Origin of the sequence: Brucella sp. H1_1004 (assembly GCF_047308065.1) — a bacterium.
Classification (GTDB): Bacteria; Pseudomonadota; Alphaproteobacteria; order Rhizobiales; family Rhizobiaceae; genus Brucella; species Brucella pseudogrignonensis_B.
On record NZ_JAYKZA010000001.1, the window covers coordinates 809674 to 865897 of the forward strand.

Consider the following 56224-nt stretch of genomic DNA (forward strand, 5'->3'; position numbering starts at 1 on the left):
TCGAGGCCCATATCGAGCGAACGATTGACAAGTTCGACAGCGCCAGGCGAACGATAATAGCCGTCCTGCGGGAAAGCCACGAGCTGAAGGTCGATATAAGGCTTAACCTTTTCGCGCACTTCGATCATCGCCTCAGCAGTGAACAGGCGTGGGTCACTCACATCGACATGGCTGCGAATGGCAAGCAGGCCCTGACTGACAGCGAGATCACAATAGCGCAAAGCGCGCTCGACCATGGCTTCAACGCTCAGCATGGGCTTCAGTTCGCCCCAGAGCGCAATGCCTTCCAGCAGCGTGCCAGAGCGGTTGAGGCGTGGCAGGCCGAGCGAAAGGGTGGCGTCCATATGGAAATGCGGATCAACGAAAGGCGGTGTGACCAGACGATTGGAGGCGTCTATTTCTTTCGCTGCCTGATGTTCGCCTTTCGATGGCCCAATATCGGCAATTTTGCCGTCTTTGACCAGAATGTCCTGCTTTTCACGTCCGTCGGGAAGATTGGCGTTTCTCACAATCAAATCGAACATCGGCGGACCTTTCATATTTTGGCAGGGTGAGCGGCGGGCGGGACGCTGGCTCATTTTTCATTGCCTTATACCCAAGTTTGCGCGTGTGCAATGCTAACGCATCCTTAAGGGGTCGTCATCCGCAACGTAAAATGGTAGGCCCGCCAAATACCGTTTGCAGGATAGTCATGTTCACCATCAGTCGCATTGAAACCATCACACAAGAGATAAAGAAAAGTCGGTTTCTGGCTATTGCCGCTCCTGTCGCCAATGAACAGGCTGCAAAGGACTTTCTCGTTGAATATTCAGATCTTGCTGCGACCCATAATTGCTGGGCATGGCGGATGGGGCAGAACTATCGCTTCAGCGATGACGGTGAGCCGAGCGGCACGGCAGGCAAGCCAATTTTGCAGGCGATAGACGGCCAACAGCTCGATAACATTGTTGTGGTTGTTACGCGCTGGTTCGGAGGTATTCTGCTAGGCAGTGGCGGATTGATGCGTGCCTATGGTGGCACGGCAGCTATGTGTTTGCGACAAGCTGAAAAGACAGAGGTGATCCCCGTCATTGGCTTTGCGCTCGCCTGTGATTTTTCAGATCATGCACTTCTGAAAGCGCGGCTTACGGCCGTCGAGCATGTGACGATTGCGCATGAGAATTTCACAGCAACGGGCGTTGAAATTACCGGCGCGATGCCGCTCGCTGTTCAAAGTGAGCTGGCACAGCTTGTTACTGATCTTACGCGTGGAAAAACGATCATCGAGTTTGATGAGTAATCACGAAAGCTGCGATTTGCGCAATGCTTCCGCTGAATAATGTTTGCGCTTATCCGCATACATTAGAAGATCAGCGCGCTTGGCAACCGTTTCCAATTTTTCGCCCGGCATGCTCGTGGCCGCGCCCATCGAAAGTTCAATCTTGAGGTGGGAGTAATACTGATTGTTGATGTCGATCAGCCGACGAATATCTTCCATAACCGCATCCGTGCCGCGCTCGTCCACATAGGGCAGCACGACTGCAAACTCATCGCCGCCGATGCGGGCTGCGTGACCGGGTAGTTTAACTGCTTCGTTCAGCACTTCGCCTACCCGGCGCAGCAAGCCGTCGCCGCTGGCATGACCAAGCTGATCATTGGCAGTTTTGAGGCCGTTGAGATCAATAATGATGATCGATACCGGTTCATGATTTTTACGCTCAAGGCGATTGAGCTCATCAACATAGAAGGCACGGTTGTGCAACTTGGTCAGAACATCATGTTTGCCGAGATATTCGAGATAGGCTTCCGCTTTTTTGCGAGCTGTAATGTCCGCAAGGGCAACCTGCACCAGTGACCAATCGGCTTCATGGCCCGGAAGTACTGAGAACTGCAACAATAGATGTCGCTCCGTGCCATCAAGTGCATAGTTGATGACTTCACGACGTTGAAAATAGACGCCATTCCAGAGATCGATCAGTTGTTCACGAAAATTCGTCTCCATATCGCCTTTAAAGACCTGTGGCAGATTTTTAAGAAGTGTCTCTTTGTCGGGTGCCGCGAATAAATCGAGCGTTTCGCGATTGATGTCGAGAACACGAATTTCGCTCATGCACTGGCGTACAAATTCTGGATGCACATCGGTAAAGACGCGGAAATCCTCAATCCCACGCTCGCGGATGTCATCCATCAACTGCTTGATGCGGCTGAAATCTTCAACCCAAAGCGAAACAGGTGAATGTTCAAACAGGCCTTCGGCATGCTGTTTGTGTTTGCTTTGCTCGCGCCGCGCTTCTTCCCGTGCCGTCACATCTTCAATGGATAAAAGAACACGATCCCACGTTTCTTCATGGCCGGGGAGAATTACGCCTTTAAGCTGAATATCAAGGCGCTTACCATTGAGCGAATAATTGATGGTATCGCTGTTAAACGCGTTGTCGCCATTCCAGAGCTGAACCATTTCTTCGATATGTGGGTCGAGCATGTCGTCACGGAAAACGCGCTCCAGATTTTCAATCAGATGATTGATGTTCTCCGCTTCATAAAGCGACAGCGTTTTACGATTAACCTTGAGAACACGGATGTGGCTTGTGCAGATGCGCAAGCGGTTGGTATCCTCTTTTAGAAATGCTCTCAGGTCTGTAATGCCGATTTTGCGCCACTGCTCGAACTGCTTTCGCAATCCGCTGTAATCTTCGAGCCAAAGAGAAATTGGTGCTAGTTCGAAGACATTGGCACCATCAGTCAATGCGAATTCCATATTCATGATCAGGCTCTTCGACAAAAGCGAAACGGTAGTCAGTGTGTATCAGATGCCACACCGAAAATGCCTTATATGATGGAGAATAATAATTAACCAGTGTTTATATAGCCGAAGGTTTATTAACCAAAACTATAATGGGGTAGGGAATAATCAGATTGGTAGAGACATCTGACCCGATAACAATTATCGATTGTATGGGGAATTTTTATAATTCATTTGTTTTCTCGTCCTATGAACTGCCAATGAAAGCGGATGAGATGTGCCTTGCGGGCATGCACAACGGGGATCACCTAATATGGATGAACGGCTCAAAAGCCATGAAGTGCCTTTGGCCGTTGATCTGGACGGAACGCTGATCGCGACTGACCTGCTGTGGGAAAGCATCTTCGTTCTACTCAAACGAAATCCGCTATATTTGCTTTTGCTGCCTGTCTGGTTGTTATCCGGCAAAGCCAATTTGAAACAGCAGATCGCCAGTCGTATTTCGTTTGATGTTACTTTGCTGCCATATCGGCAGGATTTTCTCGAGTATCTTCAGCATCAACATGCAAGCGGGCGCAGATTGGTGCTCGCAACAGCAGCAGCGGAACCCTTGGCGGAGGCTGTCGCGGAAGAGCTGGGGATTTTTGAAGCGGTTTTTGCGACTTCAGGTACGACCAATTTGTCTTCGCATCGTAAAGCGAAGGCGCTGACCGATCAGTATGGAGCAAAGGGCTTTGATTACGCTGGTAATGACCGTGCTGATCTTGCGGTTTTCGCCGCTGCGCGTGAAGCAGTCGTCGTTGCACCCGATCGTCTGGCCTCGCGGTTTCAAAAAGTCAATGATAGCCAACTGTTTGAAAAACCGGTGACTGGCATAAAGCCATATCTCAAGATGCTGCGCGTGCATCAATGGCTTAAAAACCTGTTGGTTTTTGTGCCTGCTATTCTGGCACATACTATCTTTCTTGCAGAGGACTTCATTGCTTCCATTTTAGCCTTCATCGCTTTTTCGGCAGCAGCTTCGGCAATCTATATCATCAATGATATCATTGATTTACCGCTCGATAGACAACATGCCAGAAAGCGACTGCGTCCTTTTGCCAGTGGTGCGCTCAGCATTCCTTTTGGCTTGAAAGTTTCATTTCTGCTGCTTTTGATTGCGACAGTGACCTGTTTTTTCCTGCCATTGGCGTTCAGTCTGGTCATCGGCACTTACCTTGTCGCAACGACAGCCTATTCGCTTGTTTTGAAACGTGCTCTTCTTGTTGATGTTATTTGTCTTGCAGCACTTTATACGCTTCGGCTTTTGGGCGGCACTGCGGCGACAGAAATCCCACAGTCATTCTGGCTGATGGCGTTTGCAATGTTTTTCTTTTTGTCACTGGCGCTGGTCAAACGTTATGTCGAGTTGCAGAATTCGACCGTGACAGAAAAAGACCGCATTGCCGGGCGTGGATATCGACCGGAGGACATTGATATTGTCGGGCAAAGCGGCGTGGCATCCGGCTTTACAGCCGTCGTGGTTTTGGCACTTTATATCAATAGCGCCGCAGTCCAGCAGCTCTATACTTATCCATGGTTGATCTGGCCGCTTGTTCCAATTGTCCTCTACATCATTATCCGCGTGTGGATTCTGGCCCATCGCAAGGAAATGGACGACGATCCCGTCGTCTTTCTCGCCACTGACTGGCGTAGTCAGGTGGTCATCGCGATAGGCGCGGTTCTGCTGTTTATCGCCGGAAAGCCCTGATGAATCAGTCTTTCGACAGTTTTGGACGTATTGATCGCCACAAGCGCAACGCATTTACGTTCGATGATGTGTTTTCCAAACTGGAAGGCCCGGAAACGTTGCTGGCTTTCGGCAATGGACGCTCTTATGGCGACAGCTGCCATAATGATGCTGGTTTGCTTGTGCCGATGCTATCGCATAACCGCATTGTGAGTTTTGACCCTCACACGGGAATTCTGGAAGCAGAATCCGGCGCGCTGTTGAGCGAAATTATTCAGGCAGTTGTCAGATATGGCTATTTTCTGCCGGTGACGCCCGGGACGCGTTCCGTGACGCTTGGCGGTGCAATCGCCAATGATGTGCACGGCAAGAACCACCATTTGCGGGGAACATTCGGAAGCCATGTTGAGAGTCTGGAGCTGCTTCGTTCTGACGGAGTGCATTACGTTTGCTCAAGCGCTGAAAACGCTGAGCTCTTCGCGGCAACGATTGGTGGTATGGGCCTGACGGGGCTCATCCTCAATGCGCGCATCCGTCTGATGCCGGTTGGGTCGCTGGATGTCGAAGAACGCATCACGCCGTTTAAATGCCTGTCTGAGTATTTCGCAATTGCGGAAGAAGCCGACCGCGACAATGAATATGCGGTGGCTTGGGTGGACCAGTTGGCACGTGGTCACGCGGAGGGACGCGGTGTGCTGATAACGGGAAATCATGCTCTCAACGGCAATCGCACCGTCAAAAGCGCTGAAGCGCGGCTCGGTGTGCCCTTTGATCTGCCATTTTCGATGCTCAATAAGCTGAGCCTGACGGCCTTCAACACTCTCTATTTTCATGCAAAACGCCGCAAGCAGGAGCCGCATCTGACAGGCTTTGCGGGCTTCTTCTATCCGCTGGATGGTTTGCGCAATTGGAACCGCTTTTACGGCCCAGCCGGGCTATATCAGCATCAGAGCGTGATACCTTTCGAGGCGGCTGAGAAGACAATTCCGGCAATGCTGACAGCAAGTCGTGATGCCGGGCAGGCATCGTTTCTCACCGTATTGAAGCGGTTTGGCGAGGTCCATTCACCGGGGATGCTGTCATTTCCAAAGCCCGGTTACACGCTGACGATGGATTTTCCCAATCGCGGGCGCAAGACGCGCGATCTGCTGGACCAGCTTGACAAAATGACCGTTGAGGCTGGCGGGCGCGTTAATCCCTACAAGGATCAACGCATGAGTGCTGAAACGTTCAAGGCGGGCTTTCCAGAGTGGCAGCAGCTTGAAGACATGCGCGATGCGCGGTTCTGTTCCGATTTCTGGCGGCGTACCGCATTAAAAAATTAAACCACGGGACAGACGATGAAATATATCCCATTCATTCTCTTTACTGTCATGACCAATGCGGCAGCACAGCTGCTGCTCAAATATGGCATGATGACCTTCAGCAATGCCAGCTATACAGCGGATACGCTGATTTACCGGATCTTTCAGATTGTCTTTAATCCGTGGGTTTTCGCTGGTCTGACCATGTTCGTCATTTCAATGGCATCTCATATGTATGTGCTCTCAAAAGTCGATTTGTCTTTTGCCTATCCTTTTTTGAGCCTTGCCTATGTCGCCGTGGCAGTCTTTGCGTGGCTTTTGTTCAAGGAAGAACTGGGCGCCTATAAGATTGCGGGCATCGCCTTCATTTGCATTGGAACAGTGCTGATCGCGCAAAGCGGCAAGACGCCGACTGCCGAACAGAACGCGGCGGTTCAAGACCGTTCGGCATCATAAATTTAAGGTTGGGGCAGGATTATGAGACATATTATTTTCGGTGGCGACGGCTTTGTGGGGCGTTATCTGGCTCCCTTGCTTGTTGCTGACGGGCATGAAGTCATCGTCGCAGACATCGTGAAAAGCGATCTCGCGCATTATGCGCAGGCGACTTTCGTGCATACCGATGTGACCGACCCGGAAGCAATCCGCAAGCTTGGGATTCGCGCCGACGATATGGTCTATAATCTCTCGGCCAAGATGCTATCGCCGCTTCAAGTGCGGGCCAAGCGTCACGATTTCTTCTTTCCGGTCAATTATTACGGCACGGAAAACATTATCAAGGCAATGGACGCGGCTGGTGCAAAGCGCCTCGTGCATTTCACCACCGACATGGTTTATGGCCACACGTATGTCTGGCCACAGAAGGAAGATCACCCCTGCAATCCGCTGGGTGAATATGGCCTGTCAAAGCTAAAGACCGAGGAATTGGCCGCTGAGTGGCGCAAGAAAGGGATGAACATTTCGCTGTTTCGTCCGCGCCTGATTATCGGACCCGGACGCCTTGGCATTCTGGAAAAGCTGTTCAAGCTGATCGATAACAACCTGCCGGTGCCGATGATCGGCTCTGGCAAAAATCCTTATCAGTTCATTTCAGTGTTCGATTGTGCATCCGCTTGCTATGCGGCTTTCAAGGCAGGCGTGCCGAATGAGGTTTATAATCTCGGTTCACTCAATCCGCCACCAGTGCGTAAGTTGCTCGGCGATCTGGTCAAGCACGCAGGCTCGAAGTCCATCCTGGTGCCGACACCAGCCTGGGCGGTCAAACGCACGCTGGATTTCCTTGATTGGCTCAACAAGCCTTTGATGGACCCGGAGCAATATTTGATTGCTGATGAAATGTGCGTTCTCGATGTGTCGAAAGGCGAGCGGGAACTCGGCTGGGTGCCGCAATATCGCGATGAAGATATGCTGATCGCAGCCTATAGTGAATATCACAAAAAGCTTGCATCGAAGGCAGCGTGAGGACAGGTCATGACCAATCAAGTTATAACGAATACTACGCCCAAGCCGAAGCTTCTGACGGTTGAAGACGCCAAAGCGCTTGACCTGCCACGCATGACAGAGCTTTTCACTGGACACCTTAATCCGGGACAGCTGCATTTCATGAAGCTGCTCGGCTTTCACAAGGTGAAAATCGAGCGTGCCGAAGGCATGTATTATTACGATCAGAACGGCCGTAAGATCCTCGATTTCTTCGGTGGTTTCGGTTCGCTGGCACTCGGTCATAATCACCCGCGTATTCTTGAAGCGCGCCGCAAGTTTCAGGAGGAAATGCGGCACGAAATCGCTATCGCCTTCATGTCGCAATATGCGGCGGCCCTTGCTTACGACATTGCTGCCTGTTCGCCGGGCGATCTTGATATGGTGTTCTTAGGCTCGTCCGGTTCGGAAGCTATGGAAGCTGCCATCAAGGTTGCAGAACGTGCTGCAGGGCCGAAGAAGCCGAAGATCGTTTATGCCGAAAATTCTTTTCATGGCAAAACCAAGGGTGTGCTGTCGATCACCGATGGCGGGCTTTATCGTGGTGAGTTCAAGTTGGTCGACAATACGGTGCGCGTACCGTTCGGCGATATCGATGCCATTGAAAACGCGTTCCGCGCGGACCCGGAAATTGGCGTCATCGTTCTTGAAACCATTCAGGGCGGTGGAGGCATTATTCAGGCCGATGCGTCATTCTGGCAGAAGCTGCGCCAGCTCTGTGATCAGTATGGTGTGATCTGGGTCGCCGACGAAGTGCAGTGCGGCTTTGGCCGTACCGGAAAGTTCTATGCCTTTGAACATTACGGCGTCATTCCGGATGTTACAGCGCTAGCCAAGTCATTAGGCGGCGGCAAAACGGCGATGGCCGCGATGATTGCCAAGCGCGATGTCTATATGAAAGCCTATGGTACGCCAAAAACGGCGATGATCCATGCCATGGCAACGTTCGGCGGCATTGGTGAAGCCTGCATCACCTCGATTGAAACGATCAATGTGCTTTACGACGAGCATCTTATAGATAATTCGGCGGAAACCGGCGATTATCTGCTGGAGCGTCTGAATGAGTTGCACGCGCGTTATCCGAAACTCATCAAGGACGTGCGCGGCAAGGGCATGATGGTTGGGTTGGAGTTCCATGATTTCTCCAACGCAATGCCAATGGTACTTCGACCTGTGCTGGCAATGCTTGATGACAAGCTGAAAGGCTCGTTGCCGGGCTTTATCGGCAGTCATCTGCTGCGTGATCACGGCGTATTGGTGGCTTTCACCGAGTATAATCGCAATGTGATCCGCCTTGAGCCGCCACTGATTTGTAGCCGTCAGCATGTCGATGAGTTCATCGCAGCGCTTGATGAAATTCTTGGACGCGGCATTGTTGGCATCGTCAAGGATTTCGTGAAAGCGCAGATTAAGTAAAGAAAAAAGCCGGGTAAATCCCGGCTTTTTTCTTATTTAAGAATGCCGGGACGTAGCAGCAAATCCCAGCACGGGTCGAGAGCAATCACATCGCGATCTTTGAGTGCATCGGCATAGATTTCCTGTAAGGCAAGCCGGGATGTCGTCATCGGACATTTCGGGCGCAACACGCCATCCGTTGCTTGAACTGCAGCTCTGGTTTCAGGCGACATGGGGGGAACGGTGCGAAATGGATCAGCGCCGATCTGGATTTTACGGGCGGCATTGCGATCAAGTAGCCACGGAAACGGATCGGTGAAGTCGAGTGTCATCAACGACTTTAATTGGATGCTGTTTTCTTTCTCGAATTTTTTGAGCGCCTTGACCGCTTCGTCAACCGAGATAAGCCAGTAAATTTGATAGTCGAGCTCGGAATACAGCCGCCAGCTTGGCAATTGTCCTTGTTGTGCCAGTGCTTCATAAGGCGTTGAATAATCTGCATAGTGCTGCGGCAAGAGTTTGGCCCGTTCCATCATGTCGGTTCGGGTGGAAATCTGAGCCATGTTTTTCAGCTCGGTAACGGGCGGCTGAACATAGGTTGGGGCGACTGCAATTGCGCGCAACACCTTATGACCAACTTTGCTAACCGTAGGGACTGCGACGAAGGCTGTAAGGATCAGCACAGTCATCTTGATTTTATTGTCGTTCAACGGTTTGATGCGTTGCCAGATCATCAGCAAAACCGGCCACAGAAAAATGAACTCCTGACTGCCTGTGTTTTGTGTTTCGACAAAAATCCCGCCGGCAACGGTGATTGCGAGCCAAACTGAGCTGCGATCGAAAAAGCGGGTTGGCGTAATATTATGGCGTGTTTCGTGCCAAAACAACACAACAGCCAGAGCGCTTGCTGGCAAAATAACATCGAGCTTGCCGGATATGACTGTGAGAAAGCGTGGCAGCAACGCTGCTTGGTTTAGCATAAGCAATTGGCTGATATCTGCGAGATAGGCGGATATCATATGGCCATTGAGTTCCAATCCGGCGAGCAACACGAGGGCTGCGATAATAGCGATCAGAACATTGCTTAAGGAGATACGCCCGGCAAGAAGGGCTGTAAATCCGAAGAGTCCTCCAACGAGAAAACCAGTGACCTTCGTCAGAAACAGGCAAAGCATTGTCGCGGCACAAAACAGCGCCAGTTTTCTGCTGTTGGGCATGAAAATAAGCCCGGCGACCAGCACATAAAGCAACAAACACACGTGTCGATTATAAATGCCAAATCCGTCGAGACCCGGATATGATGTTTCAAGTTGGGCATTTGCTGGAGAGATAGCGAAAATCAAAAATGGGATTAGCAATGCAAAAGCTGTGGATCGGCTTTCACGGTCAACATCACAAAGGACGATAGCCATTAATGGTGCTGCGATTATGAGCGTCGACCATTGTGCTAGCAGCACTGGCTGAGCGTGAGAAAAGACGTTCAAACCCCAGGCGAACAGATAGTACTCAAGAGGACCTGCTGGGGTGAAGAAGTCAACCGACGGTATTTGCCCGATATTTATCCGTTGGGCTGCATCGAGGTAAATATAGGTGTCCCAATACATTGGGCCGATCGGCACAACCAATGGAAAGGTTAAAAATAGAACCGTTAAAGTGATTGTAACAAATATCCAAGTCAGCGGAGTGGTCAAAATCCGATGGCAGCCGAGCAACGTTTTGTTGTTGGTTGGAGGTGAGGTTTTCAAATGCTATCGCCACAAATACTTATCATTTTAATACCGTCGAACCACGGCGTTGTTAAGATCATCAAGTTATAACTCTGACTATTTTATAACGCTGATTATTAATAATCTTTGGATGCAAGCGAGCTCATTTCACCTTCCTGCAAATAATTTTGCTTTACGTACCTCAAAGCGAACGCTAAGGTTGGGTTGCGAGACTTTGGGAGGAGTTCACGTGCATCCAGATATTATCGCTGATATTCTTGCGTTGAAATTCTTTTGCGTAATGTCTTACGACAACGCTGTCTTTGGTATTAACGCATGATTCCTCTTTCCAGAGAACCGCGCGTTCCGCTTCTTGAAGCTGTGTCGTTGTCCAAGTCTTTTGGTCCCGTCCAGGTTCTCAAAGGGATCAATCTTAGCATCTATGGCGGCGAAGTTCATGCGATTATCGGCGAAAATGGTGCCGGTAAATCGACATTGATGAAGCTGCTCGCTGGCAATGAACGCCCGACAAGCGGTGAGATTCGGATTGATGGCAAGCCAATTGCATTTTCAGGGCCTGTTGAGGCTGAAGCGCAAGGCATTGTGCTTGTGCATCAGGAGATTTTGCTCGCGCCTGATCTGACTGTTGCCCAGAATATTTATCTTGGACGTGAGCTTTCAAACGGGCTTGTTGTCGATGATAAGTCGATGCGTGAAGGTGCGCGTAAAGCAGTTCGCGATCTTGGCGCCGACATTGATCCCGATGCGATTGTGGGCAGCCTTTCAATAGCGCAGCGCCAGCTTGTGCAAATTGCCCGCGTGCTGCTGGTGCCTCACCGCGTTGTCATTTTCGACGAACCCACAGCGTCGCTAACACCGGTTGAAACCGAAGCACTCTTGAAAGTAATTTGTGATATCCGCGCCAAAGGCGTGGCCGTTCTCTATATTTCGCATCGCCTGCCGGAAGTAAAAGAAATTTCGGATCGCATCACAGTTTTGCGTGATGGAACACTTGTCGCTGCGCACATGACTTCAGAGCTTCAGCCCAATGATATGGCCCGGCTGATGGTTGGTCGTGACGTGGCCAAGCTTTATCCGGATCGCGCATCGGAACGGTCGGATGAGACAGTGCTTGAAGTGCAAGACTTCACAGTTCCTGGCTATGTCAAAACAGCGAGCTTTGCTTTGCGCAAGGGCGAAATCCTGGGATTTGCAGGCTTGGTCGGTGCGGGCCGTACAGAGCTCATGGAAGGTGTGGTTGGCCTTCGTCCCGGCAAGGGACAGGTTCGGCACAATGGTAAATCCGTCAATTTCCATAATGCGCATGAAAGCCTGTCTGCCGGGATCGCTTATCTCAGTGAAGATCGCAAAGGCAAAGGTCTTTTGCTTGGTAAAGATCTTGGCATCAATCTGACACTTGCATCGATCAGCAAATTTGTCCGGGGCTTGCAGATCGACCGGAATAAAGAGCGCGTGGCGCTGGATGATGCGATCAAGGAATTTGATATTCGCACCGGACGCAAAGATATTCTCGCTGGCCAACTTTCAGGTGGAAATCAGCAAAAGCTGCTGCTGGCAAAAATGATGCTGCTGAATCCGTCTATCGTCATCATAGACGAGCCAACACGCGGCATTGATGTGGGTACCAAAGAACAGATTTATCAGTTCATCGCCAATCTTGCCGATGAAGGAAAATCGATCATTGTTGTGTCGTCAGAGATGCCAGAGCTTATCGGGATATGTGATCGCATCGTTGTCATGCGGGAAGGCTGTATTGCGGGTGAGGTGACAGGCGAACGCATGACCGAGCATGACATTGTTGTTCTAGCAACGGGCGTCAGCACAGAAGCGGCATAATTATAAATAGGGGTGTCAATGACTGACGTAGTGAATGACAAGAGCAAGGCGCCAAAAACGTCTAAAGACTGGGATCTGAGGGCGATCGCCCCTTTTATTGCGCTGCTTTTGCTGCTTGTTCTTGGAACAATTGCCAATCCAAATTTTATCAGCATCGACAATTTGCTGAACGTTGCGACACGCAGTGCCTTTATTGCGATTATCGCACTCGGCGCGACCTATGTGATCTCGGCGGGTGGGCTTGATCTATCCGTTGGCGCGATGGCTGCTTTTGTCGGCAGCATCATGATTATGTTTATGAACAGTGGCGTGATCGCTGATCCGGTCATGATGTTGATCGCGGCTGTGTTGCTGGCTGTGGTCGTTGGTGCGCTTTGCGGCTTGACCAACGGGTTGATCACGACAATGGGCGGGATAGAACCCTTCATTGCGACACTTGGAACAATGGGAATATATCGTGGTCTGACGACATGGCTGTCGCAAGGTGGTGCAATTACGCTGCGCAATCCTGAAATTCAGGCTCTTTATCGCCCTGCCTATTTTGGTGACGTGTTTGGCGTGCCAATTCCGGTCATTGCGATTTTTGTCACGGCAGCAATTGCGGCTTTCGTACTCTATCGTACGCGTTATGGACGTCATGTGATCGCTGTTGGCTCCAGCGAAGATGTGGCGCGTTATTCGGGCATCTCGGTCAAGCGCGTTCGCACAATTGCCTATATCGTGCAAGGGCTTTGCGTGGCTGTTGCCGTACTGCTTTATGTGCCGCGACTTGGCTCGACCTCGGCAACAACCGGCATGTTGTGGGAGTTGCAGGCAATTACGGCGGTTGTGGTTGGTGGCACGGCGTTGCGCGGCGGCGTGGGGCGCGTCTGGGGCACAATCTGCGGCGCGTTCATTCTCGAAATCGTTGGCAATATCATGCTGCTTTCCAACTTCATCAGCGAATATCTGATCGGCGCTATTCAGGGTGCCATCATTATCATTGCCATGCTGGTACAGCGCTCACTCTCACGACGATGAAGAGGGGCGTCTAACGGCTTGGAATAACGGGTTTGACGGGATTGATGGGGCGGTCCGGTCACGTGAGGATAAAGCCCCCGAACACTTGGGAGGAATTAATGCGAGGAAAATTCTTAGGGTTTGCCTTTGCTGCTTTGGCGGCTGGCGCTTTGGCATTTACCGGCGCGGCAAGCGCGCAGGATAAAAAGGTGACAATCGGCGTATCGATCCCGGCTGCTGACCATGGCTGGACAGCCGGCGTCGTCTATCATGCCGAACGTGTTGCGAAGCTTTTGATGCAGGAGCATCCGGGCCTCAATGTGATCGTCAAGACATCGCCCGATGCCGCCAGCCAGGCGAACGCTTTGCAGGATTTGGCCGTCCAGGGACTTGATGGACTGGTCGTATTGCCGACCGATCCTGATCCGCTTGTTAACGCGATCAAGGAGATCAAGGATAAGGGTACTTTTGTAGCGCTTGTTGATCGCGCTCCAAGCAACAATGATAACTCGATCCGCGATCTTTATATTGCTGGTAACAATCCGGCTCTTGGTCAGGTGGCTGGTGAATACATCGCCAAGAACACACCAGATGCTCAGGTCGTTGTTATTCGCGGTATGCCTATTCCCATTGACCAGCAGCGTCAGGATGGTTTTGACAAAGGTATCGCAGGCTCAAACGTCAAGGTTCTTGATCGCCAGTATGGCAACTGGAACCGGGATGATGCTTTCCGCGTGATGCAGGATTTCCTGACCAAGTATCCGAAGATAGATGTCGTCTGGTGTCAGGATGACGATATGGCTGTTGGTGTTCTCGAAGCCATCAAACAGGCCAATCGCGACGACATTCAGTATGTTATCGGTGGGGCTGGTTCCAAGGACATGATCAAGAAGGTCATGGATGGCGACAAGCTGATGCCGGTTGATGTGCTTTATCCACCTGCAATGGTTTCAACTGCGATGGAACTGGCTGCTGGCCACTTCTATGATCAGATCCCCGTCAGCGGCGAATATATCCTCGACGCAACACTGATCACAAAGGACAACGCTGAGCAGTTCTACTTCCCGGATTCTCCGTTCTGATATCTGAATACGCGCCCGCTTTGTCGGGCGCGTATTTGCATTATCCCGATATGAGTTTGAGTTTTAATTGGAGGACTTTTGATGAAAACGATCAAAGGCCCCGGGATTTTTCTCGGGCAGTTTGCAGGCGATGAAGCGCCATTCAATACATGGGACGGCATTACCAAATGGGCTGCAGAGAAGGGCTATGCCGGTGTGCAGGTGCCGACATGGGCAAGCCAGTTGATCGATCTGAAAAAAGCCGCCGAATCTAAAGATTATTGTGATGAATTCGCCGGTGTTGCGCGTGAAAACGGCGTTGAAGTCACCGAGCTTTCGACGCATTTGCAAGGCCAGCTTGTCGCCGTGCACCCGGCTTATGACGAGGCGTTTGATGGTTTTGCGGTGCCAGAAGTGCGCGGCAATCCCAGAGCGCGTCAGGCATGGGCGGTTGAGCAGGTCAAAATGGCAATCCGCGCTTCGCGCAATCTTGGCATTGGCGCGCATGCAACCTTCTCAGGCGCGTTGGCTTGGCCGTTCATCTATCCGTGGCCGCAGCGTCCCGCCGGCCTTGTTGAAACGGCTTTTGATGAACTGGCGCGTCGCTGGTTACCAATTCTTGATCATGCGGATGAGCACGGCGTGGATATCTGCTACGAAATCCATCCGGGCGAGGACCTGCATGATGGCGTGACGTATGAGATGTTTCTGGAGCGGGTTAAGAACCATCCGCGCGCAAACATGCTCTATGATCCATCGCATTACGTGCTGCAATGTCTGGATTACCTCGACAATATCGACATCTACAAAGACCGTATCAAGATGTTCCACGTCAAGGATGCCGAGTTTAACCCGACCGGGCGTCAGGGCGTTTATGGCGGTTATCAAGGCTGGGTTAATCGCGCGGGTCGCTTCCGCTCACTTGGTGATGGTCAGGTCGATTTTGGTGCTGTGTTCTCGAAAATGGCAGCCAATGACTTTGACGGCTGGGCTGTTGTCGAATGGGAATGCGCGTTGAAACACCCCGAAGACGGTGCGCGTGAGGGTGCCGAGTTTGTGAAGCACCATATCATTCGTGTGACCGAAAAGGCGTTTGACGATTTCGCTGCCGGCGGCACAGATGATGCTGCCAATCGACGTATGCTGGGATTGTAAGGCGTATCCCGAAACGTGCCTAGCGATTTTCGGACGAGATACGCGATAAAATAACAAGTGAGAGCGCCGATCTGAGGAAATCAGATCGAGTGCGCTCGGAGGAACCACGATGAGCATTGAAGCAAAGACCAAAGAAACAGCCAATCCGCGTATCCGTTTGGGTATGGTTGGTGGCGGAGCGGGCGCTTTCATCGGTGGCGTCCATCGCATGGCGTCGCGGCTCGACAACCGTTTTGAACTGGTGGCAGGTGCGCTTTCGTCTTCTGCGGAAAAAGCGCAGGCTTCGGGGCGTGAGCTGGGACTTGCGGAAGACCGCATTTATTCGAGCTATAAAGAAATGGCGATCCGCGAAGCGCGTCTTAAAAGTGGCATTGAAGCGGTGGCCATCGTGACGCCGAACCATGTGCATTATGATGCCGCGAAGGAGTTTCTGCGCCGTGGCATTCATGTGATCTGTGATAAGCCACTGACTTCGACCTTAGCTGATGCGAAGAAGCTTAAGAAAGTCGCTGATGAGAGTGGCGCATTGTTTGTGCTCACCCACAATTACACTGGCTATCCGATGGTGCGACAGGCGCGCGAAATGATCGCCAATGGCGAGCTTGGCGATCTGCGTGTGGTGCAGGTCGAATATGCGCAAGACTGGCTTACGGAAGCGGTTGAAGAAACCGGGGCCAAGGGCGCAGTCTGGCGCACCGATCCGGCACAATCCGGACTTGGTGGAGCAACGGGCGACATTGGCACCCATGCCTTTAACCTTGCATCCTTTGTGACTGACCTCACACTTGAAAGCTTAGCAGCTGATCTTGACAGCTTTGTTCCGGGACGCCGTCTTGATGACAATGCGCATGTGATGCTGCGTTTCGCTGGTGGTGCCAAGGGTATGCTCTGGTGCAGTCAAGTCGCGCCGGGTAATGAAAACGCACTGCGTTTGCGCGTCTATGGCACCAAGGGTGGGATTGAATGGGCTCAGGAAGACCCGAACCGACTGTGGTTTACGCCATTTGGTGATCAGAAACGTCTTATCACTCGCGGTGGAGCAGGCGCGGGCGATGCGGCAGCGCGTGTTACACGAATCCCGGCTGGGCACCCGGAGGGTTATCTCGAAGCTTTTGCAACGATCTATACGGAAGCTGCGAACGCAATTCAGGCGCGACGTGACAATGCGAAGGTTGATAGTGCGGTCATTTATCCAACCGTTGATGACGGGGTGAGGGGCGTATCATTTATCGATGCTTGTGTGCGTTCGTCCAATAAAAACGGAGGATGGGTTAGTCTCTGATACCGTGAGAGATTAAATTAGAAGCGTCGCCGTTTTCGGCGGCGTTTTTGTTTGGGTGTTTAGTTCCTCTTACCTTTCAAATTGTTTCGCCGCAGAAAAGCCATCTTGATTTCATGTCTGGCGCAAACGGGCCTGAAAAAAAGCCGACCCTCGTTGCTGGTTGCTCTTGTAAGGCGTGCGTGTTCAAAAATTTCGAAAGCGTGCCATGCAGAAGTTTCGTCCCACAATCGCCAGTGGACCATTGTGTCTTTTAACGGCGCTCTATGTTCTTATCTTTACAAATACCTCATTTTGGTATGCGATCAGCACTTATTATGCTGATGCCCCGTTTAGACTTGCGGGGATCGCTGTCGTTCTGCTTTTGCTTTATGTTGCATTATTTGTTCTGTTTTCAGCAAAATATATTATCAAGCCAATGCTGATCTTTTTTGTGATGATTGCAGCGGGTGGCTCCTATTTCACAGACACGTTTGGTACGATTATTGACAAATACGTTGTCGAGGCGGCGCTTACGACGACGCAGGCAGAATCTGGTGCGCTGCTTACCTCAAGCTATCTCTGGCATATGACATTATTTGGTATTGTGCCTTCGCTGTTGATCGCTTGGGTACGGGTAAAACATCGCCCGATACTCTCCAAGTTGCTGGTGAATACAAGCGTTATCTTAAGCTGTGTGATCGTATCTGTTGTGATAATCGGTTCGAATTATGCGGCCTATTCTTCCATGTTCCGCGAACATGGCACTGATATTATGCAGAAGATTATGCCAAGCACACCTATTGCGAGCACAATTCAGTATGTTTCACACGTATATAAAAATCGCGATATCGTAATGGAGCCATTGGGTTTGGATGCCAAGCAGATGCTTACGCAGCTGCCAGCAGGCAAAAAGCTGGTGACCGTTGTCGTGGTCGGCGAAACAGCGCGTGCCGAGAATTTCAGCCTGAATGGATATGCGCGTGAAACCAATCCAGAATTGAAGAAGCGCGATGTTATTGCTTTTACAGATACATCAAGCTGTGGCACCGAAACCTCCGTTTCGGTGCCGTGCATGTTTTCGCCTTTCACGCGTGAGGATTATTCCAACACGAAGTTCCGCGGCTCAGAAAACCTTATGGACATTCTCAAACATGCGGGTGTGCAAACGAGTTGGTATGAGAATAATACTGGCAGTAAGGGCGTTGCCGAGCGCATCAAGCTGGTTGAGTTGCAGGCTTCACACGACAAGCGCTATTGCGAGGGCGGTGAATGTCTTGATCAGATTTTGATCGATAATCTGTCGAAACAACTGAACGAAACAACAGACAATGCGACTATTGTTTTGCATATGACGGGTAGCCATGGCCCAGCCTATTATCGTCGTTACACGGCGGACTATGCGGGTTTTCAGCCAGACTGTCGCTCAAATGACTTTGCTAAATGCTCGCATGAGGAAATCGTCAACGCCTACGACAACTCCATTCTTTACACGGATCATATTTTGTCTGAAGTTATCGATCTCCTGAAAGCACATCAGGACAAATTTGCATCTTCGATGATTTATATGTCTGATCACGGCGAATCGCTCGGTGAAAATGGTCTCTATCTTCACGCGGCACCCTATTTTATTGCGCCATCGCAGCAGACCCATATTCCGTTTATCACGTGGTTTTCGCCGGATTATGCCGCCGATACGGGGTTGAATCTTGATTGCTTGCGCAAAACAACTGCTGAGCCGTCCTCACATGACAATTTATTTCATACGGTACTTGGCATGATGGCGGTTAAAACATCCGCCTATGATCAGAATCTTGATCGGTTTGCAGCCTGCCGAAAGCCGCATGATGTTGCATTAAACTAGTGTGGTGGATTTAAAGTTCGTATCATTCGCGCTGCATTCACCTCGATGAACTTTAAATCCGTAAACCACACTAGATTCAATAATTTGCTGGTATGGCTTTGGACCCCAAATTCGCTCAGTTGGTTGCTTTGCAGTGAAGCGAATTTCGGGTCCGCCATACTAGAAATAAAAACCCCGCTCGGTGAGCGGGGTTTTTTTTACTGGGCTTATCAAACGTAGCGGTTAACGACGTTTTCCAGATACTCCTGACGGCCAGATTTTGGCTGCGGGTTGATATTTTTTGTTTCGACTTCTGACGCGATTTGCTCCAACGAAAGGCTGGTGGCGAGCTTTTTGCCGAAATCGCCAGACCAGCCAGCGTAGCGTTCATCCAATGGCTTGGTCAGCGCGCCGTCTTCAATCATGCGAGCAGCAGCCTTGAGGCCACGTGCACAGCAATCCATACCGCCAATATGGCCGATCAGCAGATCCTGTGGATCAAGCGACTGACGACGTAGTTTGGCATCAAAATTGGTGCCGCCATTTTTGAAGCCACCGTCGAGCAGAACCTGATAATAGGCAAGCGCCATTTCTGGTACATTGTTCGGGAATTGGTCTGTGTCCCAGCCAGATTGATAATCATTGCGGTTCATGTCGATGGAGCCAAGAATGCCGAGGCTGCGGGCCAGTGCCAGTTCATGCTCGAACGAATGACCGGCGAGAATTGCGTGGCCCTGTTCGATATTGACCTTCACCTCATTCTCAAGACCATAGCGCTTGAGGAAGCCATAAACCGTGGCAACGTCATAATCGTACTGATGCTTTGTTGGCTCCTGGGGTTTTGGTTCGATCAGGATTGTGCCCTTGAAGCCGATCTTGTGCTTGTATTCGACCACGAGGTTGAGGAAGCGTCCCATATTGTCGAGTTCGCGTGTCAGGTCGGTGTTGAGAAGAGTTTCATAACCTTCACGGCCGCCCCAAAGCACGTAATTGTCGCCACCAAGACGTTTCGTAGCGTCAAGACAGGTTTTGACGGTGGCGGCTGCAAAAGCAAAGACTTCCGGATCAGGATTGGTCGCAGCACCGGACATATAACGGCGATGTGAGAAAAGGTTCGCCGTGCCCCACAAAAGCTTGATGCCGGTTTCAGCCTGCTTCCGCTCGAAAATGTCGACGATGGCTTCGAGGTTCTTTGTGTTCTCAGCGAAGTTGTCGCCCTCCGGACGAACATCGGCATCATGGAAGCAATAAAATGGCGCGCCGAGCAGCGAGAAAAATTCAAACGCAACATTGGCTTTTAGCTTTGCAGCTTCAAGACCATCCTTGTACCAAGGGCGGTCGAAAGTGCGTCCGCCGAACGGGTCTCCGCCTTCCCATGCAAAGCTATGCCAATAGGCGACAGCGAAACGCAGATGATCTTCCAGACGCTTGCCCATGACGATTTCGTCTGGGTTATAGTGGCGGAACGCCAGTGGATTATCGCTGTCTGGGCCTTCGTAACGTATTTTCTGGATGTCTCCGAAAAATCCGGTGCTCATCATATTCCTCCGATTAAGATGATGGATAAAATGCGCGCGCTCTTATGCGAGAGGGCGCAACGCGGGATAAAGTGCGTGATAGCGCTGATAAGCTTCGTCATAAGATGAAAGCAGCGCCTGTTCAGGTTCGATGGTGAGGGCCGTGCGCGGGGGGATGCAGATCGCAAAAGGATCAGCACCGCTTGCAGCAATCAGCCCGAGACGTGCGGCCCCAAAAGCTGCGCCAAAGTCTCCTTCTTCAGGCAGTGAAATTGGGACATTCAATGCTGTTGCTATGGATTTGAGCCAATAGGCAGACCTTGAACCGCCACCGACCGCGATCAGCGATTTGATCTCAGTTCCAGCTGATTGCAGTGCCACAAGATTATCGCGGATGGCAAAAGCCACACCTTCAAGGACTGCCTGCGTCATTGCTTTGCGATCGGTCTCATGGTCGAGACCGCTGAAGACACCACGAATTTTAGCGTCATTATAAGGTGTGCGCTCGCCCGAAAGATAAGGCAGGAAGGTCGTGCTTCCCGGGGCATTGAGTGTGCTGCCCAGTTCTGCATCCAGTTGATGTGCGCTGGTGCCGGTGACACGGGAGAACCAATCGAGCGCACTCGCAGCCGACAGGATTACACCCATCTGATGCCATGTATCGGGAAGTGCATGGCAGAAGGCGTGGACGGCACTTTCAGGCTTTGGCTGATAAGCACCATTGGCAGCAAACAACACGCCCGATGTGCCCAGCGACACGAAGGCATGACCGGGCTGCACTGTTCCCATGCCGCAAGCGGATGCAGCATTGTCCCCCGCTCCCCCTGCAACAACCGGAGCGGTTGAGAGCCCCCAACGAGCCGTCAGTTCAGCACGCAAATTTCCGGTTGCGTCGCTGCCTTCCGCAAGCGCTGGCATATGGTTTTCGGTGAGGCCAGTCTTGGCGAGCAGTTCCTGCGACCATTTACGTGCACCGGTGTCGAGCCAGCTCGTGCCAGCCGAATCCGACATATCGGATACATATTCGCCGGTAAGCCAGAGACGCAGATAATCCTTTGGCAAAAGCACTTTGCGCGTGCGTGCGAAAATATCCGGTTCATTGCGCGCGACCCAAACGAGTTTAGGCGCCGTAAAGCCTGGGAAAACGATGTTACCGGTGATGGCACGGAACGCCGGATCAGCGTCGAGTTCGGCAGCTTCTTTATAGCTACGCGTATCGTTCCAAAGAATACATGGTCGTAGCACCTGATCATTTTCATCGAGCAAAGTTGCGCCATGCATCTGGCCTGAAAGACCAATCCCTGCTACGGCTGCCAACTCTTTTGGATGTGCAGCCCGAAGACCATCAATGGCTGTTTCGCAAGCCTTGATCCATTGTGCGGGATCCTGTTCGCTCCACCCAGGATGTGGGCGAGAGACGTCAAGTTCGCCATGGGCAGAGCCTATGACGGCCTGATTGTCATCAATCAGCAGCGCTTTGACGCCTGATGTTCCAAGATCAAGCCCGAGATACATGTTTGCTCCAGTCGAATTGCGCTATGCCCCAAGCCTCAATAGGGCTGGGGCAGGTTGTCTTTGAGAAAGATTTCGATGCGAATGTGTTCCTGTCCCGGCACGATGGAAAGGCGGTCCGCTGTCGCTTTGAGAACACGGATGGCACTGCGAATTTCATGCCCTGCATCTTGTGCCAGAACGGCATGGATAAGGCCTTCTTCCAGCGCCTGTGATGTCACGTCGTCCCGCTCATGGGCAACAACCAGAGGGCGAGGGCCGCGATGGGCATCGAGTGCCTGTACCAGGCCATTATTACCCGCGCCGAGGCTATAAATACCGGCAATGTCACTGCGCTTATTGAGCAGCTCACGGACCAGTTTTTCGACGCGTGCGCTTTCGTCAAAGCCTTCAAGAACGGGTAAAATTTCCCGACCCGGAAAGTCAGTTTCCATAGAGTGTTTGAAACCTTCAAAGCGCTCCTGATGGTCACGCACTTTCAGCGAACCTGCAATGACGGCAATAGCGCCATCGGTTCCGCTGGCAAAAAGCCCAAGCAGACGCGCCGCAGTGCGCCCCGCAGCGCCGTTATCTATGCCGACATAATGCGCGCGTGACGAGTCACCCAGATCAGAAACGAGCGTCACCACATGAATGCCAAGTTCTGTTAATTTCGCGCAAGCGCTACGAACCGGATTGGTGTTTACCGCTACAAATGCGACCCCATCAGGTTTACGGATAGCGCTTTCATTGAGGGCCTTTACGAGTGCAGCCTCGTCAAATGCTGGAACAGGAATCAGGTTGATCAAGACACGCTCGGACGGACCGCGTTCTTTCGCAGCCTCAATTTCTGCCCGAAGGCTTAGCATGAAGGTGTTTTCATTATCCGGCAAAATGAAATCGAACTGATACAACCTTCCGCGTGCGAGATTAGCAGCACTTACATCTCGTACATAGCCAAGTGCATTCATCGCTTCCGTAACGCGTTCGCGAGTCTTGTCCCTTACACCGGGGCGATCATTGAGCACACGGTCAACCGTGGCGAGGCTAACACCCGCAGTTCTGGCTATATCGTGGACGGTAGGTTTCATGCTCGCTCCTCGCTGCGGAACATAGGAGTAAAAATGAGGTACGTAAATCAGAAAAATGCTTGCTATTCATTTTTGTTTGCGTATCAATTGCTGCCGAGGATAGGGGTCGTGCGCGATGCGTAAGGCTCGACTGGAGTGATCTGGGCGTTTAGCGCCACTGGGAGGATCAGCCAGATATAGGAAATAAGTTGTCTCGATAGAGGCTGCTTTGTCGTACCAAACTCCGGGGGCGGTTTCGTTCGGGGCGAGGTCTTGTATCAGCCGACATGGCGTCGGTGGTGTTTGGAGGAACGTGCATGAAACGTCGTAATTTTTTGACAGGTGCGTTGGTTGCCGCAGCTTTGGGCATTGGTGCAATGGGGGCTGCACCAGCATTCGCATCGCCGGAAAATCCGGTTATCGGCTTTTCTATTGATGATCTTCGAGTAGAGCGTTGGGCGCGTGACCGCGATTATTTCATCGCAGCAGCGGAAAAGCTGGGCGCCAAGGTCAACGTTCAGTCGGCTGACGGCAACGAAGAAAAGCAGGTCAAGCAGGTTGAAAATCTGATCTCGCAGGGCGTTGATGCCATCGTGATCGTACCTATGAATTCCAAGGTTTTTGACGCTGTTGTGGCCGATGCGAAGGCTTCTGGCATCAAGGTTTTGTCCTATGACCGCCTGATCCTCAATGCAGACATTGATGCTTATATTTCATTCGATAATGAACGCGTTGGTTTCATGCAGGCGGAAGCTGTGCTGAAGGAAAAGCCAGAAGGCAATTATTACCTGCTGGGCGGTTCTCCAACCGACAACAATGCGAAGTTGCTTCGTGCTGGTCAGGAAAAGGCGCTGAAAGAAGCGGTTGATTCCGGCAAGGTCAAGATTGTTGGCTCGCAGTGGGTCAAGGAATGGAGCCCGACTGAAGCGCTTTCGATCATGGAAAATGCACTGACTGCAAACCAGAACAAGATTGACGCTGTTGTTGCTTCCAACGACGGTACAGCTGGTGGTGCAATTCAGGCTTTGGCTGCTCAGGGTCTTGCGGGCAAAACAGCAGTTTCCGGCCAGGATAGCGATCTCGCCGCTGTAAAACGTCTGGTTGATGGCACGCAGACAGTGACTGTTTACAAGCCGCTCAAGCTGATTGCTGAAGAAGCTGCAAAGTTGACGGTTCAGCTGGTTCGGGACGAAAAGCCCGAATTCAACGGCAAGATCGACAATGGTTCGAAGGAAGTTGATACATTGCTTCTCACGCCGACTGCTGTGACGAAGGACAATGTCGACATTTATGTCAAAGACGGCTTCTACACGAAGGAACAGATCGAAGGGAAGTAAGCTTCTTTTCGGTGAACTTGGAATAAGTTGATAGATCAGACGCTGGGCATTTTTCTTTTGGCGTCTGATCTTCAGCAAATCTTGGTTGGCCAGTCTATGACAGCGTTGTCTATGGTCAATTCGCGTTGTGAAACTGCTGCCCGAAATACTGCCTCGAAATACTGCAAGGTCGTTAATTTATGTCCGAATATCTTTTGGAAATGCGAAACATCAGTAAGGATTTCAACGGCGTGAAGGCGTTGGATGGAATTTACCTGAAAGTTCGTCCGGGAGAATGTGTCGGGCTCTGCGGTGAAAACGGCGCGGGCAAATCGACACTTATGAAAGTGCTTTCGGGTGTTTATCCTTATGGGACCTGGACGGGCGAGATTTTCTGGGAAGGCAAGGAACTAAAAGCCAACGGCATTCGCGATACGGAAGAGGCTGGCATCGTCATTATCCATCAGGAATTGATGATGGTGCCACATTTGTCGGTCGCAGAAAACATCTTCTTGGGTTCTGAGCCGACAACGGGCGGCTTCATTGATTATGACCAGATGAATGCACGGGCGACTGAGTTGCTCGCACGCCTCAAGATCTTCGACATCAATGTCGCGCTGCCAGTTTATCACTATACGGGTGGTAAGCAGCAGCTGATCGAAATTGCAAAAGCAATCAATAAAAATGCCAAGCTTCTCATTCTGGATGAGCCGACTTCGGCGCTGACTTCATCCGAAACGCGCATTCTGCTTGATCTGATCAAGGATTTTAAAGCGCAAGGCATGGCTTGTGTCTACATCTCGCACAAGCTTGATGAAGTGGCCGAAATTTCTGACACGGTGACTGTTATTCGCGATGGCGCACATATTGCGACGCGCCCGATGGCAGAACTCACAACACCGGATATCATCACGATGATGGTCGGTCGTGAAATGAAAAACCTTTTCCCGCGTGAGCCGCATGACATTGGCGAAGTGGTTTTTGAAGCGCGCAATGTAAGCTGCTGGGGGGTTACAAACCCCGATCGCAAAGTGGTCGATGATGTTTCTTTCGAATTAAGGCGCGGTGAAATTCTTGGCATCGCAGGTCTTGTCGGCGCAGGGCGTACGGAACTTGTCTCGAGTCTATTTGGCGTCTGGCCCGGTGTGCATCAGGGACAAATTTTTCTGGAAGGCAAAGAAATCAAAATCCGCACGCCGCGTGATGCGGTGCAGCAGGGCATTTGTATGGTCCCCGAAGACCGCAAACGCGACGGCATTCTGCCGATCATGCCGGTCGGTCATAATATGACGATTTCGGTGCTTGATCGCTTCTCATTGCGTGGTCTCATCGACAAGGAAGCGGAACTTGCAACGATTCAGCGCGAAATTCTGCGTCTGAAAGTGAAGACCGCCGATCCGATGCTGGCAATTGCGTCTCTATCGGGCGGCAATCAGCAAAAGGCAGTTCTTTCTAAAATGATGCTGCCTGATCCAAAGGTGCTTATTCTTGATGAGCCAACACGCGGTGTCGATGTCGGTGCGAAGTATGAAATCTACAAGCTGATATTCGCACTTGCAAAGCAAGGCGTGGCAATTTTGATGGTGTCGTCGGAAATGCCAGAGGTACTTGGCATTAGTGATCGTGTTCTCGTCATTGGCGAGGGCAAATTGCGCGGTGATTTCCCAAATGAAAATCTCACCCAAGAGAGGGTTCTTGCCGCAGCAATTGGCAAGCCTGCAACCAATGCGGCCTAGTTTTTTTGAACATTGAACCGCAACTAATCTAACCGGTGCATGACATGACGTTGACAGGCAAAAGCCTCAGAAAATTTTTATCAGAATATAAGATCGTGGCGCTGCTCATTGTCGTCGCTTTGATCTGGGCATTCTTTGCGGTCATGACTTATGATCCAGAAATGGGTCGGTCGCAGTTTTTGACGGCGCGTAACTTCTCAAATCTTCTGCGTCAGATGGCGATTACCGGCATGTTGGCCTCAGCCATGGTGTTCGTCATCGTGGCGGGTGAAATCGACTTGTCTGTCGGGGCTTTGCTCGGCCTTCTGGGAGGCGTCGCGGCGGTGCTCGATGTCATCTATGGCTGGCCTTTATGGGCGACGATCAGCACTGTGCTTGTTCTAGGCGTGATTTTGGGTGGCTTTAACGGTTGGCTGACGGCCTATCTCGGTATTCCCTCCTTCATCGTCACACTGGGCGGACAGCTGGTTTTTCGCGGGATCGTGCTTGGCATTATGGGCGGCGTTACCATAGCGCCAATATCGTCAGACTTTAAATATCTGGGGCAGGGCTATTTACCAGAATGGTTTGGCAATGTCTGCGCTATGGCCTTGTTCGCTGTGCTCATATTGATCACGCTGCGCACGCGCGCCAGCAAGCGTAAGCACAATCTGCAAATGCTTTCGCCCGCTATGGAAATTGCGCGTTTGGTTGGAACGGGCATACTCATTCTCGGCTTTATTCTCGTCCTGAACAGCTATCAGGGCGTTCCATTTCCGGTTCTCGTGTTGCTTGTTATCCTTGGTGTTTTCACCATCATCTCACGGCAGACAGTCTTTGGGCGCCACATTTATGCGGTCGGCTCCAATCTGGAAGCAACGCGGTTTTCGGGCGTCAATGTTAACTTCGTCAAGATGGCTGTGTTTGCGCTGATGGGGCTGATGGCGGCTGTCGCAGGCCTCACCACCACAGCGCGTCTTGCAGCAGGTACGCCATCGGCGGGTTTTGGTGGCGAACTGGATGCTATCGCTTCCTGCTTTATCGGCGGCACGTCAATGCGTGGCGGTGTCGGCTCGGTGATCGGTGCACTGGTTGGCGCGCTCATCATGTCGAGCCTCGACAATGGCATGTCGATGCTGGGCGTCGATACATTCTGGCAGCAGATTATCAAGGGCAGCATTTTGGTGCTGGCCGTATATCTCGATATCGTATCATCTGGGACCCGCCGCGCTTAAGAAAAAGTAAGGCGGCTGGGTGCGGGTGGGGGCGTGTCGCGCAAAACCTTCGTGGTTTTGCGCGACATTTTTTATTGTACGTCGTCGCTTTTACGCCCAATGCTCAGCAACTGATACATAATCAGAGCGGCAAAGGTTGATGTACCAATACCACCAAGTGCAAAGCTTCCGATGTTAACTGTGAAGTCACCGGCGCCAAAAATTAGCGCAACGCCAACGGTAAAAAGATTGCGTGGATCAGCAAAATTGACCTTGTTGACCACCCAGATACGGGCCATTGCCGAAGCAATAAGACCAAATACCGATACGGCAAGACCGGCCAGAACAGGCGCGGGAATGGTTTGCAGGATTGCGCCAAACTTTGGTGACATCCCAAGTGCAATGGCCACAATCGCGGCGATCACAAAGATCAGTGTCGAATAGACTTTCGTCATTGCCATGACGCCAATGTTTTCCGCATAGGTGGTCACGCCTGTGCCGCCGCCGGAACCTGAAATCATGGTGGCAATACCATCACCGAGAAAACCGCGACCGATATAACGATCCATGTTTTGGCCGGTGATTGAGCCAAGTGCTTTGATATGGCCGAGATTTTCAGCAACAAGAACGATGGCAACAGGCGCGATCAGTGTGACTGCAGGCCATGTAAAAACAGGTGCCGTAAAAGCTGGCAGGCCAAACCAAGGTGCAGCACCGACAGCTGCAAAGCTGATGCCGGGTACAAAGCCCAAGCCGTTACCGAAAATCAGCACGAGACAATAGCCGAACAGGAGCGCCAGCAATACGGCGATGCGCTTGGTTGCGAGCGATCCATAGGCGGAAATCATCGCCATGCAAAGCACGGTCAGCAACGCAATTGTCATATGTGCGCCTGAACCTTTAAGTTGGCCAACAGCCACAGGTGCGAGGTTCAGACCAATGGCAACGCCAATCGCGCCAGTAACCGCCGGAGGCATAAGCTTTTCAACCCAGCCTGTACCGACCGCCATAACGATCAGACCAATCACGGCATAAAGCGCGCCGCAGGCGATAATACCGCCAAGTGCGAGTGCGATATTTGGGTTAGGTCCGCTACCAGCATAGCCGGTGACTGTAATAACCACCGCGATGAATGCAAAGGAAGAACCGAGATAGCTTGGAACACGCCCGCCGGTCATCACGAAGAATAATAGCGTTCCGATGCCGGAAAAGAAGACTGCTACATTTGGGTCAAAACCCATGAGCAGCGGTGCAACGATTGTGGAACCGGACATAGCCAGCAAATGCTGGATGCCCATCGGAACCGCTGCCGCGGTTGGAAGACGCTCGTCGGGCAATACGGTGCTGTCGTTGGCTAGACGCCATTTCGGGAAATAAGACATAGCCCCCTCTTGAGATGTTTATCGAGAAGGGATTATCTGCAATCTTTTGAAATCGCTAGACGCTTTAAAGGATTCAAACCAGTATTTTCGCTTTGTGATGTGACATATTTTTCAAGTGCTCGACGATTTTAATGTTTGATATTATGCGAACGACAGCCCATGGCGCGGAGTTTTCCCACGCAGACCCCAATCAGGTCAAAAAAAAGGATGTCAGCAAACACAAGAATTGCCGATTTTCAGAACAAATGTTCGCTCTGTTTTCCGTGGCGATCTGCTCATCTGTGTTCATTTTGTTCCAATTTAAGATGTTTAGGGCTTGCGGTTTAAGTCTTTATATCTTAGGGGTTTTTTCATGGTCCGGAGCGTAGCGCAGCCCGGTAGCGCACTTGACTGGGGGCACGATATACGTAGCCCGATTTCTTCAATATAATCAGTAATTTGTTAGCTAGCTCACAACCTCGGTGGGACGCAATGTGGGAGTTGCCGCCTCCATCGCAACTGCAATGTCGTCCATAACGGCGTGAGCATACTTGGCCGTAGTTGCGACATCTTCATGTCCGAGCATCCGCTGCACTACTCGGATATTTGATTTTCTTAATGTTCTCGTAGCCATAGTATGGCGCGTGTCATGAAACCTAAAATTGCTTACACCTGCTGTCGCTACAGCTCTTCGGAATGCCGTTTTTAAACCAGCTTCAGTGAGTGGATAGCGCTCTCCTCTAATTAAGCCTTTGCGCTTATCTGTGCGGAGGGCTGTGTATGTAAACACACAGGTTTTATGGTGCCCAATACATTTTTCGATGATTTGATGTAGTCTGGGGGTTAAGGGTAATGTGCGGGCTTTACCTCCTTTTCCGGTAACGGTTATCATTTTTCCATCCAAGTCGATATGTTCCCACCGAAGAGCTAGTATCTCCATGCGGCGACATCCGCTAGAGAAAGCAAACTCCACTGCTACATCGTAGCCTCTGGATAGAGTGTTTCCTATTGCGTTTTCTTCTTTTGAGCTTGCTTCACGAATGCGCTCTTTTGGTTCTTTAAGAATTAGTTCAGACCATTTGACATCTGCGACCACGGCTTTCCAGACGGTCCGTGCTCTGTTCATGATGTGCCGAAGAGGTTGAGTAACGGTGCGATTTACAGTGCTGTTTGATATGCGACCGTTTTGCTTATCAGCAACGTTATGCCGCTTCTCTGTTCGACGATCTGCAATAAGACGGGCAATTACTTGACTGTCCACCTCTTGTAGAAGTGTAGCGGACCCTATTTTTGCCTGCAGCCACCCAATATTTCGGAGAGAGGTTTCGGGGTTCGCATGATAGCGAGCTACTTCGTCCCAGTATCTGCTCACTGCTTGGCCGAACGTCAAGTAACCACAATTTGCTGCTTTTGCTTGGCGAAGTTCATTTTCCGCCTTATCGCGAATTTGCTTTTCTAGCTTTTTCGCTTCGCGCTTTGAAGTGCTTCCCGTGTCGCCTGAATATCTAACTCCTGCGCATACGAAGTCGTAAGAGTACGTTTGCCTGCCGGGACGCTGATAGACTGACATTGGCTAGTCTTTCTCTGAGATTTGAAATCATTGATATTTTCGAGTGTGAAGCGCATTTGGGGTCTAGCTGCGCCAGCACTCACATTGATAAAAGAAATTGCGCCTGCCTTTGCGAGCGCACGCACTTGTTGGACAGATGTGCGAAGAAGATTTGCCACTTCCTCAGTTGTGAAGAGCTGACTTTCATGGGATTTGTGAAGGCTACTGGAAGGTGAAGTGGCGGGGTTGCCCGAGCGAATAAATTCCACCACGTCTCGGGTGACAAATACCTCTACTCCGTCAGCACGCGAATACCTTTTCAACTTTGACTTCGGTATTTTCGCCACTTCAGCAACGCTAACACCCAACAAATGCGCGATGTCCTTCGAAAATAAAAAAGGTGTATTGGACACAGGATAGAGGTGAGGAGAGGCTCGTCTGTCCATCTCCGTCATTTCCTCAGCCAATCGAAAGACTGATTGCCGCTGCCGCACTGGCGTGATCGTAGCTTCTCGATTTCTTGTCGCAGCAGTTTCCATTTCTTGATAGCTCAATGATTATGACTTGCTACCCCCAGCTTTTTCTATTTCTTTGCTTGGGAAATGCAGGCCAGATTACAATTTCTTTGAAGTAAAGATTGCCATAAAATAAGGGTGGTTATCAAGAGTGAATTACACTAAGTCATTGATTTTTATGGTTTATATATAAGATTTCGGTGTAGTCAAAATAATGAAATTTGTTGCACCGCAATCATGAAAATCATGAGCTAACATCTATCGAAATTGCGTTTGGCTCGCTTCAATATTGGAATGAAACCTGTTGAAGAGAAGTTCAACTGGCGAATGTGCGGCTAGACAGCACTCATAAATTAGTTACCGTTCATAGAAGATCTTTGACCTCATCAATTCAGAATTCATCTGAAAGAATACGCTGAATGTCCCATTTTTTCGATCAACTAAGAAATGGCCTACAGGTAACCGAGAACGATGCAAAACAAGACCGAATAACCCTTAAGCTCAAGCGCTGGCAGTTTGAGGGTACGGTTTATGAATTTGAAGCTTTCAGTTCACGCTTATCAAATACATTTTGTGACAATGGCATTCAGCGTCGAATATTCAACAAACAACAAGGCGATGTCGGGCGAGCGATTTGGCCAATTCAGGGGGGAACGGGAACAAGACGCTACTATGCACCTCCCGGGACGCCGCTATTTTCAGGCCGATTAAGAGGCTACCAATCTTCATTTACAATGGATCGCGAACAGAAAGTTTGGCAGTTAATTGCTGAGCTTTCTATAAATCCGACGCGGGCACTAGTCTATGAAAGTCGTGCCGTGTATCTCGCAATTGCATCCAATGAAAACAAGGACAAAATTGAAACTACGCTTTTTGCGAGGAATAAGCCCTATATAGGCAATATTTTCCCCTTTATTAGTGGAGATAATTTCGAACAGGGATCAAGGCTTCATAGGACGTTATTTCGCCAACCAAATTGGGACATGCATATTCGGCGCTATTGGGGGGGGATAGTGAACCTTTTTGATAGTGTACTAGGCTGCGCCGCCGCTGACGCCGGTGGCAATATTGTCAGATTAAGAGATGAGAGGCTTACTCTACAAGCTATTGAGACTTATTGGGATATTCGCGAAAATGACCCCGTTGCAACAGTTGCAGCGCTTGAAAGGCCATTTCGCTCATTGGGCTCAAATTCCTCAATTCAGTGGTACTCTTTACCTGAGAACGCAAAAGCGAAGATCAGAAGTAGAGGTGTAGTTATCGGGGATCATGATAATTCGCCCGTCATTAAGATACGGGTGGCTAAAGCCACCGAAATAAAAATTTATGCAAAAACTACCAGTTTTGTTCGAATTGAAGTCACTCATGTACAAGGTGCTGCTGATATTGGATCATTTACTTCAAGCGACGCTGATGGAATTTTCGTTTGGATAGACAAGTGTAAGAAAAAATCTACAGATAGATTAAATAATTTGCTAATTTCATTAAAGAATAATTTCTCAAATTCTAACTCTTTAGAATATGAGCCTCAAAGATTGATTTACGATTTATACAGCGTTTATAAAGATTGGGACTTAGCTATTAAAGTTCTTGGTATGCTTATACACTCTGGTAAAATTGAGGTAAGAAAAAGTTCACCCATCGGGAAAGAGATTAAATCCTTAATAAAAAATAAGATAATTATTAGGGTTTCACCAAGAAACTCTGAAATTCGTATATTTCATGTTTCAGAGAGATATCGAAAGGCTTTAGATGCCTTAAGTTATCGTTCTTGATGACGACGAAAGTGCTTAAGTCCATCCTCTTCAACAATTTATGTCAATTGGCGCGGCGGCTTTAGACGTCGCGCCCTTTGATTGAAGAGGATGGGCAATATCGCGTCGACGTCATCAAATTAAGTAAAATTATATCTTTAAAAGCTACGCAACAATTCCCTGTAAGGCAAACCCCGCTGCAACATGTTGCAGTTGTATTCTCTCTAGGGCTGGAACTTGATTTGCTTAACGGTTCCAGCCGGTTGTGGCCTTCTCACTTCCTTTAGTGGCACTCCGGGAGCAAGGATAAGTGTGTTCGGCGCTTCAAAGCCTATACAGGTATCAAAGGGGCGCTGGTCTCCGTTGATTGTGAGGAGGCCGCAGTAAAGTTTGCGCCCGTCAGAAGCACGACGATCAGCAATGAAACGGCGTCCGGCTGGAAAGAGATACTTGTTCCATGCGTGATCTTGAACAAGCGTGGCGCGTGTGAACTCTATAGCGTCGTATCCCTGTGGACCCGGTTCGACGGCATTAATAGAGACGCAACCGGCAAGCAATGCGAGTGCTGGCAAAGTCAGAGCAGCTTTCATTTCGTTGTCTTTCCAAAAGAGATCGAAAGGCCATTCATGAACTCAGGGCCTTTGGGTCGAGGTGCTTCTTCCCGGACGGGCTTTTCTTCAAATCTACCGTCTTTCCGGAAGCTGTCTGGCAATGCCTGATCCAAATCCTGCCGTTCCGGCTCTTTTCTCGGTTTGAACGCAAGGCGCATGATTTCAGCATAGCTTTTCGTATCGACTTGCAGCAGCGCCCGCTTGCCGTCGGTGAATTCGATAGCGACAATCTTCTCGTGCCTATTGCCGCCACCTAGGAGCCCGGCGAACATTCCAAGCGGACCCAACGCCAAACCTCCAATCGCGCCCCAGCCTGCCTTTTTGAAGACAGACGTGCTGTTTTGCTCGGTAAGGAGTTCAATGCTCACCACTTCAGTATCGGAATACTCCGGGCCGAATACTCTCGCCATGCGAATGCGGTTTGGTTTTCCAAAAAATGCTGGTTCAAATATGCAAACTGTGCCCGGAGCCCAATCTCCGGCTAAAACCTTGATCCCCATTCTATGCCCCTATGCATAAGTGGTCAGCGTTTTGCTGCCATCGCTTCAACCTGCATGTTTACGTAATCGCTGATGCCTTCAAGCTCGTTTTCAGGCAGGCCTTTTGGCTCTTTGCAGCGCTTGTATGCTTCAGCGAGCGCCTTCTCGGTGTCTGGCCGTTTCTGTTTATGCAGAACGGTTGCTGCTTTTCCGACGAGGCAGGCTACATAATCGTCGCTTTTGTCAGCGTGAGCGATGGCCGGAAGAGAAATCACGCCCAAGAACAGAAAAAATACTCGTTTCATCCCTCATTCCCCATCATGTCGAGTTTATTGATGCGATAAATCTGATTACGCGGCACCTTAAGCCCGTTGCAGGCCTCAAAACGTGCAAAAATATCGGCGTATTCCTGCCCATTCTGGCTCCGTAGCTCGCCAGCAAGGTCAACTGGCAGTAATGCCAGCTTAGCAAACCATTCTTCACCTGTGCTGCTGTAGCGTTCCACTATGCGAAGCCAAGCGTCCGGTTTGTTGAAGCGCTGATGTAGCGCCATGTGAATGGAATGATTGAGCGTGAAAGGCTCCCACGAATAATAATTTTCACTATGCAAACGTAGTTGGTGTGTTTGTCCTGAGATGCAACATGTTGCACCGCGTTTGAACAAGCCGCTGTCTTCAAGCCACATAATAAGTTGCCAACCGCGCACGCGTTCGACATGTGTGAAGCCATTGTAATCAGGCAGTTCGCTCCACGGCCACTTCCTCAGTCCCTTCATGCTAGAAGGCCTCCAGAAGCCTCAAAATTGACCGCTGAGTGCTGTGGTGCTGAAAGAGCAAGCATAACGCGTTCAACCTGCCCCGCGAGCGAGCGGACAATCTCAGGGCGCTCCATTCCCGGCTCAATTATCAGCGGAATGAATACGCGTTTCGGACTTTCAACGATGATCTGAATATCATCCGGGAAATCAGAACCGCGTCTAAGACAATCCAGTGTTTCAGGCGGTGTAAATCTGTCAAAGCGGAGCCAAACAGGTGAAAGTTTATGTGACGCCCAAGCAATGCAATCGAAAGCGATAAAGCACACAATCCCGTAGCCACGTATATATCTGCCAGAGTAGCCAAGCCCGGAAGAGCTTGTCAGGCCTTTGTGATCAAAGCCATTGAGTGAAGACAAGGCTTCCCCAACATCATTAACGATCTGGCCGTACTGCACATAACGACGGGCAGTCTCAATGCTAGTTAGCTCTTCACTGCGCAAAGGAAGAAAAGCTTCTGTGTCCATGCGCTCGCAAAGGCCAACCAATTGCCGCACGTCATCAAGTCGTTCGGTTTCGTCCCGGATTTCCATCTCGCGAAGGACCGCTGAAAGAAGCGCACGCCAACTAACCAAAACGAAGTTATTCTTTTCATCAATAGATGCCTGCCAGAGTTCAGGCTTAAGCTCGCGTCTCGCGCTGACGGCATAATTGCCGCCTTTCAGTCTGCGCGTTAATTCTTGCCAAAGCGATGTCATCCGAGCCGACGGAATAATGAAAATGAGTGATGCCGGAACATCTGCTGGAAGGCGGGCTGCATAGGTCAGTGGCTGGTGCTGGGTCAATCCAGCGTGAAACTTTGTTTCCGCCACAACGTATCGCAGCAAGTCGCTGCCATAGCCCTCAAGGTCCGGGCGTCCATCGTCTTCCGCGACCGCTTGCGTGGCGAATGACAAATCCTCTGGCAGCGCAAAGCCGCCAGCGCTTGCAACAGCAGTAAACGCCGCACGTGCAGCCGCTGATTTTTGCAGAACGAAGCCCAAAGCCTCAATGGCTATATTTTCCGGCGATTGGCTGAAACGCGTTGCAAGGTGGGCGAAAAGGGTTTCACTCACCATGCCGTCACCGATAAAAAGGTGACAGTGTCGGACGTGACAAAACCATAGCGTGGAGCTTGTGCGAAAATCATGTTACCCCCGAAGGGTAATCGTCGCGGTACGTCCCCGCGAAATACCCCTTCAACCCTCTGGTGATCGGGGAGTTCGAAACTGCATGACACAGCCCATACGGCCTTTAGTTCCGGAGAACCTGTTGCATACGCCGCAGGCTCCCCGACCCTAAGGTCGAAGAGTGGTGCCAATTCAGCGGCACCAGCCTAGTCATGTGAGGTTTCGACGCCCCAAAGCCGCACGTACGGCTTCACTGTCTATTTCCCGCAGTTCCTGTTAATTGTCAAAGGGTTTGGATTGTCGCGGCCCAACCCACATGACAAGTTTGTCAGTATTGATCTAACTATGAGTGCCCACTTTTTTATTGCTGTAAGCTTCCTGCACTTTTTAGTTGAAAATCGATTGCCAAACCGCTAGCAGGCCAATTCCTTTAGCAACAGGTGGTGCTTAGTTGTGATAAGTCTGAAACAGACAATTGCAATATTTATTAAGTAAGAGTAATCGCACAACAAAGGGCTTCTTTTATCCGTTGCATTAGAGGAGGCAATTTTGCGATTGCCATCGACATTTGTATTAAAAAAAACTGCAACCGTTTCATTATTAGCAGCGGCGATTTCGATTTCTGTATCAACTGGAATTCGATATATACTTGGTGTTCACTCCGACACAATCACGATAATCGTCAGATTGATTTTGCCTTTCGTGATTGCCATCCCGCTCGCATTGGTTTGGTTCACGCGGTTAGAAAAACTTCAAAAAGCATACCGGAACTTAGTTCGCCATTCTAATGAATTAGCGAGAACAGCCAGTTCTGATCCTTTGACTGGTTTATTAAATCGCAGAGCATTTATTGAACAGTTTGATGGGGCTATGCAACTCAATGTTAGAGGCTGGTTCCTTATTGCTGATGTTGATTTTTTGAAAAAGATTAATGACGCATTCGGACATCCTGCTGGAGATGATGCCATTTTGTGTGTTGCACAGGCCATGGAGAGCGAATTGCCGCCCGAGGCTTTAATAGCCCGGATAGGAGGGGACGAATTCTGTGCTTTTATTCCGAGAGGAAATCACGAAGACATCACCACAATACTTCATCGAATTAACGTTGCAGCGGCGGATTTTTTCGCTAACAAGAGAAATTATATCTTACAGCCACTTTCGATCTCTATCGGTTATTTAACAGTCAAACCTAATCAAACATTTGCTGAAATAATGTCGTTGACAGATGAGCGCCTTTATCGAAAGAAACGAGCGCGTTCTAGGGTATAGACTTTGTTATTGACCCTGTTATCGATTGATCAATTGAGACAGAAATGCGACCGTCGGATCCAGAAGCGAAAATAACGGCTAAAACTGCAAGCACGAAAGGCGTCACTAGTATTGCACTTCGCAACGCAGTTTCGGTCAGTGGTGAGTTCCGATGCTTTTTCATGATAAAATATATTTTTAATTACGGTCTAAATTACGGTTAAAAAGTTTGATGAACAAAAAGTAAAAAAGCGGGAATATGTTAAAATAGAGATTAATTTTATACACCTTTTTTACTGCTCAATATTCTATAAACAGAAGCTCTGCTAATGCCTAACCGAATGGCAATTTCAGTGGCTCCAATCCCTGCATCACTTAGCGAATAGACATCTTGCGATTTCTTACGAGCAGTTGCAACGCGCCCTTTGTATTTTCCGGCTGCTCGTGCTGCAGCGATGCCTTCGCGCTGTCGGACTAACATGATACTACGCTCAAATTCAGCCATCGCACCGAAAACGGAAACAAGCATTTTACCGGAAGGCGACTTCGTATCGACGGAACCGCCTCCAAAATCAAGAATACGAAGGCCCACGCCTTTACGGTCTAACTCTTCCACAATGGAGAGAAGGTGACTAGTTGAGCGGGCAAGCCGGTCCAGCTTCGTAATGACTAAGCTATCGCCTTCTCGGACGAATTCGAGTGCTTGTTCAAGTTGGTTTCTTTCAGCGACCGAAGAAATCTGTTCGCTAAAAATCTTAGTGCAACCTGTTGCACGCAAATCCCGATGCTGCGCCTCAAGCCCAGCATTTTGTTCGGCTGTCGAAGTTCTGGCATAACCGACGATCATTTAAACCTCTGTTTCTCATATGCTTTTAGGCACAATGAGAAACTGTCTCAAAAATGCAAGACCTAACTTATGTGAGACGTTTTTAAATGCGTCCGGATTGTCTCACATGAGCAAGGCCTAGTAAGATTTAGCTTACAAACTCTATTTTTTTTCGAAAGGAAACTGTAGCGTCTCATTGTCCCGTTGGTTAATCTGCTGCTGTGACGCTTCCTTGTCTGACATTGCATTTGGTGATGTTGTTAAAAAGCTTGCCCGAGGTAGCCCCGCATAGTCGAGTATCAAGCCGATAATTGTACGAGCTTCTCTGGTTAGTTGTGAGGGAGCGGGCAAATTTCGGTTAAATGCTGCAGCTTCAAGCGAAATTGCCCCATCAATTAAATCTCTACCAGCTGCTGGTTTAGAAAAGAAATCTACCAAGCTATTTATTGATAAGTCCTCTAGCGAGCGCGCGAAACTACTGCGTATACGAGCCGCAGAAGCGCCACTTTGATCAAGATATTCAGTTACGAGCTCCTCAGCAAAATCAGTATATTTCTTGCTTGCGTCGGCATCGGGTTTTCCAAAAAGCAGACCATTCTTGAAGAATTCTCGGCGACCTTCGTTTTCGCTGAATATCTCCCCTCGGCCTAAGTAGTCAGCAGCTATAGCCACCAAAGAAGCGAAAAAATAAGCTCCTCGAGCTAGTTCGCTTGGTACTCTCTCTCTTTCCAATGATAGTGAAAACAGCTCTGCGGCGTCGTCGATCCAAATATTCAAAGCGGAAAAAGTGATCCCTTCACTTAATTCTGAAAGCGAATTTTGAAATCTTGTTTTTAGATTTTCCGGCCCGCGAAGGCCGATTTTTTTCCACTTTTCAAATACTTCCTCGTTTGTCAGGCGGTTCGACATTGAGCCATATTTAGCTAAAATAGGTGCAATATATCCCTTCGAAAGCAATTTAACGCCAACCCGTTTTGCAAACGGCGTAATCGTGTCGACTGAACTGGTTGTCGCAACAATTGCGTCGTCCGCATTTAGAGCTGACTGCAGACCCTTTACCCACACAATTCGCTCGAAGGCTTTAGCTCGTTTCTTGTTTTTTATGTCGACAATCGAGATATGGCGGGAATGAACACTTGCTCGTGTATAAACCCATAAATCAATATCCGTTATATCCTCTTTGCCTTGCCGAAAAGGAACTCCGCGAACGACAAAAGAATTCATTCCGAGGAAATAATGACGTAACGCTTCTTCCAAAGCGCCACCTTTATCTTGATTTTTCTCAATACTAACATTCATTATCTGGTCTTTCTCAAAACGCTCAATGCCTTTGATGCTCCGCTCTTGGCTTCTGGAATGTCTTTTAAGCGTTCTGCACTACGAGTATGATCAGGGCCATAGAATTGCGCGGCAGAAGTACTATCTGCCACCCGGACAGCTGACAATGTCGCATCTCCCTTTAGGATAAGTTCTTTTGCCATTTCAGCGATTTCCGGTTTATTGAGCGAAAGCCGATGGCCTTTTTCAGAGGTCGTTACAGTGACGACACCTCGACGCTCGAGAATTTTATAGTCTTCTCGAAGAGCCTCTGCCCAACCTTCCACATAACCTCGCTTTATAAACACATCTAGAAGAACTTTTGGATCGCGAATGGCTCCTCTAACATTCGAGCTTTTCACTATTCCGTATGTTAGACTACTAGCTAAAGCTTTGGCATCGTGAAGCATATCAGCTAGTCCACCGGGCACGAATTTAGCTAACGAGGCGGGCTTCATGACGAATTCAGTTGCACCGTTCTCATTAGCGACCACGCTCACCTCAAAATATGCGATCTGGTGCAATTTACTCCATAATACATGCCCTAGGAGGCCCTTTAAAGTTTCTGATGGCACACATCCTTTTTGGCTTAATAAAAAGTCCGCCTCCATCAATTGTTTCTGCTCTTCCGGCGACAATCCTTCCAGTACACGCTTCGCTTTTTCCGCGTTGTCGCGGGAAAATAGCGATCCATTAAAATATAACCTATCAGATTTAGCGTCTTCGAAATCGACGAAGCCAATATGTTCGGAAAGCGAGAAAAGATCGTCGCGCTCAGCTGTTGAAAGTTTAAGCTCGTCGCCAATTTCCTCTTCACAGTCTTGCCGGGCCACTGGAGATAAGCTCGCAATTTCAGCCAGTTGAATGACTGCCTTTTCGAGTTTGTTGGGATTTTGCGAAGTAAAGAGGTCAGCGGTGTGGGAAAGCAATTTGGATTGCGTAACGCCTAACACAGCGACGCCCCCATTCTGAGCTGGATCTACTAATCCGGCCTTCTGAAGCTCGTTAACCAGCCCCGGCAAAGCGAATTTCTCGATACCGTTTATTCGTGCAAGTTCATTAAGTCTCTCAGAATTTATGTCCCATCCGTCTTCTTTGGACATGACTGATAGAAGTCTGCCAGCGGTTCCCGCTAAGGAAATGTTATCGAAATCTCGAGACCGTACAGCATTTAACTTTTGATTGTGATGGAGAACCCAAGCACCTATCGTCGCTTTTTTGCTCGAAACCGTATCTTTCTGAATATCCAAGATAATCCCCTAAGTATTTGCCCAATCAGAGAATACATTTCAAAAAAAAATTATCAAGCTGCTGGGAAACTGGGAAAATGAATTTTAGATGCACTAGTTTTACGATACTCAGCGCATATGCTATTTTTATAGACCTAAGTTTTTTTATTAGACGCACTTCTTTTCTTTAAACGCTGCGAGCAAATCGGATGAAAGTTTCCTCCCATCATGGAATAGTTTAGAAAGCTTATAGGGAGGATGGGAAATTTTATTATTGTTATCCACCATCGTTCTCTTAGGAAAAAATAAGGAGATTTAGAAAAATTGGAGATGTGGGTATATTTTTAATCAGGAACCCCGGCTGGGGGCTACGTATGGAGCAGGATGAGACAATCATTTACGAAGGTCTTGCCACTGACTTGGGGTAGTAGTTATTTCTCGAGGTGTAAGAATATGAATTTTCTGGTGGGAATTTTGGTGGGAGTTTAATCGCAATATCACAGAATAAGCAGATTAATTGTTCATTTTGTCGATTTCCTCCTTAATGTAGGCTTGCATTGGAATTGCCTAAAGTCTAAGGGATACGGGCCTTTATGGCAGGTCGGAGCGTAGCGCAGCCCGGTAGCGCACTTGACTGGGGGTCAAGGGGTCGTGGGTTCGAATCCCGCCGCTCCGACCATTAAATAACAAGTACTTAGACCCCATCCTTGAAGTTCCTTAAAATCGAAAATAGCCACCGTGTCGCCACGAAACATAGAAACGTGTGGCAATATTATACACCGTGGCTATCTGGGTCATTTGCGAGTGGCGATGCGCTCGTCAATCCATTCATCGACCTCAGCCCTGACGAACGCTATCCTTTTGACCCCCAGCTGGACCGGCTTGGGGAAGTGACCTTCGCGCGCCATAATTGTTAACAAAACACGCGAAAGGGTCGTCGCCGCACTAGCCTCTTTCGGCGACATAAGTCGCGGAGATGCATTCTGATAGGAATTTTCTTCTGGCATTTTACCTCCTAGTTAAAGTGCAATTGACACAAGGCTTGGTGAAGGCCATATGCCGGTTGTCGGGGTGGTACCCGAAAGGAAACGGAGAGTTGGTGGCGAAAGTCTCCTCGTGGCTCTCCGGATTACGGAGGACGGCGGCTTACGGGTGGTGCCGGGCATAACGCCGTCCTTTAATGATTTATGTAGCTGGAACAAATTAGCTTCGATCTCGTTTTCTTATTGATAAACAAGGAGATCATTATGCTCACAGCTGGCGTTATGTGGCTTTTCGGTGTGCCGCTTGTCGTTGTCATCCTCATTTATTTCTTCATTCTCAGAAGACGTTGAGTTTTTCCGCCACCGGCCATCAACAGCCGGTGGCGCTTTCTTTCCTCGTGCTTGGTACTTCCCGCTGGTGAGGCGCAAAGTTAATGGCGATCCCGACTGGATTCGAACCAGTGACCTACGGCTTAGAAGGCCGGTGCTCTATCCAGCTGAGCTACGGGACCGGAACCGTTATCGCCTGCGCGGGTCGGTATAGACGATGATGGCCATTGCAGCCCATGAGCCGACCACGCCGCAAACGCATCCGATGACGAATGATGTTAAGTCCATTAATCTGACCCCACTCGTGGTTGCGTTTTCACAACCTGATCCTTAAGGGCCACGCGCTGCTTGAGTTTTTTCAGATACAACGGCTCTTTCGTCGACGGTTTAGGATTGTCCCGCCGGCTCCTCTTATATCCCGTACTCAAGCCGCAACCTCCTCAGAGAGCTCTTTCTGCCATGCGGCGAGTGCTCGCTGTAAGCGGTCAGCATTGTGAGCGATCTGACGCGCTAAGAAATCCTGCCGCACGTCGTCCTTGTCAAAGAGGTCGGCGAGAATGAGCGACAATGCGTTATTGTCGTTGACGGCCTGTACCAGACGTTCTTGAGGAGTCATGCTGCTGTTTCCTTAAACTTAATGCCTTCGATGATTTTTAGGAGATGGCGCCGGTTACACGTCATGACGTGCTCGCCACCGTGATGAAGTTCCCAGCCAATAGCATCGTGATGCTTGCCGAGAACAAATGCCTTGCCGTTGAGGAAAACAGTGGCGCCTTCGTGGAAGATGTCGTCTTGTGGCGGTTCTTCGCTTCTGACGACCGACTGCCAGGCGGCCCGCAAGGTTCTCTCAAGATCACTATGCCTGTCGTGTAAGGAAATCGTGCCGAGGTTTAGCGGTGTATCCTCAGTCAGCATGTCCATCACGCAGATTGCTGAATTTAGCCGACCTATGATGTCATCAAGCTCGAAGAAAGCTTCTCTGGCGGTTTCGAGCGGGGTCATGCCAATTCTCCCTCAATAACATCACCGCGAATTGGCGCATCAATGACCATGCCAACCACGATCACACTGTTACGAGCCATGCCGCGGGTACTTAGGTTCGACTGGAACCATTCACCGAGCGCAGTGCGAGCTCCGAATGGCTTGTACCCTAGAGCTTCTGCTTCAATGTCCATAAGGCGGATACGGCCATTATGCTCGATAACAACAGCGCGGCCTGAGCCTTCATAACGGTTGATGTCCACCCACACCACTTCACCATCGATGATCATGGCGCAGAGATTACGCGGCTTGCGGCTTTGGACACGATGAACGATAGATCGCATGTTATGGCCGGTTCTGGGGCGTGCGGGTGCGATTGCTGGCACTGCGTGCTGCATGGCGTGATCTCCTCGGGCAAGAATTAGTAATCTGTTTAGGATGATTGATAGCGTCGCTGTACAACTCTATGCATTTTCTATAATGCTATGCATAAATTATCACGGTTAACAAAGTCAATACAAAAAGTATCGAGTTAGGCAAAAATTATGCTCACAGCCTCCCAGTGTCGTGCAGCTCGCGCTCTCCTAGCTTGGTCGCAGACAGATTTGTGTGACGCGGCTAAGGTTGGTAGAGCCACACTCGCTAACTTCGAATCTGAAAAATCAACACCCTATGATCGTACACTGCGCGACATCCGCACCGCCCTGGAAGCCGCCGGCATCATATTTATTGATCAGAATGGCAACGGGCCCGGCGTCCGTTTGAGAGATCGTCAACAATAGCGCTTGCCTCAATATCATTACAGATCTAGCTTGATACATATCTTAGTGAGGGGCGATGGTATGGAAGCGATCTTTATATTTTTAGGTCTGTTATTCGGCGGTGCAATTTTATGGGGAATCGTTACTGGAAGTAACCAAGTAAAAAAACAGAATGCACAAGGAAAAGCACTGCAGGAGATACCGTCCTTCCGACCAGCTGTTAAGTTTGACGGGGCGAATGGCGGAGCGGGCGTAGCAATTGACGCGACTGGTAATAAATTTGCCATAAGCGATGGTGGGCAAACAAGAGTTTTTAATTTTAGCGACTTGGTTGCGGTAGAAGTTTTTCGCAACGGTTCATCAGTCACAAAAACAAATCGTGGTAGCCAGGTCGCAGGAGCTGCGGTTGGCGCAGTTCTTTTGGGGCCGGTGGGCTTGCTTTTGGGTGGTTTAACTGGGGGGAAGAGAAACGAGGAAAAAGTTGAGCGCCTTTCTTTAAAAATCTTCACAAATGACTTGGTATCACCGGTTTACGAGGTGGTTTTCTTCGGTGGCATGAAAGCCAAGCCAGATTCAATGCTCGTGAAGCAGGGCGCAAAGCAGTTGGACGAGTGGTATGGCAGATTCCAGACTATTCTACATATGCGAAGCGCAGCAATGCACTCTCCCGTGGATCAACAACAAGCTCCCCAAATTCAGATTTAACCAAGCGCCCTCCGGGGAGCTTACTTAAATTCAGAAAGCCACGTGCCACAAAAACCCATCCTCATTTACAAGTTGGCACCTGCTCATATCGCGCTTATGGAGCGGATAGCAGGCGGCATATCGATGGATGCTTTGGGTTACGGAGAACAGGTCGTTTATCAGGAACTAGTCAAGCTCGGCTTCGTCGATATGCAGGTAGCCAAACGTGGTAAGATTGCCCTCATATTTACCGAGAGCGGCCATAAGCTACGCACAAGCGGTTATCTCTCAAAGAGGCCGGTAATCCGCCTCACAGGCGCGCAAATGGCTGGTCTACGCTTTCTTACGAAAGGCCGGGTGGTTTCAATGATATTCCTGCTCAAATGAAAGAGCCAATCCGCCGATTGCGCATTCGTGGCTGGGCTACTTCAGAAGAAGACGAACAAGGCAGATATACAGTCCGGATTACGACCGAGGGCTGGCAGATATTAAAACTGGTGGATGCATCAAGTGAAGCATAGTCCCACTCTTGCCGCTCAATTGAAGCCGTGCAAAATGTAATCTGGGCAATTTGGGGATAATAAATGCATATTCGTGTTCTTGCATCGATTGCAACCGCAATCGTTGTTACTGGCTGCCAGTATAAGGCAGAGCCAATCAGTGTAGCATCTTATAATGTCTACTCATCTTACGATGGAAAGCTTTCAGGCAAATATCTCTTGTATGTAGACGGCTCAAAACTCGACAAGCCTATCAAGCCATCTGACTTTAATTGTGCAGCACATACCTTCCCACTGGCCTTGTCTCAAAGCTTTTCAGGTTCAGTCCGGAAGACATTCCAAAATCTCGTCGGCGAACTCGAAGTAGTCAACCAACCAGTTGATCGGAACGATCTGCGTGCGCGCGGTGCCAAAGGTATGATTATCGTTCGCGGTGAAGACGTTGATGCGCGTCTGAGAGTGGTTCCCGGCTTCTGGTCCGCAGGTATGGATACCAATGTCGAGATTTCTGCATCAATCACAGTTGACGGTGTAAACGGTCGACTACTTGGGACAACGGTATCGGGTAATGGCAATGCGCAAACTGATGCAGGGTTCGCCTGTGAAGGCGGTGCGAAGTCTCTTGCCGGATCTGCGGAAAAAGCAATGAAGGAAACACTTGGTCGTCTCGGCGAAGCGCTCGTCAATTCAGAGCGTGTCAGGAAGGGCGGTTGAATACCGCCCGCTCAGCCACCTCAACTCAGCGGTTGGCTGAAAAGCTGGGAAGGTGATTAAGCCTTGAGAATGTCGAGATACATCACTGGCTGTTCATTGGCTTTATTTGTGGCTGTATCGAGCAGCGTAAAACCAAGACGTTCGTAAAACTTCACCGCTGATTGCTTCGAGTCGACAACGACGAAACGACAGCCAACATGAGGAGCTATTGCGTCCTTGACTACACCGATTGCAAAAGAAACTAGATAGTCGCCGAGCTTCTTGCCTTGGTATCGCCTATCTACTGCAAGGCGTGCAATCTTAACTGACGGAAATGTTTTGTAGTCATAAGCCTGATCAGGAGGAATCACATCTTGCGGTGTTTTTGTCAGGATTTCCCCGCAGATAAGCGTGATATAACCGATCAGCTTCTCATTGGGGCCAAAAAGACCATAGGTTCTGGCAAAACTATTGACCTGATAATCCTTAGCTTTCCGCTGAATAAACATTTTCAGCGGAAGGAACTCTTCACTGCCAAGAGAAAGCCCAGTGACTTTATCACTGGGCCCTATCAGTCTTAGCTCAACTTCGAATTCATCGTTCGGCAACTATTCCCCCGTTGCTGCCTTGACGGTAAACTTAACTTTACCTTTGCCCTGAAACTCCTTAAAGAGCTCACGCCCTTTCTTGACAGTCTCATGCGCGGCAGCTTTTGGTTTACCGAAAGTTACCTGATTCCGAAACTTCTTAGCGTCGTCATCGGTCAATTTCACCTGACCGAACGCGCTTGAAATAACTGCCATTGCACGTTCCTTTCTGTCTGGTGGCTGCGTATTACGCTGTTAATATGCGTCTAGCATATTGACGCGGACTAATCAACGTGGTACGGAACTCGCGTCTCGTTCCGTACCACGCAAGGCTACCCAGCTTACACATTTTTTGTACTCAGTACATATTGTATGTAGGAATGATCGCGGAACCTTCCAATCACGTTCTGCTACAGGCGCACCTTTCCCGCCATTACAATATCTTCACCTCGGCACCTCAATCAGCTGGAAACTGGCCGTCGGAAAATGACCGCTTGCCATTTGAAAGCTGTCCTTCACGAGTCGAGTGTTCATCTCGGGACGCTTAAACCGCACGTTTGCACCAGCGCCAACGTAAGACGATATCGGCTGATCGACCTTGACAGTCAGCGTCGTGCTGGCAGCAACTCCGCCAATGACAACCTGCAGCATTTGCCGATAGTCACCGCTTTGAAGTGAGAATAGATCTCCAGGCTTCAAAATGAGGCCGGGGACGACGTTGTTTAATTGAACCGTGTATCCGCCAGTAACCGTCCCGCGCGTGGCTGTGCCGCTTATCCGAGGATTATCAGCGTCGCCCCAGTAGGCTTGTGGGATGCAAATATGCGTCGGCCGATAAACGATCGTTTCTGCTCCGCCTCTTGCCGCCGCAATGAACGATTGAAGCTGAACGGCTTGTCCGGCTGTCAATGGCACAGTCTCCATATCCACGGTGCGATAGCTATCCGCGTACTGCACCGTCGATAGTGTTCTGCCGCCGTACTTCGTCTGGCTGGTTGGAATAGTAAGCTGGGGATAGGACGGCAGGAAGCCGATACTGGATGGAAGATCGATCATGGATTGTCCTAGAATTCAGTGCAAAATATATTAGTCAGATAATCATTCAACTTGGAACGAAATCGGCTGAATGGTGTTCCGCTATCGAGAATGTAACCGGAGCTCGCCTGTGTCAGTACAAAATGAAATGCGTAGGTCGGCAGAAGCCGTAGGCGAAGTTTCAAAAAGCCAGTCGATTATATTGCGGCGAAGCACGGATATCGCTTCAATTGGAGACACTTTGCGGCGCATGAATTGCGCAAATTTGGAAGAGGACGAAAGTCCATTTGAAGAACTACTATCAAGGCTCGCCAGATGTGAAAAATGACTGTGTCGCATTCGCAGCCAGCAAAAGACACTTGGCGTAGTGTGCCTTTAAGTGACCTCAATTGTTAGCTTGCTATTATATTGAAGATGACGGACTCTAGATTGTCAGTATTAGATTTTTACTCGGGTTCGCTGGCAGGATTAGATCGTCCGTACCCGCAACTTGAAAGGAGGACTCCATGCCTTCCAATATCCAGTTCGTTAATTTTCACATCAACAACCGCATTCTAAATCAAATGATGGCGAAGGCTGGTTATGTTACTTTGAGAATGAAGCCGCTATCCGGGCCACTCTTTCAGCAGTCGAAACTAGTTTTGCAGAATTTTATGACGGGCGTCATGCGTGACCATCGTGCTGATATCGCTCCATTACCTGAAGCTACGTCGGCATATGGGGCGGCCTAGTTACCCCAGCTTTATCGTCGTAGAGTTCACCGTCCGGGAGGGCTCGCCGTAATAAGTTTTGTTTAAATATTGGTTTTGTTATGCCTTTATTAAAATGTTAGATATTTGTTATTATGAAATAATTCATAAATATAATTTGACAAAATCCGATGAGTATATTAGGTATTAATTATCGATATTTTCTTGATGAGTTTTGCTTATTGCACTTTTAGCACCGTGCGCTGATCGAACCCCCTTTTTAAAATTCGTATCAATTTTCGTCACGCGCTCGCGTGTCGTTATTATTAATTCGACGAAAGGGTTCATCATGAACACCGGAACAGTTAAATGGTTCAACTCCACAAAAGGCTTTGGCTTCATTCAGCCTGATAATGGCGGACCCGATACATTCGTTCATATCTCAGCTGTTGAGCGTTCAGGTTTATTTTCCCTTAATGAAGGGCAAAAATTAACCTACGATCTCGAGCAGGACCGGAAGTCCGGCAAAACGTCGGCTTGCAATCTTCAGACTGCATAATTTTGCGTTTTTCCATTCTTTGACCACGGATGTACTGGCATTGAATGGCAAGAATGCTCTTGAAAGGTCGAGTGCACGCTCGGCCTTTTTCAATTCAATTTTCAATAACCGAGTTTTTAAGGAGAGCATTTTGAAAATCAGAAATGAAAATTCCACAAATGGTTACACATCAGGCCACAAAGATTTGAATTTGTCAGTAGTTGCTCCACTATTGCAGCCTTCCCACAGATCATTGTCCAAGGAGTGGTCGAAGCTGTCAAATGTATTACGACGGAGTGGTGGCGGCTGCTCAACGAGCCGTGCACGATAGATTGGTTTTAATTACGAGAGCGTAACGATGCTTAAAGAGTACACTAAAGATACACTTTTCAAGCCAACTCTTTCGCGAATGGAAGTCCAGAAGGCCGCAACGGATCGAAGTGCGAAGGCGATCCTGAGCCAGGAAAAAAGCTCAACGGATGAAAAAACACTCCGTTTGAGGGCGGCTCGCCTTGCTCGCGATCAGAAAACCTTCAAATAAAGGGAGAACCTAATTGCAAGTTCTTGTCAGGGATAACAATATCGATCAGGCGCTCCGCGTCCTTAAAAAGAAAATGCAGCGCGAGGGCATATTCCGGGAATTAAAGGCACGTCGGTCATTCGAAAAGCCATCTGAGCGGCGTATTAGAGAAAAAGAAGCAGCAATCGGCCGAGCGAAAAAAGATGCTAAAAAGAAAGCACAACGCGATGGATTGCTGCCTAAACCCAAGAAAAAGGTCTTTTCTAGGCCTGCAGTATCAGCGATTTACAGCCCTAATAATCAAACTCAGGTTTAAAGTTTTAGGAGCTGGTGAACACTGCCCTTGTATTGCTGACTAAAGCTGTGTCCTAACCACCGGCACTGGCTCGCACTTAAACGAGTGCTTGGCGATGCCTTCGAACACGATGAAGCGTTCGCCTGGATAGGTTCGAGCGAGCCTCTCAGCTTCATCGGCCGCATCGAGCGTGTTTGGGTAAGCGGACGCATCGGGATCGACGATCATCGGGCCATCAACAGAACAATTGTGTGGTTCACGAGTTACAAAAAATAGTTTCGTTTCAGCCTCATATAAAAATGGGTGGCTCAATGGCCACCCGGTTAGCGATTGAGCATTCCGTACGTTTGTGCTTTACGGACGCCACCTCTGACAGACACCACAAAATCAGTGCTTTGTTTCCAAGCCTTAATCCCCTGCGCCACACCTTGCTGCACCATATTTGCAATCTCAGCGTTGCCCGTTGCGCCGTTTACACTTACGTTGATAACCGGCGCACTATTGACCGAGTTGTCTGTCCGCGAGTTGTCAGTGTTAGAGCTTCCCGCGACCAACTGAGCGGGCGATGGAATAACTGGAACGGGTATCGATGCGCGGGGAGTTATCGGCGCCGGAATGCCGATCTTTCCACCGTTGCTGAACTCGGGAAGCCGCCCAGCGTTCATTGCTTCAAGGATAGGCAAGAACTTCTGCGTGGCGTTGGCGTTCATCATAAACTCGCCATTGCTGCCCCACATGAGCACTTTGTCGTCTCTTGGACCACCAGGACCGCGTACGCGACCGCCGCTCGCATATCCGGGGATAGGTCCGCCTTCTCTTCTGCCAAGCAGGCCACCCAGCAAGCTGCCGGAAGAACCGAAGATGCCGTCGAATAGCGACTGTGCAAGGATATCGAGAAGCTTATCGAGAACCTTCTGCAAAGCGTCCGCAAAGGCTTCAGCGGCATTCTTGCCTGACGCAAGATCGCTAACCAAACCTTTGAAAGCGCCAAGCTCTGTCGATCGCCATTCTTCCGACTTCTGCTGAATTTTGGCTTGCGCTTCACTCAGCTGATTTGCTTCGACGGTGGCCAACGCCCATTGTTCAGCGGTTGCGGCAATCTCAGCGCGCAGTGCCGGTGTCACTTCCACACCAGCCTTCTGCGCCGCATTGAGCAATTCCTGCTCAGTGCGCGCTCTTTCGACCGCATAGCCATAATCGTCGATCAAAGGATTGATCTGGCGTTGTGCCTCGGTTTCTGCAATCAGTGCTGATGTCCGGTCAGTGATGCTTTGAAGATCGCCGTCGAACTTATCGTCAGGCGTCTTCTTTTCCTTCTTTGGCTTTTTGCTTTCAGCAGTTCGCGACCTGTCGCCGGCGAGCTCGGCCTCAGCTATGCGCTTAATCTGATCTTCGGTAAGCTTCGCGTTGTCCGATTCAGAACGCTTCCGAACTTCTGCAATCTTATTTTCAAGGGCGAATTGATCCTTGCCAAGCTGAGCTTTGCGCAACGCATTTCGCTCATATTCGGCCGCGGCTTCATTCTCTGCTTTCCGCTGGAGAATATAAGGATCGGCAGTTGCGCGAGATGCCTTATTTTCATCGGGACCGAGCGGATAGGCTTCTCGCATTGTTTGCAATGCTGTTGCTGCCACCGAACGAACATTACCAAGGACGGTAATTGCCTGAGCCATTTTCGTGAAGAACTGGCTCATGTCAGGATTTGCTTGCGACAGGCCGTTGATTGCGCGCACCGCATCCTCTGCGCTGCCACCAGTTTTAACGAACTTATCAATGATGTCCTGGGTGTCAGCCTTTAACTGCGGACTGATTTCGCCCTTTGTGGCAAGCACACCAAGGTGATCAACCAGATCCTGCACATTCTGAGTGGCAACCGTTAGTTCGGGCATCTCGCCGACTCTCGTCGACATTGCCTGCAAACCACCCATATGCGTGATCGTCTCAAGCACCCGTTTATTCAGTTCAACAACGGCGTCGCTGACAGGCGTGTTATTGATCGCCTCGAGACGTTCTCGCGCTTTTTCCGCTGTAATTTGGAACTCTTGAAACTCAGAAATCACATTTAGAATCTCGCGTCGAGCTTCTCTGTTTGGCTCTGACATGCGAGCGTTCTGCATGACGTTTTCAAGAGGACGCTTAACAAGTGCCGCGATTGTATCAAGCTCATCGCCCTGACTGAATGCCGTACCGAGCCAATTAACACCGCCCTTCCGCAACCGCTCCAGCTCGTCAGCAATATTCTTGAGCTTACGTGCCTTGGCCGCATCAGTCAGTTTATCGAGCGCTTCCGCAGCTTGATCGATCCCTTCAGCAGTCTGCGGCGCCACAAGGCCGAGACGCTCCATCTCGGCGCGCAACTGGTCAGAATTCTGCTTTGCTTCCATGGCTTTGAGTGTGTAATTGCCGACGGCCAAAACGAGCGCGCCGCCGATGATGGCGCCGAGAGGACCGGCAGCAGCACCAAGGCCACCGAGGGCAGAAGCCATCTGCCCAGCGCTCTGTGCGGCTTTCATCGCCTGAGTGAACTTTACGACCGCAGCGGTCGTTGAACCAAGCGTGCGGACCAATCCGCCAAGCGAACGGCCGATAATAGCACCAGCAAACACCGCGGCGACCTGCATACCCGCGTCGGCAACTTTATCGAAGTTGTCAGCGATCAGGATGAGCGCTTGCGACATGGTCGACGATGCCGTCGTCACGTTATCGACATTGCCGACGTACTGCAGCAGAGCATTATTCAGAAGCGTAAAGCCGTCGCCGATCGTAGCTGGCATGTCTTCTGCTTCTTTTCGCAGAACTGCCATCTGGCTTGTGAGGCTCTTTACAATATCGTTGCCGGTAATCTTGCCGTGAGAACCAAGCGCACGCAGGCCACTGACCGTTGTACCCAGACCAGCAGCAAGTGCTTCAGCGGCACGTCCACCAACTTCGATGACAGTATTCAGATTGTCGCCGGACAGCTTGCCGACAGCCATGGCCTTCGCCAACGCATCAATAACGCGTGCGGCACGCTCACCTTTCGCACCCGACACAACGAGCGCATTGTTCAATGCTTCCGTGTAATCGAGTGACTGGTTGGTCGAATAACCCAGGTCGCGCAATGCTGTTGAATTGGAAAGGTAGCTTTCGGCGGTCTGCGTCAGATCCGAATATGTGCGTCGTGCCATTTGGCCGAGGCGGTCCATGACCTGCGTGCCTTCACGGGTCGAGCCTGCAGCCAGATCCACGCGAGACGTCAGATCAGTCCATGTGTCTGTGAGTTTACGAAGCTCGTTCAAGCCGACGACAGAGCCAACAGCAGCCAACCCCTTGTTTATGCCGCTCCCCAGAGGCTTGTTAAAGCTGGCATCAAGCTTGCTGCGCAGACGCTTTGCGCTTTCCTCAATCTGTCTGAAATTCTGGTCGGCAGTTTTCGCCATCTGGCTCAGCGTTTTGTCTGAGCTTCTGCCGATGGCATTCATGGTTTCTTCCATACGCTTTTGCGCGCGACGCAGGGACGCCACATCAGCGGAGATCGAAAGAATGATATCGTCGTTATTGCTTTCGTCGGCCACGCAGACCTCCTAAAAAGAAAAAGGCCGCACGAAGCGGCCTGAAATTAACTTCCGTATTTGCTGATGAGATCGTCGAGCTGATCCTGACTTGGAGCATCGATCTGCTTCTTGCCGCCGCGGGCTATTGCGAAGCCCTCCAAGGCGGATAGAAATTCGCTCAGTGACGAATTCCAAAAAGTATCAGGCGTCCATCGCAAGACGCCAAAGGCTGACTGTTGCCATTCTCGCCAGGGAAACTCCGCCTTTACACTGTTGCCCCGGCTGCCCCGTTTCCCGATTGCTCATCCTCGAAATGATGCGCAAGTGCTGCTTCAAAGGCTTTTGAGAGCGCTGGAAAATGGCCGAATTTTAGAACTGCTAGGGCAGCAGAAGCATCGCCGCGAACTGTCAAATGCCGGATTGCTGACATCGCAGCTGCAACTTCGACATTGGAGAGACGGTCAAAGAGATCTTGCATCGACTTGCAGCTCAGCTCGGTCGAAACCGATGCTAAGCCGCCCATAGTTGCTGCAACCACGATATCGACGCCACCAATGGTGACGCCGACTTCGCCGCGAGCCCCGTTAACAGGGAGCTGCATTCTTATACCTCGGCTTCAAATTCAAGCGGGCCGGCCGCTTCAAACGTCGAACTGAAGTCCATCATGCCTTCAGCTTCGCCGCTGAATTCGAAGTCAGTAACAAACCAAGGGCCAGTGTAAGAACCCAGACCTGGGACGATCACGCGGGCATTGAAGATGGTCGCTTCATTCACATGATTGATAAATGTTGCGCTGTCTGCACCCGCGACGAACTTGCCAGAGCCGGTAAAGGTTCGCTGCTTGATGCCAGGCACGCCAGTCTTCTGAGGCGTTGCTTCGGGATTTTCACAATCAGGAATCGTGGTGTCGACGCTGTTGGCCGACATATTGAAGCTGCGTGCGGTGATGCCGCAGAGGTTTTTGAAAACCTCAGGGGAAGCACCATTGCCGATCTGAATGAGAAGAAGACGGCCGATTTGCTGACCAGTAGCCATGGGAATATTTCCTTTGAACACAAAAAAGCCAGCCGAAATGGCAGGCTGAGAGGATTGGATTTTTGGGGGTGATTAGATTTTGTCGACGTATGCGGTGAGCTCGATCACGGCGTGGGAGTGAATGCCGTCGAGATCACGAAACGTTCGTGTTTGCCGATTATGAAGACTGACGAGACGATTTGTCGGAAGCTGCAAAGGAGCGTCATGCAATGCGTCTGCAACCGCTTCCGCAACCTTCTTCACCTCGGCAAAACCGCCGCCGTAATTCGACCATGCGTGAAGCGTGGCGTAAATTACGCGCGAGCCTACACAGGTGACGTCGGCCCGATGTTCGTCAAAATCGCCCATCACAACATACGGCGGTATTGCTTCAGGCGGCGCCATGTCGAAGATGTTCTCGCCGACAAGACTTGTTAAAGCTGGTGTTGCCAGCAGGTGCAAAACGATCGCACCTTGCAGTTCGAGAGAAGCTGAACTCATCGACCTTTTAGCGCCTCCCGAATGCCCTTATTCATGGCGTTACGTATGCGGCTCATTGCCTTTTTCCGCATGCCTCGCCAGACTGGGAAGATATGCGGCTGGGCTGGTGTCGCGCCATGAGCTTGTGAACCCTTGGTCATCACCTTGCCAGATTTGTAACGCCGATCAGCGCGCGGAGCCTGAGCGCCACTTGCTTTGGTGCCGAACTCAATGAACCGCCAGATGAAATTCGCGTACACGCCGACAGCTGTCGGGTCTTTCGACTTCTTGGCGCCAAACACAATCTTGTCGGGATTGTCGGACTGGAGGCCTGCACGAATGCTTTCTGCGTAATCACCAGAAAGGCGTGGCGCGCGCGCTTTTATCGCTGCGGCTGCTTCTTCAGCAACCTGCAACTTGACCTCATCCATTTTCTCGATCGCCTTGGGAGCAATTTTTCGGATTTTATTGGTCAGTTCCACGCGGCCTAAAAGTTTCGCTCGAAGCACCATCAGCCGCCACCCTCATCTGTTACCATGGCCTCGATATAAGCGTTGCTTTCATCGGGGTTCATGATCGATTTGATGTTATAGGTGCGATCGTTCCGCGCGTTTCGAATTCGCCACGCTGGGGTAACAAGGCGCGTTCGGCTGTTTGAGTGCACTGTCAGAGTGTAGGGCTGAATACCTTCAAGCCGTGCCGCAATGACAGTCTCAGATCCAAGACGCGGACGCAGTCGGGCACGCTCTTCGAACTTATCGACCCATTCGCCGCGAACGCCGCCGCCTTCATCTCTGACATTTTCGCGCTGTTGGAAAACAACGCGTTCATTCATCGCCGCGTTAGGCGTCCGTGGTGTTTTCGACATTCGGCAATTCACCTTTGCGTGGTGTTTTTAAACGAGATGCTTTTCCACTCGCAATCGCGGCCGCGGCGCACGGCGTGGTGACAAGGCCAGACCAGCCAGCCTTGTAAGCGACGGTGACAGCCGGAGTTACGCGGTGATTGAAGTCACCGCTAAATCTTATCCAGGGCATGATAACCTCATGCGAGAACGGGTTTTCGGTACCGATAGAGGATCGAGGTAATCCGTCGATCAAGATAGCCATCGGCCGGTGCATAAAGCGGGTCAGCATCGCCACGATTGGCCCACATAAAGCCGACCTGAAGCAAAACCGCCGCCTGAATGAGAGGCGGTGCGTTTTGATCACTCCATGAGGGGTCAGACTTGTTGATATAATTCAGAATGATGTCAGATGCCTGTTCGATCATGGTTTCCAGATCGGGATCATCATCATCGTGAAAGATGCGCTGACGTCGTTTGACGGCTTCCAAGGTGACGAGTTTTACCATTTGACACCGTCCAGGCCGAGCTGGGTAAGATCACTGCCAGCGCGACCTTCTGGGCCGCGTTCGCCGCGCTCGCCATCTTTACCGTTTTTACCATCGCGCCCGCATTTTACGGCTAGGCGCCAAGCATCTGACGTTCCCGGTCTATCTTCGGTGGCCTTCTGAGCAATCCACAACGAGCCACCATGTGTGACGGCATCGCCGCGAATATAGCTGGCTCCAGCTTTGTGCTGGCCTCGATCAAGCGGGATGGAGAGCATGATTGGAAATTCCTTCACGCGTTCACCCTGAATGAACCGCAAAGTAAGGCCACGTTCTCCGTCATACTCAACAGATAAGTCATCGAAGCCAATCCCATCGGCTCCATCCTTGCCGTTCAGGCCATCCTTGCCATTATCGCCGTCGCGACCCGGAACTCCCGGCAGTCCGTCACGGCCATCCCTGACGTCGCGGGCCTCAATGGCTGCAAGTCGCTCACTCAGTTTGCTGTAGGCCGCGTCGACATATCCCTTGAGCGTTCCAAGAACCGCATCGGCCAGTTTAGTCGCATCAATCATGAGAATACCTCTGCGGCTTTGGTGGTGAAAGCTGCGATCAGCTTGTCTGTTTCATCTTCTGGCTCTGGCAGCGGTTCAATCGGGCTTGCTGTTGTTTGTTTTGCAAACGGGTCATCCAATTGATCGCGCTTATCAAGCGCCGCGAGAGAATAGTTTTGCTGTTGTAGATACGGGGTTGCACCACCCGCGACTGGGGGCAGATTGAGAACGCGTCTACTTTCGTTTGGTGATTTGATCCCGGCTTTGACCGCGTCCGCTTCTGTTTTAATGAGCGTTGCACTATCCATGCGAAAAAGATCACTAAGGTCAAATTCGGTTCCCTCTCCAACTTCGCAATCAAACCCACCATCCAAACAGAGCTCGATACCCTCGATATGGATTTGGACGCACTGGGAATAGTATTGCTGATCAAGGGCTTCGACATTATTGAACGATGGCGCTTGGCCAACTCCGACTTTGTGAGGGGGAACGCCCATCACAGAGCAGATGGTTTCGGCAGACCAGCGAAGCTGCTCGATAAGCTGAGAGTCGAGTGCATTCATCGCAAGGGATTCGTACTTCAGGTTATCACCAAGGACAGCGATCTTTCCTGCATTATTGCCGGTATAATTATTTTCCCAGAATTCTTTGAGGCGCTTGGCGTTTTCCTCATCAATCGCGCCTGGTGCGCTCAATATTCCGCCGGGCATTGAGCCGTTGCCGAAAAACTTGGCTGAACTCTTCTGAATTTGTAAGCCCTGCAATGCAGCAAGTCCGCCTGCAGTGATTGGTGACAAACCAACCATTGGGTGGAAAATCGTATTCCAGCGATCGTGAATGATTTCAGACGCAGGCACCGTAACGCTATCAGCAATCTGCCCGGCTAAGTCGTCACGCTGAAGCTGGTAATAAACGGACCCGTCAGTTGAAATAAGCACCTTCACCCGATTTGGATCGAGAATATAAAGGGATACGATTTTTCCAGCTGTGGATCGTCGTTTCAAAATGTACGTATTGCCGTGCGCCAGCTTTGAAAGCATCCAAGATTCAAAGAACTGGATACGGTTCTGAA

At 50.2% G+C, this 56224-nt stretch carries 60 protein-coding genes, 2 tRNA genes and 1 pseudogene (2 of these 63 running past the window's edge); 26 read left to right on the forward strand and 37 right to left on the reverse strand.

What is annotated here, in order from left to right:
• On the reverse strand, positions 1-524 hold the beginning of the coding sequence (locus tag U2P60_RS03975) for an amidohydrolase family protein (RefSeq protein ID WP_413571992.1). The gene continues 766 nt to the left of window position 1, outside the view; only the first 524 of its 1290 coding nucleotides appear in the window; the start codon lies at positions 522-524; its stop codon lies beyond the left edge, outside the window.
• A 167-nt stretch (positions 525-691) separates the two neighbouring features.
• On the opposite strand from U2P60_RS03975, the gene U2P60_RS03980 reads away from it, so the two are divergent.
• Positions 692-1279 carry an IMPACT family protein gene (locus U2P60_RS03980; protein WP_413571407.1) on the forward strand — a complete coding sequence of 196 codons (588 nt, stop codon included), beginning with the start codon at positions 692-694 and terminating at the stop codon, positions 1277-1279.
• Here U2P60_RS03980 and U2P60_RS03985 read toward each other — a convergent pair whose 3' ends face one another.
• On the reverse strand, positions 1280-2743 hold the full coding sequence (locus U2P60_RS03985) for a diguanylate cyclase domain-containing protein (protein WP_413571409.1): 1464 nt from the start codon (positions 2741-2743) through the stop codon (positions 1280-1282). It abuts the gene before it with no gap.
• 292 nt (positions 2744-3035) lie between these two features.
• Here U2P60_RS03985 and U2P60_RS03990 point away from each other — a divergent pair, with 292 nt between their 5' ends.
• Genes U2P60_RS03990 through U2P60_RS04010 form a run of 5 tightly spaced genes read left to right on the forward strand, consistent with a single transcriptional unit; the run spans position 3036 to position 8650 of the window.
• On the forward strand, positions 3036-4472 hold the full coding sequence (locus U2P60_RS03990) for a UbiA family prenyltransferase (RefSeq protein ID WP_413571411.1): 1437 nt from the start codon (positions 3036-3038) through the stop codon (positions 4470-4472).
• The gene (locus U2P60_RS03995; RefSeq protein WP_413571412.1) at positions 4472-5776 is read left to right on the forward strand and encodes an FAD-binding oxidoreductase; all 1305 of its coding nucleotides are present in this window, start codon (positions 4472-4474) and stop codon (positions 5774-5776) included. Before U2P60_RS03990 ends, U2P60_RS03995 begins: the two co-directional genes overlap by 1 nt.
• Before the next feature lie 15 nt (positions 5777-5791).
• Positions 5792-6211: an EamA family transporter gene (locus U2P60_RS04000; protein ID WP_413571413.1), complete on the forward strand. Its 420-nt coding sequence runs from the start codon at positions 5792-5794 to the stop codon at positions 6209-6211.
• Positions 6212-6232: 21 nt separating this feature from the next.
• The gene (locus U2P60_RS04005) at positions 6233-7216 is read left to right on the forward strand and encodes an NAD-dependent epimerase/dehydratase family protein (protein WP_413571414.1); all 984 of its coding nucleotides are present in this window, start codon (positions 6233-6235) and stop codon (positions 7214-7216) included.
• 9 nt (positions 7217-7225) lie between these two features.
• Positions 7226-8650, forward strand: coding sequence for an aspartate aminotransferase family protein (locus tag U2P60_RS04010; protein ID WP_413571415.1), 1425 nt, complete (start codon positions 7226-7228; stop codon positions 8648-8650).
• Between the two features lie 32 nt (positions 8651-8682).
• Here the strand turns inward: U2P60_RS04010 and U2P60_RS04015 are convergent, their stop codons facing one another.
• Positions 8683-10041: a hypothetical protein gene (locus U2P60_RS04015; RefSeq protein WP_413571416.1), complete on the reverse strand. Its 1359-nt coding sequence runs from the start codon at positions 10039-10041 to the stop codon at positions 8683-8685.
• A gap of 630 nt (positions 10042-10671) precedes the next feature.
• Here U2P60_RS04015 and U2P60_RS04020 point away from each other — a divergent pair.
• The 6 genes from U2P60_RS04020 (at position 10672) to U2P60_RS04045 (ending at position 18529) form a co-directional block, all read left to right on the forward strand.
• On the forward strand, positions 10672-12192 hold the full coding sequence (locus U2P60_RS04020; RefSeq protein ID WP_413571418.1) for a sugar ABC transporter ATP-binding protein: 1521 nt from the start codon (positions 10672-10674) through the stop codon (positions 12190-12192).
• Between the two features lie 18 nt (positions 12193-12210).
• A complete protein-coding gene (locus U2P60_RS04025) occupies positions 12211-13212 on the forward strand; it encodes an ABC transporter permease (protein ID WP_413571420.1) in 1002 nt (333 codons plus the stop codon).
• 98 nt (positions 13213-13310) lie between these two features.
• Positions 13311-14273: a substrate-binding domain-containing protein gene (locus tag U2P60_RS04030; RefSeq protein WP_313829339.1), complete on the forward strand. Its 963-nt coding sequence runs from the start codon at positions 13311-13313 to the stop codon at positions 14271-14273.
• Between the two features lie 81 nt (positions 14274-14354).
• The gene (locus tag U2P60_RS04035) at positions 14355-15407 is read left to right on the forward strand and encodes a sugar phosphate isomerase/epimerase (RefSeq protein WP_313829340.1); all 1053 of its coding nucleotides are present in this window, start codon (positions 14355-14357) and stop codon (positions 15405-15407) included.
• 109 nt (positions 15408-15516) lie between these two features.
• Positions 15517-16689: a Gfo/Idh/MocA family oxidoreductase gene (locus tag U2P60_RS04040; protein ID WP_313829341.1), complete on the forward strand. Its 1173-nt coding sequence runs from the start codon at positions 15517-15519 to the stop codon at positions 16687-16689.
• Between the two features lie 205 nt (positions 16690-16894).
• Positions 16895-18529 carry a phosphoethanolamine transferase gene (locus tag U2P60_RS04045; protein ID WP_413571424.1) on the forward strand — a complete coding sequence of 545 codons (1635 nt, stop codon included), beginning with the start codon at positions 16895-16897 and terminating at the stop codon, positions 18527-18529.
• A gap of 209 nt (positions 18530-18738) precedes the next feature.
• Here the strand turns inward: U2P60_RS04045 and xylA are convergent, their stop codons facing one another.
• Genes xylA through U2P60_RS04060 form a run of 3 tightly spaced genes read right to left on the reverse strand, consistent with a single transcriptional unit; the run spans position 18739 to position 22607 of the window.
• Entirely contained in the window at positions 18739-20046 is a 1308-nt protein-coding gene (gene xylA, locus U2P60_RS04050) for a xylose isomerase (protein WP_413571426.1), read from the reverse strand.
• A gap of 42 nt (positions 20047-20088) precedes the next feature.
• Positions 20089-21540: a xylulokinase gene (gene xylB / locus U2P60_RS04055; RefSeq protein WP_413571427.1), complete on the reverse strand. Its 1452-nt coding sequence runs from the start codon at positions 21538-21540 to the stop codon at positions 20089-20091.
• Between the two features lie 35 nt (positions 21541-21575).
• A complete protein-coding gene (locus U2P60_RS04060; protein WP_313829346.1) occupies positions 21576-22607 on the reverse strand; it encodes a substrate-binding domain-containing protein in 1032 nt (343 codons plus the stop codon).
• Positions 22608-22903: 296 nt separating this feature from the next.
• Here U2P60_RS04060 and xylF point away from each other — a divergent pair, with 296 nt between their 5' ends.
• From xylF to U2P60_RS04075, 3 genes are all read left to right on the forward strand, one after another.
• Positions 22904-23923, forward strand: coding sequence for a D-xylose ABC transporter substrate-binding protein (gene xylF / locus U2P60_RS04065; protein ID WP_313829347.1), 1020 nt, complete (start codon positions 22904-22906; stop codon positions 23921-23923).
• 179 nt (positions 23924-24102) lie between these two features.
• Entirely contained in the window at positions 24103-25638 is a 1536-nt protein-coding gene (locus tag U2P60_RS04070) for a xylose ABC transporter ATP-binding protein (RefSeq protein ID WP_413571430.1), read from the forward strand.
• A gap of 44 nt (positions 25639-25682) precedes the next feature.
• On the forward strand, positions 25683-26852 hold the full coding sequence (locus tag U2P60_RS04075; RefSeq protein WP_313829351.1) for a sugar ABC transporter permease: 1170 nt from the start codon (positions 25683-25685) through the stop codon (positions 26850-26852).
• 71 nt (positions 26853-26923) lie between these two features.
• Here U2P60_RS04075 and U2P60_RS04080 read toward each other — a convergent pair whose 3' ends face one another.
• The 3 genes from U2P60_RS04080 to U2P60_RS04090 form a co-directional block, all read right to left on the reverse strand.
• Positions 26924-28213, reverse strand: a complete 1290-nt coding sequence (locus U2P60_RS04080; RefSeq protein WP_413571432.1) for a solute carrier family 23 protein — start codon at positions 28211-28213, stop codon at positions 26924-26926.
• A gap of 445 nt (positions 28214-28658) precedes the next feature.
• Positions 28659-29762: a tyrosine-type recombinase/integrase gene (locus U2P60_RS04085; RefSeq protein ID WP_413571433.1), complete on the reverse strand. Its 1104-nt coding sequence runs from the start codon at positions 29760-29762 to the stop codon at positions 28659-28661.
• Entirely contained in the window at positions 29648-30295 is a 648-nt protein-coding gene (locus U2P60_RS04090) for a helix-turn-helix domain-containing protein (RefSeq protein WP_413571434.1), read from the reverse strand. Before U2P60_RS04090 ends, U2P60_RS04085 begins: the two co-directional genes overlap by 115 nt.
• A 380-nt stretch (positions 30296-30675) precedes the next feature.
• Between U2P60_RS04090 and U2P60_RS04095 the strand changes: the two genes are divergently transcribed.
• Entirely contained in the window at positions 30676-32031 is a 1356-nt protein-coding gene (locus U2P60_RS04095) for a hypothetical protein (protein WP_413571435.1), read from the forward strand.
• Positions 32032-32234: 203 nt separating this feature from the next.
• Here the strand turns inward: U2P60_RS04095 and U2P60_RS04100 are convergent, their stop codons facing one another.
• The 5 genes from U2P60_RS04100 to U2P60_RS04120 are packed head-to-tail and all read right to left on the reverse strand — an operon-like array spanning position 32235 to position 34972.
• A complete protein-coding gene (locus U2P60_RS04100; RefSeq protein WP_413571436.1) occupies positions 32235-32600 on the reverse strand; it encodes a hypothetical protein in 366 nt (121 codons plus the stop codon).
• Positions 32597-33121: a hypothetical protein gene (locus U2P60_RS04105; RefSeq protein WP_413571437.1), complete on the reverse strand. Its 525-nt coding sequence runs from the start codon at positions 33119-33121 to the stop codon at positions 32597-32599. The genes U2P60_RS04100 and U2P60_RS04105 overlap by 4 nt, the downstream gene beginning before the upstream one ends.
• 23 nt (positions 33122-33144) lie before the next feature.
• A complete protein-coding gene (locus U2P60_RS04110; RefSeq protein WP_413571439.1) occupies positions 33145-33405 on the reverse strand; it encodes a hypothetical protein in 261 nt (86 codons plus the stop codon).
• Positions 33402-33875: a hypothetical protein gene (locus U2P60_RS04115; protein WP_413571440.1), complete on the reverse strand. Its 474-nt coding sequence runs from the start codon at positions 33873-33875 to the stop codon at positions 33402-33404. The genes U2P60_RS04110 and U2P60_RS04115 overlap by 4 nt, the downstream gene beginning before the upstream one ends.
• Positions 33872-34972: a hypothetical protein gene (locus tag U2P60_RS04120; RefSeq protein ID WP_413571441.1), complete on the reverse strand. Its 1101-nt coding sequence runs from the start codon at positions 34970-34972 to the stop codon at positions 33872-33874. The genes U2P60_RS04115 and U2P60_RS04120 overlap by 4 nt, the downstream gene beginning before the upstream one ends.
• 600 nt (positions 34973-35572) lie before the next feature.
• Here U2P60_RS04120 and U2P60_RS04125 point away from each other — a divergent pair.
• Entirely contained in the window at positions 35573-36292 is a 720-nt protein-coding gene (locus U2P60_RS04125) for a GGDEF domain-containing protein (RefSeq protein ID WP_413571442.1), read from the forward strand.
• A 259-nt stretch (positions 36293-36551) separates the two neighbouring features.
• On the opposite strand, the gene U2P60_RS04130 is transcribed toward U2P60_RS04125, so the two are convergent.
• From U2P60_RS04130 to U2P60_RS04140, 3 genes are all read right to left on the reverse strand, one after another.
• Positions 36552-37118 carry a recombinase family protein gene (locus U2P60_RS04130; protein WP_413571444.1) on the reverse strand — a complete coding sequence of 189 codons (567 nt, stop codon included), beginning with the start codon at positions 37116-37118 and terminating at the stop codon, positions 36552-36554.
• 141 nt (positions 37119-37259) lie between these two features.
• Positions 37260-38396, reverse strand: coding sequence for a hypothetical protein (locus U2P60_RS04135; RefSeq protein WP_413571445.1), 1137 nt, complete (start codon positions 38394-38396; stop codon positions 37260-37262).
• On the reverse strand, positions 38396-39664 hold the full coding sequence (locus U2P60_RS04140) for a hypothetical protein (protein ID WP_413571446.1): 1269 nt from the start codon (positions 39662-39664) through the stop codon (positions 38396-38398). The genes U2P60_RS04135 and U2P60_RS04140 overlap by 1 nt, the downstream gene beginning before the upstream one ends.
• A gap of 581 nt (positions 39665-40245) precedes the next feature.
• Here U2P60_RS04140 and U2P60_RS04145 point away from each other — a divergent pair.
• Positions 40246-40322 (forward strand) — tRNA-Pro (locus U2P60_RS04145).
• 115 nt (positions 40323-40437) lie between these two features.
• Here U2P60_RS04145 and U2P60_RS04150 read toward each other — a convergent pair.
• The 5 genes from U2P60_RS04150 to U2P60_RS04170 all read right to left on the reverse strand — a co-directional run bounded on the left by U2P60_RS04150 (position 40438) and on the right by U2P60_RS04170 (position 42335).
• The gene (locus U2P60_RS04150) at positions 40438-40650 is read right to left on the reverse strand and encodes a helix-turn-helix transcriptional regulator (RefSeq protein WP_413571447.1); all 213 of its coding nucleotides are present in this window, start codon (positions 40648-40650) and stop codon (positions 40438-40440) included.
• A gap of 411 nt (positions 40651-41061) precedes the next feature.
• Positions 41062-41138, reverse strand: a tRNA-Arg gene (locus U2P60_RS04155).
• A 242-nt stretch (positions 41139-41380) separates the two neighbouring features.
• Positions 41381-41572, reverse strand: coding sequence for a hypothetical protein (locus U2P60_RS04160; RefSeq protein WP_413571448.1), 192 nt, complete (start codon positions 41570-41572; stop codon positions 41381-41383).
• Positions 41569-41958, reverse strand: coding sequence for a hypothetical protein (locus tag U2P60_RS04165; protein ID WP_413571449.1), 390 nt, complete (start codon positions 41956-41958; stop codon positions 41569-41571). The genes U2P60_RS04160 and U2P60_RS04165 overlap by 4 nt, the downstream gene beginning before the upstream one ends.
• Positions 41955-42335, reverse strand: a complete 381-nt coding sequence (locus U2P60_RS04170; protein WP_413571451.1) for a hypothetical protein — start codon at positions 42333-42335, stop codon at positions 41955-41957. Before U2P60_RS04170 ends, U2P60_RS04165 begins: the two co-directional genes overlap by 4 nt.
• 147 nt (positions 42336-42482) lie before the next feature.
• Between U2P60_RS04170 and U2P60_RS04175 the strand changes: the two are divergent.
• The 4 genes and pseudogenes from U2P60_RS04175 to U2P60_RS04190 all read left to right on the forward strand — a co-directional run.
• Positions 42483-42710: pseudogene (locus tag U2P60_RS04175) on the forward strand (helix-turn-helix domain-containing protein); the annotation flags it as partial.
• 69 nt (positions 42711-42779) lie between these two features.
• Positions 42780-43403: a hypothetical protein gene (locus tag U2P60_RS04180; protein ID WP_413571452.1), complete on the forward strand. Its 624-nt coding sequence runs from the start codon at positions 42780-42782 to the stop codon at positions 43401-43403.
• A 42-nt stretch (positions 43404-43445) separates the two neighbouring features.
• A complete protein-coding gene (locus U2P60_RS04185) occupies positions 43446-43769 on the forward strand; it encodes a hypothetical protein (protein ID WP_413571455.1) in 324 nt (107 codons plus the stop codon).
• Between the two features lie 197 nt (positions 43770-43966).
• Entirely contained in the window at positions 43967-44596 is a 630-nt protein-coding gene (locus tag U2P60_RS04190) for a hypothetical protein (RefSeq protein WP_413571457.1), read from the forward strand.
• A 56-nt stretch (positions 44597-44652) separates the two neighbouring features.
• Here the strand turns inward: U2P60_RS04190 and U2P60_RS04195 are convergent, their stop codons facing one another.
• The 3 genes from U2P60_RS04195 to U2P60_RS04205 all read right to left on the reverse strand — a co-directional run bounded on the left by U2P60_RS04195 (position 44653) and on the right by U2P60_RS04205 (position 46218).
• On the reverse strand, positions 44653-45183 hold the full coding sequence (locus U2P60_RS04195) for a GNAT family N-acetyltransferase (RefSeq protein WP_413571458.1): 531 nt from the start codon (positions 45181-45183) through the stop codon (positions 44653-44655).
• The gene (locus U2P60_RS04200) at positions 45184-45378 is read right to left on the reverse strand and encodes a hypothetical protein (protein ID WP_185920310.1); all 195 of its coding nucleotides are present in this window, start codon (positions 45376-45378) and stop codon (positions 45184-45186) included.
• A gap of 228 nt (positions 45379-45606) precedes the next feature.
• Positions 45607-46218 (reverse strand): hypothetical protein, encoded by a 612-nt coding sequence (locus tag U2P60_RS04205; protein WP_413571459.1) that lies wholly within the window; start codon positions 46216-46218, stop codon positions 45607-45609.
• A gap of 485 nt (positions 46219-46703) precedes the next feature.
• Here U2P60_RS04205 and U2P60_RS04210 point away from each other — a divergent pair, with 485 nt between their 5' ends.
• From U2P60_RS04210 to rpsU, 4 genes are all read left to right on the forward strand, one after another.
• Positions 46704-46928: a hypothetical protein gene (locus U2P60_RS04210; protein WP_413571460.1), complete on the forward strand. Its 225-nt coding sequence runs from the start codon at positions 46704-46706 to the stop codon at positions 46926-46928.
• 307 nt (positions 46929-47235) lie between these two features.
• Entirely contained in the window at positions 47236-47445 is a 210-nt protein-coding gene (locus U2P60_RS04215) for a cold-shock protein (protein WP_413571461.1), read from the forward strand.
• Positions 47446-47782: 337 nt separating this feature from the next.
• Entirely contained in the window at positions 47783-47965 is a 183-nt protein-coding gene (locus tag U2P60_RS04220) for a hypothetical protein (protein ID WP_413571462.1), read from the forward strand.
• A gap of 13 nt (positions 47966-47978) precedes the next feature.
• Entirely contained in the window at positions 47979-48260 is a 282-nt protein-coding gene (rpsU, locus tag U2P60_RS04225) for a 30S ribosomal protein S21 (protein WP_413571463.1), read from the forward strand.
• Positions 48261-48299: 39 nt separating this feature from the next.
• Here rpsU and U2P60_RS04230 read toward each other — a convergent pair whose 3' ends face one another.
• The 12 genes from U2P60_RS04230 to U2P60_RS04285 form a co-directional block, all read right to left on the reverse strand.
• Positions 48300-48551: a hypothetical protein gene (locus U2P60_RS04230; protein ID WP_413571464.1), complete on the reverse strand. Its 252-nt coding sequence runs from the start codon at positions 48549-48551 to the stop codon at positions 48300-48302.
• A gap of 11 nt (positions 48552-48562) precedes the next feature.
• Positions 48563-51793, reverse strand: coding sequence for a tape measure protein (locus U2P60_RS04235; RefSeq protein ID WP_413571465.1), 3231 nt, complete (start codon positions 51791-51793; stop codon positions 48563-48565).
• 44 nt (positions 51794-51837) lie between these two features.
• Positions 51838-52071 carry a phage tail assembly chaperone gene (locus U2P60_RS04240; protein WP_413571993.1) on the reverse strand — a complete coding sequence of 78 codons (234 nt, stop codon included), beginning with the start codon at positions 52069-52071 and terminating at the stop codon, positions 51838-51840.
• The gene (locus tag U2P60_RS04245) at positions 52038-52373 is read right to left on the reverse strand and encodes a hypothetical protein (RefSeq protein WP_413571467.1); all 336 of its coding nucleotides are present in this window, start codon (positions 52371-52373) and stop codon (positions 52038-52040) included. The genes U2P60_RS04240 and U2P60_RS04245 overlap by 34 nt, the downstream gene beginning before the upstream one ends.
• A 2-nt stretch (positions 52374-52375) precedes the next feature.
• A complete protein-coding gene (locus tag U2P60_RS04250; RefSeq protein ID WP_413571468.1) occupies positions 52376-52807 on the reverse strand; it encodes a phage tail tube protein in 432 nt (143 codons plus the stop codon).
• Positions 52808-52879: 72 nt separating this feature from the next.
• Positions 52880-53287: a DUF3168 domain-containing protein gene (locus U2P60_RS04255; RefSeq protein WP_413571470.1), complete on the reverse strand. Its 408-nt coding sequence runs from the start codon at positions 53285-53287 to the stop codon at positions 52880-52882.
• Positions 53284-53778, reverse strand: a complete 495-nt coding sequence (locus U2P60_RS04260; protein WP_413571471.1) for an HK97 gp10 family phage protein — start codon at positions 53776-53778, stop codon at positions 53284-53286. Before U2P60_RS04260 ends, U2P60_RS04255 begins: the two co-directional genes overlap by 4 nt.
• A complete protein-coding gene (locus tag U2P60_RS04265; RefSeq protein WP_171379708.1) occupies positions 53778-54134 on the reverse strand; it encodes a phage head closure protein in 357 nt (118 codons plus the stop codon). Before U2P60_RS04265 ends, U2P60_RS04260 begins: the two co-directional genes overlap by 1 nt.
• Complete coding sequence (locus U2P60_RS04270; RefSeq protein ID WP_413571472.1) at positions 54109-54303, reverse strand: hypothetical protein; 195 nt, start codon at positions 54301-54303, stop codon at positions 54109-54111. Before U2P60_RS04270 ends, U2P60_RS04265 begins: the two co-directional genes overlap by 26 nt.
• A 7-nt stretch (positions 54304-54310) precedes the next feature.
• Positions 54311-54619, reverse strand: coding sequence for a head-tail connector protein (locus U2P60_RS04275; protein WP_413571474.1), 309 nt, complete (start codon positions 54617-54619; stop codon positions 54311-54313).
• Positions 54613-55173 carry a hypothetical protein gene (locus U2P60_RS04280; RefSeq protein WP_413571475.1) on the reverse strand — a complete coding sequence of 187 codons (561 nt, stop codon included), beginning with the start codon at positions 55171-55173 and terminating at the stop codon, positions 54613-54615. The genes U2P60_RS04275 and U2P60_RS04280 overlap by 7 nt, the downstream gene beginning before the upstream one ends.
• A protein-coding gene (locus tag U2P60_RS04285) for a phage portal protein (protein WP_413571476.1) crosses the window boundary here: on the reverse strand, positions 55170-56224 show its 3' portion. It continues 346 nt past the right edge of the window; 1055 of the gene's 1401 nt are visible here — the last part of the coding sequence; its start codon lies off the right edge, out of view — the gene reads right to left on this strand; the stop codon is at positions 55170-55172. Before U2P60_RS04285 ends, U2P60_RS04280 begins: the two co-directional genes overlap by 4 nt.

Bases quoted from the DNA above. Each gene is read 5' to 3' on its own strand.
- U2P60_RS04130 (WP_413571444.1), bottom strand. From the start codon at position 37,118: ATGATCGTCGGTTATGCCAGAACTTCGACAGCCGAACAAAATGCTGGG.
- U2P60_RS04180 (WP_413571452.1), top strand. From the start codon at position 42,780: ATGGAAGCGATCTTTATATTTTTAGGTCTGTTATTCGGCGGTGCAATT.
- U2P60_RS04120 (WP_413571441.1), bottom strand. From the start codon at position 34,972: ATGGTGAGTGAAACCCTTTTCGCCCACCTTGCAACGCGTTTCAGCCAA.
- U2P60_RS04080 (WP_413571432.1), bottom strand. From the start codon at position 28,213: ATGTCTTATTTCCCGAAATGGCGTCTAGCCAACGACAGCACCGTATTG.
- U2P60_RS04170 (WP_413571451.1), bottom strand. From the start codon at position 42,335: ATGCAGCACGCAGTGCCAGCAATCGCACCCGCACGCCCCAGAACCGGC.
- U2P60_RS04095 (WP_413571435.1), top strand. From the start codon at position 30,676: ATGTCCCATTTTTTCGATCAACTAAGAAATGGCCTACAGGTAACCGAG.
- U2P60_RS04270 (WP_413571472.1), bottom strand. From the start codon at position 54,303: ATGCCCTGGATAAGATTTAGCGGTGACTTCAATCACCGCGTAACTCCG.
- U2P60_RS03985 (WP_413571409.1), bottom strand. From the start codon at position 2,743: ATGAATATGGAATTCGCATTGACTGATGGTGCCAATGTCTTCGAACTA.
- U2P60_RS04150 (WP_413571447.1), bottom strand. From the start codon at position 40,650: ATGCCAGAAGAAAATTCCTATCAGAATGCATCTCCGCGACTTATGTCG.
- U2P60_RS04275 (WP_413571474.1), bottom strand. From the start codon at position 54,619: ATGGTAAAACTCGTCACCTTGGAAGCCGTCAAACGACGTCAGCGCATC.
- U2P60_RS04040 (WP_313829341.1), top strand. From the start codon at position 15,517: ATGAGCATTGAAGCAAAGACCAAAGAAACAGCCAATCCGCGTATCCGT.
- U2P60_RS04100 (WP_413571436.1), bottom strand. From the start codon at position 32,600: ATGAAAGCTGCTCTGACTTTGCCAGCACTCGCATTGCTTGCCGGTTGC.
- U2P60_RS04190 (WP_413571457.1), top strand. From the start codon at position 43,967: ATGCATATTCGTGTTCTTGCATCGATTGCAACCGCAATCGTTGTTACT.
- U2P60_RS04160 (WP_413571448.1), bottom strand. From the start codon at position 41,572: ATGACTCCTCAAGAACGTCTGGTACAGGCCGTCAACGACAATAACGCA.
- U2P60_RS04005 (WP_413571414.1), top strand. From the start codon at position 6,233: ATGAGACATATTATTTTCGGTGGCGACGGCTTTGTGGGGCGTTATCTG.
- U2P60_RS04255 (WP_413571470.1), bottom strand. From the start codon at position 53,287: ATGAGTTCAGCTTCTCTCGAACTGCAAGGTGCGATCGTTTTGCACCTG.
- U2P60_RS04110 (WP_413571439.1), bottom strand. From the start codon at position 33,405: ATGAAACGAGTATTTTTTCTGTTCTTGGGCGTGATTTCTCTTCCGGCC.
- U2P60_RS04105 (WP_413571437.1), bottom strand. From the start codon at position 33,121: ATGGGGATCAAGGTTTTAGCCGGAGATTGGGCTCCGGGCACAGTTTGC.
- U2P60_RS04075 (WP_313829351.1), top strand. From the start codon at position 25,683: ATGACGTTGACAGGCAAAAGCCTCAGAAAATTTTTATCAGAATATAAG.
- U2P60_RS04070 (WP_413571430.1), top strand. From the start codon at position 24,103: ATGTCCGAATATCTTTTGGAAATGCGAAACATCAGTAAGGATTTCAAC.
- U2P60_RS04245 (WP_413571467.1), bottom strand. From the start codon at position 52,373: ATGCAGCTCCCTGTTAACGGGGCTCGCGGCGAAGTCGGCGTCACCATT.
- U2P60_RS04045 (WP_413571424.1), top strand. From the start codon at position 16,895: ATGCAGAAGTTTCGTCCCACAATCGCCAGTGGACCATTGTGTCTTTTA.
- U2P60_RS04200 (WP_185920310.1), bottom strand. From the start codon at position 45,378: ATGGCAGTTATTTCAAGCGCGTTCGGTCAGGTGAAATTGACCGATGAC.
- U2P60_RS04220 (WP_413571462.1), top strand. From the start codon at position 47,783: ATGCTTAAAGAGTACACTAAAGATACACTTTTCAAGCCAACTCTTTCG.
- U2P60_RS04205 (WP_413571459.1), bottom strand. From the start codon at position 46,218: ATGATCGATCTTCCATCCAGTATCGGCTTCCTGCCGTCCTATCCCCAG.
- U2P60_RS04115 (WP_413571440.1), bottom strand. From the start codon at position 33,875: ATGAAGGGACTGAGGAAGTGGCCGTGGAGCGAACTGCCTGATTACAAT.
- U2P60_RS03995 (WP_413571412.1), top strand. From the start codon at position 4,472: ATGAATCAGTCTTTCGACAGTTTTGGACGTATTGATCGCCACAAGCGC.
- U2P60_RS04165 (WP_413571449.1), bottom strand. From the start codon at position 41,958: ATGACCCCGCTCGAAACCGCCAGAGAAGCTTTCTTCGAGCTTGATGAC.
- U2P60_RS04215 (WP_413571461.1), top strand. From the start codon at position 47,236: ATGAACACCGGAACAGTTAAATGGTTCAACTCCACAAAAGGCTTTGGC.
- U2P60_RS04250 (WP_413571468.1), bottom strand. From the start codon at position 52,807: ATGGCTACTGGTCAGCAAATCGGCCGTCTTCTTCTCATTCAGATCGGC.
- U2P60_RS04015 (WP_413571416.1), bottom strand. From the start codon at position 10,041: ATGGCTATCGTCCTTTGTGATGTTGACCGTGAAAGCCGATCCACAGCT.
- U2P60_RS04060 (WP_313829346.1), bottom strand. From the start codon at position 22,607: ATGAAACCTACCGTCCACGATATAGCCAGAACTGCGGGTGTTAGCCTC.
- xylF (WP_313829347.1), top strand. From the start codon at position 22,904: ATGAAACGTCGTAATTTTTTGACAGGTGCGTTGGTTGCCGCAGCTTTG.
- U2P60_RS04030 (WP_313829339.1), top strand. From the start codon at position 13,311: ATGCGAGGAAAATTCTTAGGGTTTGCCTTTGCTGCTTTGGCGGCTGGC.
- xylA (WP_413571426.1), bottom strand. From the start codon at position 20,046: ATGAGCACCGGATTTTTCGGAGACATCCAGAAAATACGTTACGAAGGC.
- U2P60_RS03980 (WP_413571407.1), top strand. From the start codon at position 692: ATGTTCACCATCAGTCGCATTGAAACCATCACACAAGAGATAAAGAAA.
- U2P60_RS04135 (WP_413571445.1), bottom strand. From the start codon at position 38,396: ATGAATGTTAGTATTGAGAAAAATCAAGATAAAGGTGGCGCTTTGGAA.
- U2P60_RS03990 (WP_413571411.1), top strand. From the start codon at position 3,036: ATGGATGAACGGCTCAAAAGCCATGAAGTGCCTTTGGCCGTTGATCTG.
- U2P60_RS04010 (WP_413571415.1), top strand. From the start codon at position 7,226: ATGACCAATCAAGTTATAACGAATACTACGCCCAAGCCGAAGCTTCTG.
- U2P60_RS04260 (WP_413571471.1), bottom strand. From the start codon at position 53,778: ATGGTGCTTCGAGCGAAACTTTTAGGCCGCGTGGAACTGACCAATAAA.
- U2P60_RS04020 (WP_413571418.1), top strand. From the start codon at position 10,672: ATGATTCCTCTTTCCAGAGAACCGCGCGTTCCGCTTCTTGAAGCTGTG.
- U2P60_RS04280 (WP_413571475.1), bottom strand. From the start codon at position 55,173: ATGATTGATGCGACTAAACTGGCCGATGCGGTTCTTGGAACGCTCAAG.
- U2P60_RS04265 (WP_171379708.1), bottom strand. From the start codon at position 54,134: ATGTCGAAAACACCACGGACGCCTAACGCGGCGATGAATGAACGCGTT.
- U2P60_RS04025 (WP_413571420.1), top strand. From the start codon at position 12,211: ATGACTGACGTAGTGAATGACAAGAGCAAGGCGCCAAAAACGTCTAAA.
- xylB (WP_413571427.1), bottom strand. From the start codon at position 21,540: ATGTATCTCGGGCTTGATCTTGGAACATCAGGCGTCAAAGCGCTGCTG.
- U2P60_RS04210 (WP_413571460.1), top strand. From the start codon at position 46,704: ATGCCTTCCAATATCCAGTTCGTTAATTTTCACATCAACAACCGCATT.
- U2P60_RS04035 (WP_313829340.1), top strand. From the start codon at position 14,355: ATGAAAACGATCAAAGGCCCCGGGATTTTTCTCGGGCAGTTTGCAGGC.
- U2P60_RS04000 (WP_413571413.1), top strand. From the start codon at position 5,792: ATGAAATATATCCCATTCATTCTCTTTACTGTCATGACCAATGCGGCA.
- U2P60_RS04085 (WP_413571433.1), bottom strand. From the start codon at position 29,762: ATGTCAGTCTATCAGCGTCCCGGCAGGCAAACGTACTCTTACGACTTC.